Here is a 57671-nt window from a genome sequence, read left to right as displayed (position 1 = left end):
CGAGCGGTATCGCCCCGGCGACCTGCTGCCGAACGAGCGCCTGCTGGCGGAACGGTTCAGCGTCAGCCGCAACACGATCCGGGAAGTCGTCATTTTCCTAGAGGCTTACGGCCTGATCGAGAAGACCCAGCGCGGACCCCGCGTGCGGGCGCCCGATGCCGAGTCGATGTTCCGGATCGTCAGCCAGGTCTTCGACCGCGACCCCGCCGTCTATCGCGACGTGCTGCACTTCCGCCGGCTGATCGAAATCGGCCTGCTTCCGGAAGTGTTGGACCACATCACCGACGATGAGATCGCGGCGCTGGAGCGCCACGCCGCCGACCTGGACAGCCGCCCGACCACCCGGGAACGGGCCGAGGCCGACTTCCGCTTTCACGCGGCCATTGTCGAGGCCTCCCGTAACGTCATGATCACCAAGCTTTACAAGGCCATGGCCCAGCCTCTGATCTTTTATCTGGAGGTGGGCAAGAGCAACCGCGGCATCGGCCCGGCGACCATCAACCATCACCGGCGGATCGTCGCGGCGCTGCGCCAGCGGTCCTACCGAAAACTCCTGGAGGCCTGCGAGGCCCACTTCTCGTTCAGCGCCCAGGTGTTGGACCAGGAAACCGGCGAGCGCGCCGCGCCCCTCGACGAAAAGGAATCCCGTCCATGAAAGCCCTGATGATCGAAGGCGAGGGCGTGTGCGCGTTTCATGACGTGCCGGCCCCCCGGCCGGGACCGGGGGAGGTCCTGTTCGCCATCCGCCATGTGGCCCTGTGCGGAAGCGATCTGAACACCTTCAAGGGACTCAATCCGCTGGTGTCCCTGCCCCGCATTCCCGGCCACGAGATCGGCGGCGAGATCGCCGCCGTCGGCGCGGGCGTCCCCGACGTCTTCGCCGTCGGACGGCGGGGCCTGGTGGTGCCCTACACCAGTTGCGGAACCTGCCCGTCCTGCCGTCGCGGTCGCGTCAATGCCTGCCGGGGCAACCGCACCCTGGGCGTTCAGCAGGATGGCGGCCTGACCGAGCACATCGTCGTGCCCCACGAGAAGGTGATTCTCAACGACACGCTGGCACCGCGCCATCTGGCGCTGGTGGAACCGCTGTCGGTGGGGTTCCACGCCGTGGCCCGGGGCCGGGTCAGCGCGGACGACACGGTCGTCGTCCTCGGCTGCGGCATGATCGGCATGGGGGCCGTCGCCGGCGCCGTCCATCAGGGTGCGCGCGTGATCGCCGTCGATGTGGGCGCCGCCAAACTGGACATCGCCGCCCGCTACGGCGCGGCGGAGGGGATCGACGGATCGGCCGAGGACGTCGCGGCCCGCGTGGAGGCCCTGACCGGCGGCGACGGCGCCGATGTGGTGATCGAGGCGGTGGGCCTGCCCGCCACCTTCACCCAGGCCGTCGATCTGGTCGCCTTCTCCGGACGGGTTGTCTACATCGGCTATGCCAAAGAGCCCGTGACCTACAAGACCCAGTTCTTCAACATGAAGGAACTGGACATCCTGGGATCCCGGAACGCGACCATCGACGACTTCCGTGCCGTCGTCGACTACCTCGACCGTCGCGAGACCCCGCCCGACGACCTGATCACCAAGGTCTTCCCGTTCGCCGAGGCCGACCAAGCGCTGCCGTACTGGGTCGCCGAGCGGGAGTCCACCCTCAAGGTGATGATCGAACGCTAGCCCTCGTCCCGCCCCTCGCGCCCCGCCCGGCACGCGGTGGCGCCCGGCCCCTATTGATCCGGGCGCGGGAGGCGGCGGGGTGCGTTCGCGGATGACAACCAGTGGAGGAAGTCGATGAAACGCGTTGTGTGCGCGGCCGCGGCCGCTCTCACCCTGGCCATGAGCGCGGCGATGCCCAGCTCGGCGGCCACGGAAATCATGGTGGCCTATGAGAACAACCCCGGCGAGCCCGTGGACCGGGTGATGACGCGCTGGGCCGAACTGGTGGAGGAGCGCAGCGGCGGAGACGTGGTGCTCACGCTCTACCCAAGTTCGCAACTCGGCGCCAAGCGGGACGTCATGGAGCAGGCGATGATGGGCGTGAACGTCATCACGCTCACCGATGTCGGCTTCCTTCAGGACTTCGATGCCGACCTGGGTATCCTGTTCGGCCCCTATCTGACCGACAGCCCCGAGAAGCTCTTCGAAATCTACGAGAGCGACTGGTTCAAGCAGAAGAAGGCCGAGCTGGAAAGCAAGGGCGTTCACATCGTCATTTCCAACTACCTGTATGGCGTCCGCCAGCTGCTGGCGACCAAGCCGGTCGAGACCCCGGCCGACATGGCCGGCCTGAAGGTCCGCACGCCCAACAACATCATGCAGATCCGGGCCATCGAGGCGATGGGCGGCACCGCCACGCCGATGCCGCTGGGTGACGTCTATCCGGCCCTGACCACCGGCCTGATCGAGGGCGTGGAGAACCCGATCCCCGTGCTCTATGGCGCCAAGCTGCACGAGCAGGCCAAGTACCTGAGCATGATCAGCTACTTGACGAACACATCGCTGTGGGTCGGCGGCCAGGCGTTCTTCGACACGCTGCCGGACGACGTGGTGACCATGCTTGAGGAAACCGGGTACGAGGCCGGAGTCTACAGCCAGCAGATCGCCGCCGAGCAGGATGCCGAGCTGATCGAGAAGATGAAGGCCGCCGGCGTCACGGTCATCGAGCCGGACGTGGAGGCGTTCCGCGAGGCCACCAAGTCCGTCTACGAGCAGTTCCCCAAGTGGTCTCCGGGTCTCTACGAGACCATCCAGGACCAGTTGAAGTAAGGGCCGCGGATGCGGACGGACGGGCGGCTCCTGACCGGGCCGCCCTCTCCGAAACAACCCGAAGACCGGGCGGCCCCCCAATGGGCCGCCCGCCGCCGGAGTCCCGCGACATGGGCGTTCTGAGCCGCATATCCTCCGTTTTCGCCGGCGTGGCGCTTGCCGTCCTGGTGTCGATGACCATCGCCTCGGTGATCGCGCGGTACGTGTTCGCCGCCCCCTTTCACTGGGCCGAGGAGATCTCCGGCCTGCTGATGATCTGGATCATCATGATCGGCGCCGTGTCCGCGGAACGGGACAACCAGCACCTGTCGATCCCCGTCTTCACGGACCTGCTGCCCGCGCGCCCGCGCGCCGCGCTGGCCCTGGTGACCGGTGGTCTGTCCATGGTGGTTCTCGCCTATTGCGGATACCTGGCGTACGGCCTGGCGATGGGCTCTCAGTACAAACTGACCGGCGTTCTTCAGATTTCCTGGTTCTGGATCGACCTGGCCGTGCCCTTCGGCGCCGCCGGCATTGTTGCATTCATGCTGGCGAAATGGATCCGCGACGTACGGATCGTGATTCGGGGGGATCGGTAAATGTCCTGGTCAGTCATCATCATTTTTATGTTGGGTCTGTTCGCGCTGAACATGCGCCTGTATGTCGCTATTATCTGCACGGTCCTGGCCTACTTCGTATTCTTTAGTCCCTTACCGCATGCCATCGCCGTCCAACGGCTGATCGGCGCCTCACAGAACATGTCGCTTCTGGCGATCCCCTTCTTCATCCTGCTGGGCACCCTGATGGACTACACCGGGGTCGCGGCGCGGCTGATGAAGGTCGCGGACCTTCTGGTGGGCAAGTTGACGGGCGGCATGGCGTTGACCAACGTTCTGCTCAGCACCTTGCTGGGCGGTGTCAGCGCCTCGAACCTGGCGGACAGCGCCATGCTGACCCGCATGATGGTCCCGGAGATGGAGCGCAAGGGCTACAACCGCGCCTTCGCCGCCGCCGTGACCGCCTCCGGGGCGCTGATCACGCCGATCATCCCGCCCGGGATCGCCCTGATCATCTATGGCCTGGTGGCCGACGTCTCCATCGGGTCGATGTTCGTGGCCGGGATCATTCCCGGACTGCTGATGGCCGGCATGCTGATGACCACCATCTACGTGGTCGCCAGGCGGCGCGGCTACAGGCCGTCGCGCGATCACTGGCCGACCCGGATCGAGACCCGCAAGACCCTGATCGGCGCATGGCCGGTGGTGGTGCTGATCGTGTCCATCGTCGGCGGCATCCGCTTCAATATCTTCACCCCCACGGAAGCCGGCGCCGTCGCCGTCGCCATCGTGCTGATCATCGGCTTCATCATCTACCGGCAGATGCGCGTCGAGCACGTGGCCGTGGCGCTGTCGGAGACCTTCAAGTCCACGGCCGCCGTCATGCTGGTGGTGATGGCCAGTTCCGCCCTGGCCTGGATTCTGTCCCTGGAGCAGGCGGCCCAGCAGCTTGTGGTGCATATCACCGCGCTGACGGAGAACAAGTACATTTTCTTGTTGATTCTCAACGTTTTGTTGCTCGGTCTGGGTATGTTGGTCGAGGGCAATGCGATCCTCATCGTCATGGTCCCCTTGATCATGCCCACGGTGGCGCACTTCGGGATCGATCCCGTGCATTTCGGGATCATCGTCATCGTCAACCTGGCGGTCGGCTGTCTGACGCCCCCGGTGGGAACCGTGATGCTGCTGGTGAGCAACCTGTCCAAGGTGAGCATCGCCGAGTTCCTGCGGGAGGGCGCGCCCTTCTACGCGGTTCTCGTGACGGCCTTGTTGATGATCACGTTCATCCCCGAGCTGTCGTTGCTCTTCGTGAACTGACGGGGCGATCGGGAACCGGCGTAACGGGAAGGCAAGTCATGGCGAACGTCCTCAAGATCCATCCTGCCGACACGGTCGTCGTCGCCTTGGCGCCGGTGCCGGCGGGGACATCGCTGGCGGACTTCGGCCTGACGGTGACGGCCGATGTTCCACCGGGTCACAAGATCGCGCTGCGGCCCCATGCCGTCGGCGATCGCGTGCTCAAGTACGGGGGCGTCATCGGCCAGGCCACCGCCGCCATTGGTCCCGGCGATCATGTCCACGCCCACAATCTGAAGACCACCCTGGGCATCGACACCGCCTACCGCTACGCCGGCCCGCCTCCCGAGGCACCGTCCGTCCCCGCCGAAGACCGCACCATCCCGGCCTTCGTCCGCGCAAACGGCGAGATCGGCATTCGCAACGACCTGTGGATCATCCCCCTGGTGGGGTGCGTCAATGGCCTGGCGCGCACGGCCGCGCGCCGGATCGAGGCGTCGGGGCTTCTGCCGGACGGAACCCGTGCGATGGTTCTGGAGCATCCCTACGGCTGTTCCCAGTTGGGTGACGACCTGGACAACACCCGCAACATCCTGCGGGCGCTCGCGGTGCATCCCAACGCGGGCGGCGTGCTGGTGATCGGGCTCGGCTGCGAGAACAACACCCCGGCCCTGTTCCAGGCCGGTTTCGCGCATCCCGATCCCCGGCGCCTGCGCTACCTGATCGCCCAGGACGAGACCGACGAGATGGCGGCGGCCCTGGAGCACCTGGGCGCCCTGGCCGCCGTCCTCCACGCCGACACCCGCGCCCCGGTGGGCGTGGATCGGCTGCGGGTCGGCCTGAAATGCGGCGGGTCGGACGGGTTCTCGGGGATCACCGCCAACCCCCTGCTGGGCGCGTTTTCCGACTGGCTCTGCGTCCGGGGCGGGTCGACGGTCCTGACCGAGGTTCCGGAGATGTTCGGGGCCGAGCACCTGCTGATGGAGCGCGCCGAGAACACCGATGTCTTCGACGCCGTCGTCCACCTGATCCAGGATTTCAAGGCATACTTCACCGTCCACGATCAACCGATCTACGAGAATCCGTCGCCGGGAAACAAGGCCGGGGGCATCAGCACCCTGGAGGAGAAGTCCCTGGGTTGCACGCAGAAGGCGGGCCGCGCGCCGGTGCGCGACGTGATCCGCTATGCCCAGCGGATCCGCAGGCCGGGCCTCACGCTGCTGGAGGCCCCGGGCAACGACGGCGTGGCCGTCACGGCGCTGGCCGCCGCAGGCTGCCACCTGGAGCTGTTCACCACGGGGCGCGGCACACCGCTCGGCGGCATCGTGCCGACCCTGAAGATCGCCACCAATACGGCGCTTTATCAGAAAAAGCCCCACTGGATGGACTTCAACGCCGGTCCGATCGCCGAGGACGGCGTGGCCGTGGCGGACCTGCTCCCGGACTTCATCGACACCGTTCTGTCCGTCGCCGCCGGAGCGCAAACGCGCAACGAACGCAATGGCGTCCACGACGTCGTCCTCTTCAAGACCGGCGTGACGCTGTAGGGCCCGGATTCAGCAAGGATCATCCGACATGACCACCGCCATCGCGCGCCTCGGCGCGGACCATCCCGCCGCCCGAGGCCTGCGGCGCCCCACCCCCCGCATCCTTCAGTTCGGCGAAGGGAACTTCCTGCGCGCGTTCTTCGACTGGAAGGTGGACCGCCTGAACGAGCGCGCGGACGGCGACTGGGGCGTGGTGATCGTGCGCCCCATCGCCGGCGGCAATCCGGCCAGTCTGAACGAGCAGGACGGCCTGTACACGGTCATCTCGCGCGGTGTAGACGAGACTGGCGAGGCCGTGTCCGACTCGCGGCTGGTCGCCTGCGTGCGCCAGGAAGTCCGGTCCCACGGGGAGTGGGACAGGGTCCTTGACCTGGCCCGTAATCCCGACATCACCGTGGTGGTCTCCAACACCACGGACGCCGGCATCGCCTATGCTCCCGCAGTGGCCTACCACGACAGCCCGCCGGCGTCCTTTCCCGCCAAGCTGACCCGCGTCCTGCACGAGCGCTGGCGGCACGCCGGCGGCGCGCCCGATGCGGGGCTGCAGATGATCGCCTGCGAACTGATCGACCGGAACGGCGAGGAGCTGCGGCGGATCGTGCTCCGGCATGCCGACGAGTGGGGGCTGGGGCCGGCGTTCATCACTTGGGTGAAGGACCACAACGCGTTCTACAACACCCTGGTGGACCGGATCGTTCCCGGGTTTCCGGCGGCGGACGCCGACGCCCTGCGCGCGGAACTGGGCTACGACGACCGCTTCATGACCACCGGTGAGGCGTTCCACCTGTTCGTCATCGAACGCAAGCCGGGCATGCCAGCGCTCAGGCTCCCCCTGGCCGAGCATGAGTCCGAGACCATCGTCACCGAGGACGTGACTCCGTACAAGGCCCGCAAGGTCGCGATTCTCAATGGCGCCCACACGGCGCTGTGTCCGCTGGCCATGCTGGCGGGTGTCGAGACCGTGGGCGAGGCCGTGCGGACCCCGGCTGGCGCCCGGTTCCTGGATCGCCTTTTGTCCCAGGAGATCATTCCTTTCCTGGATCTTCCCAAGGCGGACCTTGAGGATTTCGCCGCCGCCGTTCTACGGCGCTTCCGCAACCCCTACATCCGTCACCTGTGGCACGACATCAGCCTCAACGGGCTGGTCAAGGTCCAGACGCGAGCCCTGGACAGGCTGTTGGCCTATACCGCGCGCTTCGGCAGGCCGGCCCCGCTGCTGACCCTGTCCCTGGCCGCGTGGCTGCTGTTCTACCTTGGCCGGTTCCCGAACGCGGCCACGCTGCCGGCCCGGGATTCGGAGGCGATCCTTGCCCGGGTCCGGGCGATCGGTGCCCTCGACGATGGCACGCCGGAGGGGCGCCAGGCGATGGTCGGCGCCTTCCTGGCGGAGCCGGCGTTCTGGGGCCGGTCCATGGACGAGCCCGCCTTGCGGACCGCCGTTCTTGACAGCATGGACGACCTGAGCGCGGCGCCCTTCAGCGTCGATCGCCTGTCCATGATCCTGGACCGGTAGACGAACGGCGCCACAGGGAAACGCGAAACGCCGGGGCCGCACCCCGCCATGGTGGGAGCCGTGCCGGCGGACGGTCTCTTGCCCAGACCGGGCGGGTTGGTCAGGATGGAACCCGATCCTGCCGGCCCCAGGTCCGGGCGTCCGCCGGACCTCAGTCGTGGAGAGCCCCATGTCCGTCCCGTGTCTGTGCCCGACTCCGCCCGGCGGTTCCTGTCCATGCGTCCGGACGGCCCCGGGCCGGGGCGCTGGTCGCGCCGCCGCGCCGCGCCGGACCGTGCGCGGCCTGATCCTGCTCGGCCTGGCCGTGCTGCTGGGCGTGATCGCCGGGGCCCCGGCCCAGGCCCAGTCCGTGGTTCCGTCGGGGGTGCCGTCCTCCTCCGAGGCGGTGCGCCTGCGCGCCGCCCTCGATGCCGTCGAGCGCCGCGACTACAACACCGCCATGGCCACCGCCGGTGGCCTGCGCGATCCCCTCGCGCGCACCGTGGTTCAGTGGGCGCGCTTCAAGGCTGGCCTGGGAACCTTCACGGGCATCAGCCGGTTCATGAAGTCCCATTCGGACTGGCCCCACCAGCGCAGCCTGCGGCGCGCCGCCGAGCGCGCCTTGACCGGCCGCGAGGATCCACGCCGTCTGTTGGACTGGTTCGAGAGCCACCCGCCGCTGACCACGGACGGCATGGTTGCCCGGGCGCGAGCCCTGCTGACGGTCGGACGCCAGGACGAGGCGCGCCGCGCCGCCCGCACCGCCTGGGTTGACGGTCGCTTCTCTGAGTCCAAGCAAAAGTCTTTTTTCAATCAGTTCCGGAGTTTTCTTCGTGTCGAGGATCATGAACGGCGACTGTCGTCGCTGATCTGGGACGAACGCCTGACCGAGGCGCAGCGGATGTATCCCCTGGTGTCCGCCGGCCATCGCGCCCTGGCGGAGGCCCGGATCCTGCTGATCCGCAACAATCCGGGCGTGGACGGCGCCATCGAGCGCGTGCCTGGCGCGTTGCGCGACGACCCTGGCCTGGTGTTCGACCGCCTGGTGTGGCGCCGCAAGCGGGACCTGCTCGACCGCGCGACGGAACTGCTGTTCCATCCCGCCGCCAATCAGGGAGACCCCGACGCCTGGGCGCGGCAACGGGCCATCCTGGCCCGTGAGGCCCTGGACCGCCGCCAGTCGGGTCTGGCCTACCGGATCGCGGCCGGGCACGGCCACACCGGCGGCATCGCCTTCGCCACCGGCGAGTGGACGGCCGGGTGGGTGGCCCTGCGGTTCCTGAACCAGCCGGCCAAGGCTCTGCCTCACTTCGAGGCCATGCACGCGGGCGTGTCCTACCCGCAGAGCCTGTCCCGGGCCGCCTACTGGGCCGGACGCGCCGCCCAGGCCCTGGGACGGCGCGATCAGGCGACCACCTGGTACCGGCGCGCCGCCCAGCATGCCGAGACCTTCTACGGCCAGTTGGCCATCGAGGCGATGGGCGAGTCCCTGGCCCGCCACATGGACGCCAGGCCCCCGGTCACCGACGCCGACCGGCGCCGCTTCGCCGCCGACCAGCGGGTCCGGGTGATCGCCCTCATGGACGGGGCCGGCCGGGCCGACATGGCCCTCCCGTTCGTCGCGGCCCTTAATGACAGCCGCGCCACCCCCGGCTTCCGCGTCCTGGTCGCCGACTTCCTCGCCGGCACCAGCCGGCCCGATCTGGCGGTGGTCTTTGCCCGGCGCGCCGCGCTGTCGGGAACCATGCTGCCGCGCGCCGGCTACCCGGCGCCGGATGCGCTGGTGCGGGCGCTCAGCCAGGCGCCGCGCGTCGGGCCGCGGCCGGAGGTCGCCGTGTTGCTGGCCCTGATCCGCCAGGAGAGCAACTTCAACGCCCAGGCCGTCAGTCGCGTCGGCGCCCGCGGCCTGATGCAGCTCATGCCGCGCACCGCCCAGGGCGTGGCCGCCAAGCTCGGCGAGCCCTACTCCCTGGCCGCGCTGACCGAGGTCCCCACCATGAACGTCCGCTTCGGCACCGCCTATTTCGCCGGGCTGCTGGACGACTTCAACGGATCCTATGTGCTGTCCATCGCCGGCTACAACGCGGGACCACACCGGTCGCGCCAGTGGCGGTCGCGCCATGGCGATCCCCGGCGCATGAGCACCGAGGACGTCATCGACTGGATCGAGCGGATTCCCTTCCCCGAGACCCGCAATTATGTTCAACGGGTGCTGGAAGGCACGCAGGTCTACCGGCACCGCCTGGGACAGGGCGCCACCGGGTCCCTGAGCGCCGACCTGCGACGCTGACCACTGGCTGACCACTGACCCGGCGCTTGCTCTCACCCGCTCCTGGAGACCGCCGCATGGCCTCATCCTCCCGCGCCCCGCGTCCTGTCGTCGCCTGCTTGTTCGACGCCTATGGTACGCTTTTCGATGTGACGTCGGCCGCGCGGCACATGGCCGACGAGATCGGTCCCCATTGGGACCAGTTGGCCGAGGTCTGGCGCCTGCGGCAGGTGGAATACACCTGGCTGCGCACCCTGATGGACCAGTACGTGGGCTTTCGCACCGTGACCGCCGAGGCGCTGGACTTCGCCTTCGCGAGCCTCGGTCAGGTGCCGCGCCCCGGTCTGGCGGAGCGGATGATGGACCTGTACATGACCCTGGATCCGTTTCCGGAGGTGGTGGAGACGCTCGCCACCCTGCGGGATCGGGGAATCGCCACGGCGATTCTGTCCAACGGCAGCCCCGACATGCTGGAGGCGGCCGTCGACAGCGCCGGGCTGACGGACCTCTTGGATGACGCGTTGTCGGTGGAGACCGTGCGGCGGTTCAAGCCGACGGCCGAAGCCTACGCCTTGGGCTGCCGCCGTTTCGCCGCCGAGCCGAGACATCTGGCCTTCGTGTCGTCGAACGGCTGGGACGTGGCGGGCGCCGCCAGCTTCGGCTTCCACACCCTGTGGGTGAACCGGCACAACCGTCCCATGGAGCGCCTGCCCGGGCGGCCGGTGGTGGACCTGGACACCCTGGCCGCTCTGCCCGACTGCCTGTGCCCCATGGACGGCGATACGGGCCAGTGATACCAGCGGCGGATGAGTGTGACTCATCCGCCGAGCGGCACCGGTCATTCTCAATGACCGTTGGTATGAAAGGTTGGATTTGCTGACCGAAAAATAAACATGAATGATATCAAGTGGTTAGCCGATTTGAGTCGTTGAAATCCGACACACTGCTAGAGCAACCAGTCAAAAGACTGCCGCAGCCAAGCCTGACCGTTTGACCGCTGCCAGCGACCGTGCGCCATCACCACGCGTTCCGGCGCCCAAGCCAGTATACGCTGGACAGCGGCCCGGGCTCGCCCCGCTTTCAACGTGGTGAGGCGAAGCTCCAGCGGTGCCCGGCCATGGGCCTCGGTGATGCCCCAGACCCGTGCAATGGGTCGCTGCCACGCGGACCATTGCGCCGCCAGGAAGGTCTCTTCGAACGCTTGGCAGTAGTCACCCACAATGGCCGTCCGGGACGGTCGGTGAAAGAAGACGATCTCGTCCAGAAACACCGAAGCGCGCAGCCATGCCTGATCGATCATCCCACCCCAGGCGGTCGGCGGCGTGTCCTCCAGAAGGGCCGTGAAGGTCAGGTCGCGGCGCTTGCGGGCCAGGGACGCCAGTCCATACACGCTGGCCTGTGGCCACGCGGCGATCCAGTCGGCCAGCCACAGGTGATGCAGGGCATTTGGGCTGACCAGCGATGACACCGGCCCCAGCGCGTGGATGGCCTCCCGCAGATCGTCCGTCAGGGCCACGGGTGACCAGACCCAGAGTCCGCCGTCGGGCAGGCGTGCGATCACCGAGCGAGTCGGATAGGGGAAGCCGTAGAAGGACACCACCGGCCCTTCGACAATCCACAGGTCCTTGTCCACAGGATCAAGGGGCATTGGTTCTTACTCCTGAAGAGAGAAGAAGCGGGACATGAGCTTCTGCCCCGTTTGTCACGACTGCGCCGTGGTCGCCGCCTCGTCTGTACACCGCTCCATTGGCGGCCGTTCAATGGCCCGCAGGATCTCCGGCAGGCCGACCGAGCCGATCGGCTGTCGGCCATCCCCGTTGACCACCGGGCGTCGGCCCGAGGGGTCGTCATGGAAGAAGGTCAAGGCTTCCTCCAGGGTGCTCGACAGGGGCAGCCCCGGTCCGCGCGCGCTATTGACCACGCCGTCCATGACGGCCTTCACCCGCAGCACCCGGGCGCGGTTAATGTCACGCACGAAGTCCGACACGTAACGATCTGCGGGCGTTAGAACAATCTCGGGCGTGGTGCCCTCCTGGATCATCCGGCCGTCGCGCAGGATGGTGATGCGGTCGCCCAGGCGCAGCGCTTCATCCAGGTCATGGGTGATGAACAGGATGGTCTTTTTCAGGTCCGCCTGAAGGCGCAGCAGCACGTCCTGCATGTCCGTGCGGATGAGTGGATCGAGGGCCGAAAACGCCTCGTCCATCAACAGGATGTCGGCGTCCGTGGCGAGCGCCCGGGCCAGGCCCACCCGCTGCTGCATGCCCCCGGACAATTGTGCGGGGAAGCGGCTCTCGAAGCCCGCCAGGCCAACGCGCGCCACCCAGGCGCCGGCGCGCGCCTCGGCCTCGGCGCGCGGCAGTCCCTGGACGCGCAGGCCGTAGGCGACGTTGCCCAGCACCGTCCGATGGGGATGGAGGGCGAACCGCTGGAACACCATACTGGCGCGCAGACGGCGGAACGCGCGCAGGTCGCGCGCCGACAGGGCGGTGATGTCGGTGCCGTCCACCAGAACGTGGCCGGCCGTGGGTTCGATCAGGCGGTTGATATGGCGGATCAGAGTGGACTTGCCGCACCCCGACAGACCCATGACCACGTGCACATGGCCGGCCCGGACATCCATGGTGACCGGCCCCAGGCCCAGCACGTGGCCATGCCGGGCCATCAGGTCCGCCTTGGTCATCCCCTCACGGACCAGCGGGATCATGCCCGCCGGGTCGGGACCGAACACCTTGGTCAGGCCCCGCACCGCGATCTTGACGTCAGGTGCTGCGGTCTGGTCCTCACGGTTGGTCATGGCGGAACCTTTGCAGGCGGCGGCCATAGGCCTGGGTCACGCGGTCGAACAGGATGGCCAGCAGCACCACCGCCAGGCCGTTCAGCAGGCCCATGGCGAAGTACTGGTTGGTCACCGCCCGCAGCACCGGCTGGCCCAGGCCCTTGACGCCGATCATGGAGGCCACCACGACCATGGCCAGGGCCATCATGATGGTCTGGTTGACGCCGGCCATGATGTTGGGCATGGCCAGCGGAATCTGCACCCCCCACAGGCGCTGCCAGGGGCTGGCGCCGAAGGCGTCGGTGGCCTCCAGCACCTCCTTGTCCACCAGGCGGATCCCCAGGTCGGTCAGGCGGATCACCGGCGGAATGGCGTAGACCACCACCGCCAGCAGCCCCGGCACCTTGCCCAGGCCCAGCAGCATGACCACCGGGATCAGGTAGACGAAGCTGGGCATGGTCTGCATCACGTCCAGCACCGGCACCACGGCGGCCTTCAGCCGGTCGGAGCGGGACAGCAGGATCCCCATGGGGATGCCCACGACCACGGCGATCAGCGTGCACACCGAGATCATGGCCATGGTGCGCATGGTGTCTTCCCACATGCCCAGGGTGCCGATCGCCAGGAACGAGGCCACCACCAGCGCCACCAGCCGCCAGCCCCGGCTGGCGCCCCAGGCCAGCGCGGCGACGACCGCGATCACCAGCCACCAGGGCGCGCCTAGCAACAGCTGTTCGAACCACACCATGATGTGCAGCAGGGGGGTAAAGGCATCCTCGATCGCCGCGCCGTAGGATCGGGTGAAGGCCCGGTAGGCGTCGTCGATCACCCGGTTGACCGCGCGCAACGCGTCCGGGTTCATGGCCGGAAACTCGACCATCCAGGGGGTATCCACCATGGGCGGGGTGCTCCCGATCACTGTAACCCTGTCGGGTGGCGCGCTCACCGGTCAGCACGCCGCTCCCCGGCGTCCGGCCGCGGACCGCACGGTGTGCGACGGCGAGACGCCTCGGGTGCCCTTCACCCGGGCGCATCGCCGCGCAGGGATACCATCCGCCGAACGGCGCCGCCTTACAAGGCCGCCCTGACCTTGTCGGCCGCCTCGGGGGTCACCCAGTCGGTCCACAGATCCTCGCGGGTCTTCAGGAAGTGCAGGGCCGCGCCCTCGGCGGTGGCCTGCGTGTCCTCCTGCCAAGCCAGCACCGCGTTGATCACCGCACTGGGAATGGACACGCTGGACACAAAGGTGAAGGCCGCCGGCGCCGCCGTGGCGAAGCGGGTGGTGGCCACCGTCAGCACATCCGAGGCCGGGTACATGTTGGGCTGGGGATCGTCGCAGTCGGCGCTGGTGACGCAGTCCCAGGTGTTCGGGTCGTGCGTCATGCCGCCCACCATGACCATGTCGTACTTGCCCAGCACGGGAGTGGGCGAGAAGTAGTAGGCGAAGATCGGCTCCTCGCGTTCGTTGGCCTTGGCGATGGCACCCGCCAGGCCGGGTCCGGAGCCCGGATCGAACAGGGTGAACCCGGCCTCGTCCAGGCCATGGGCCTTGAACAGGTTCTCGTTGACGATCTGGCACTGCCAGCCCGAGGGACAGGTATAGAACCGGCCCTTGCCCGGCTCCTCGGGATCGGGGAACAGGTCGGCGTTGGCCTTGATGCCCTCGATGGTCGCCAGTTCGGGATGCTCCTCCACCATGTAGGCGGGCACGAACCAGCCTTCCTGGCCGCCATCCGACAGGGTCTTGGTGGCGATCACCAGGCGCCCGTCGGCCTCGGCCTGGGCCAGGATCTCCTTGGCCGCGTTGGGCCAGATCTCGGGCGCCAGGTCGGGTTCGCCCTTCTCGGTCATGGAGGTGATGGTGGGCACCGTGTCGCCGGGCACCAGGTCGACGTCGCAGCCGTACCCCTCGCGCAGGACGACGGCCTCCATATGCGCCAGCATGGCGGCCGAGGTCCATGACATCTCGGCGATGGTTACGCGGCCGCAGGTCTCGGCCGCCAGGGCCGCCGAGGACATGGATACGGCGGTCAGCGCCGCAGCCACCGTAGGTACGGTGCCGGCGATCAGCGTTTTCATGATGGACGTCCCTGTTCCGGTGAGTCGTGTCGGGAGGAGCAGCCCAGGGATCCGCGCGGGAATCCTCGACAAGACGCCGCCGCCGTGGCTGACAGCCACGCCGTGCCGGGCACGGTCTCCAGGGCGGATGGCACCCCCCCGGTGGTCCGTCAGGGTAGCGGCCCAGGTCGGCTGGTGCCAGGGCTTTCCGCGCCTGACGCACCGGCGCCTCCCCTTCCCCCCCCCTCGCCGTCAGTCGGCCGGCAGGTCGAAGTCCAGGATGGTCATGTGGAAGGCGTAGGAGACCTCACCGTCCTCCTCGTCACGGTACAGGACGCCGATGAACTCACCATTGCACCACACCTCGATCGGATCGTTGGGCTTTCGAGGTACCTTCACGGTGATGCTGTCATTGCCGAAGGTCCGGCGCAGGTAGGTTTCGACCTTGGTGAATTCTGCCCGGGTCACGCCGTGCTCCCGTTTCTGGTGGTGTGGAAGGGGAAACCCGGCCCGCCCCGCAGGGCAGACCGGACGGCGTTTGCAACACGGATGCGCTGTCGGGTCAATGCCCAAGCCGGAGCCGTGCGCCAGCCGAAATGACAGGGGAACGCGCGGACGCGCCCCCCGTCTCCAGGGCTCCTGTCTTCGGCCACGCCGTGTCCGGTCCCCTCGTATCGGGTGCGCCGCTAGCCGGCCTTGGCGGGGGCGCGGCTGCCCTGGATGGCGCCCCGCCCGCTCAGCAGACCGCGCGCGACCACCTGTGCCTGGATCTCGGCCGCGCCCTCGAAGATGTTGAGAATGCGGGCATCGCACAGGATGCGGCTGATGGGGTACTCCAGGGCGTACCCGTTGCCGCCGTGGATCTGCAAGGCGTTGTCGGCGTTCGACCAGGCCACCCGCGCGGCCAGCAGCTTGGCCATGCCGGCCTCGATATCGCAGCGCATGTCGCTGTCCTTCTCGCGGGCCGACATGTAGGTGATCTGGCGGGCGACCATCGTCTCCACGGCCATCCAGGCGAGCTTGCCGTGCACGCGCGGGAAGGCGTAGAGGGGCTTGCCGAACTGGACGCGCTCCTGAGCGTACTTCAGCCCCTCTTCCAGGGCGCATTGGGCGACGCCCACGGCGCGGGCGGCGGTCTGGATGCGCGCCGATTCGAAGGTTTCCATGAGCTGCTTGAAGCCCTGGCCCTCGACGCCGCCCAGCAACGCGTCCTTGGGCATGCGGAAGCCGTCGAACGACAGTTCGTATTCCTTCATGCCGCGATAGCCCAGCACCTCGATCTCGCCGCCGTCCATGCCCTCGGCGGGGAACGGGGCGTCATCGGTGCCGCGCGGCTTGGGCGCGAGGAACATGGACAGGCCCTTGTACCCGGGCTGGTCCGGGTTGGTGCGCGCCATCAGCGTCATCAAATCGGTGCGCGCCGCGTGGGTGATCCAGGTCTTGTTGCCGGTGACCACCCAGTCGTCGCCCTCCGGCACCGCGCGGGTGCGCACCGAGCCCAGGTCCGAGCCGGTGTTGGGTTCGGTGAACACGGCGGTGGGCAGGATCTCGCCCGACGAGATCTTCGGCAGATAGTGCTGTTTCTGTGCCTCGGTGCCGCCGAGGCGAATCAATTCCGCGGCGATCTCCGAGCGCGTGCCGAGCGACCCGACGCCGATGTAGCCGCGCGACAGCTCCTCGGTCACCACACACATGGCCGTCTTGCCCATGCCGTGGCCACCGTATTCCTCGGGCACCGTCAGGCCGAACACGCCCATTTCGGCCATCTGGTCGATGACCTCCATGGGGATCAGGTCATCCTTCTCGTGCCAGCCGTGGGCATGCGGTTGCACCTGCTCATCGACGAAGCGGCGGAACTGGTCGCGCACGAGATCGAGCGTCTCGTCCTCCAGGCCCATGGCGCCGAAGTTGCCGTCGGCGATCAGTTCGGCGATTCGCGCTTTACAGGGGGCGGTGAAGCCGTGCTCGCGCAGCAGGGTCGTGTAGGGGGTCTGGAGCGCCTGGCGTTCGCGCACCTCGATCCCGAAGTCGGCCAGGCGCACGAACTCGCCCTGGCTCATCGGCATGCCGCCGAAGATCTGATGCAGATACTCGGAGTACGCCGCCTGCAGCATGAGCTGTTCCAACTCGCCCAGCGTGCCCTGGGCCTCCAGCCGGCGCGCCCAGGCCAGCATCTCGCCCATGGCGGTGACATAGGTGGCGAACCAGGCGAAGCCGTGGGTCGCGTGCTGTTCACGCTCCATCACCGCCGCGTCGAGCTTGCCGTTCTCGTCGCTGACCTGCTTCGCCAGGTGATCGCGGATGGCGCCCAGCACCTGTTTGGAGGTCTCGTAGGATCGCTCACACGTATGAAGAAGATCCTGAATAATCAAGGTCGCGGCCATGATAGTCCCCTGAAACGTCGATCCCGGGCCGTGTCGGCCCGGGCCACAAGGCGAAGTCCTGGAATGGGCGCGGATCGGCCGCTCACGCCGAGGCGCGTGGCCGGTCCGCAAGATCCCGGGTCCTCAGCCGTCCAGGCACTCCTCGACGGTGCGCCGGCCGGGCTTCACCGCCTGGACCATCACCGCCATGTTGCCCGGCTTGTGCTCGTTGTTCATCATCTTGGTGTGCGCCTGTGGGATCTGATCCCACGAGAACACCTCCGACATGCAGGGATCCAGGCGGCGCTCGATCACCAGCTGGTTGGCTTCGGAGGCCTGGAGCAGGTTGGCGAAGTGGCTGCCCTGGATCCGCTTCTGGCGCATCCACACGAATCGCGCGTCGAAGGTGATGTTGAAGCCGGTGGTGCCGGCGCAGAACACGACCATGCCGCCGCGCTTGACCACCAGGCAGGACACCGGGAACGTGGCCTCGCCCGGGTGTTCGAACACGAAGTCCACGTCGTTGCCCTTGCCGGTGAACTCCCAGATGGCGCGTCCGAACTTGTAGGACTCCTTCATGTACGCCTTGAACTCCGGCCCGTTCACGTCCGGAAGTCGGCCCCAGCAGTTGAAGTCCTTGCGGTTGAGGACGCCCTTGGCCCCCAGGGACATGACGAAGTCGCGCTTGCTTTCGTCGGAGATCACGCCGATGGCGTTGGCGCCGGACACCGCGCAGAGCTGCACGGCCATGGCGCCCAGGCCGCCGGACGCGCCCCAGATCAGCACGTTGTGGCCGGGCCGCAGCACATGCGGCCGATGGCCGAACAGCATGCGGTAGGCGGTGGCGAGGGTCAGCGTGTAGCAGGCGCTTTCTTCCCAGGTCAGATGCTTGGGCCGCGCCATGAGCTGCTGGGCCTGGACATTGGTGAACTGTGCGAAGGAGCCGTCCGGCGTCTCGTAGCCCCAGATGCGCTGGGTCGAGGAGAACATCGGATCGCCGCCGTTGCACTCCTCGTCGTCGCCGTCATCCTGGTTGCAGTGAATGACGACCTCGTCGCCCACCTTCCAGCGCTTCACCTGCGAGCCCACGGCCCAGACGATGCCCGATGCATCCGATCCGGCGATGTGGAAGTCCTGGCTGTGGACGTCGAACACCGACACCGGCTCGCCCAGCGAGGCCCAGATGCCGTTGTAATTGACGCCGGCGGCCATGACCATCACCAGAACCTCGTGGGATTCCAGCTTCGGGATGTCCACGACCTCGACCTGCATGGCGCTTTCCGGCGGCCCGTGGCGCTCGCGGCGGATGGACCAAGCGTACATCTGCTTGGGCACATGCCCCAGCGGCGGAATTTCCCCAAGCTCGTACAGGTCCTTCTTCTCCTGACCCGGACGCAGTTCGACGACTTCGGCGGCGGCGTTGCTCATCCTCTGGATACTCCCTGTTCCATGGCCCTTGCCCTGGTGGCCGCGCCCGGTGGTGGGGCGATCCAGGGGGGCGGTCCCTGATGGAGGGACCGGCGCTCGTTGTGCGCCTGCGATAGCGTCAGGCTATACCCACTTCGCGCTTCCATCGCAATGCACAAAGTGATAGTTAATTTCGCCTGATACCAATGGCAAGAAACATTAATTCTCTTGCTGTCTCACCAAAGATGGGAATTTGGGCGGGTCATACGCCCATGAAGGGAGGATCCGATGAGTGCCACACCCAAGCCCGGCGCCGCGAATGCCGCGCCGCAGCGAGACAAGCCCTGGCTGTTCCGCACCTATTCGGGTCACTCCTCCGCCAAGGCCTCCAACGCGCTGTACCGCACCAACCTGAAGCGCGGTCAGACCGGCCTGTCGGTGGCCTTCGACCTTCCGACACAGACGGGATATGACTCCGATCATGTGTTGTCCCGGGGCGAGGTCGGCAAGGTGGGCGTGCCCATCTGCCACCTGGGGGACATGATGACGCTGTTCGATCAGATCCCGCTGGAGAAGATGAACACGTCGATGACCATCAACGCGCCGGCGCCCTGGCTGCTGTCGCTGTACATCGCCACGGCCGAGCGTCAGGGGGCGTCGCGCGCCACGCTGCAGGGCACCGTGCAGAACGACCTGATCAAGGAGTACCTGTCGCGCGGCACCTATATCTTCCCGCCCGACCCCTCGATGCGCCTGATCAACGACGTGGTGGCCTTCACCTACCGCGAGGTTCCCAAGTGGAACCCCATCAACATCTGCTCCTACCACCTGCAGGAGGCGGGGGCGACTCCGGAACAGGAACTGGCCTTCGCCCTGGCCACGGCGCAGGCGGTGCTGGATACGGTGCGCGACTCCGGTCAGGTTCCGCCCGAGGACTTCCCGGTCGTGGTGGGCCGCATCAGCTTCTTCCTGAACGCCGGCATCCGGTTCCTCACGGAGCTGTGCAAGGTGCGCGCGTTCTCCGAACTGTGGGACGAGATCTGCCGCGCCCGCTATGGCGTGGAGAACGAGAAATATCGCCGGTTCCGCTATGGCGTGCAGGTCAACAGCCTGGGCCTGACCGAGCAGCAGCCGGAGAACAACGTCTACCGCATCCTGCTGGAAATGCTGGCGGTGGTGCTGTCCAAGAACGCCCGCGCCCGCGCCGTCCAGTTGCCGGCCTGGAACGAGGCGCTGGGCCTGCCTCGCCCCTGGGACCAGCAGTGGTCCCTGCGTCTCCAGCAGATCGTGGCCTACGAGACCGACCTCCTGGAGTTCGGCGACATCTTCGATGGCTCGGTGGAGGTCACCAAGCGCGTCGAGGCCCTCAAGACGGAGGCCCGCGAGGAACTGACCCGCATCGAGACCATGGGCGGCGCGGTGGCGGCGGTGGAATCCAGCTACATGAAGCAGAAGCTGGTGGAATCCAACACCCAGCGCCTGGCGGCCATCGAGGCCGGGGACATGACCGTTGTCGGCGTCAACAAGTTCACCGAAGCCGCGCCAAGCCCGCTGTCCAGCGGCGACGGCGCCATCATGACCGTCGATCCCGCCGCCGAACAGGCGCAGCTCGAGTCGCTGAACGCCTGGCGCGCCGGCCGGGATAGCGCCAAGGCGGCGGCCGCGCTGGCCGATCTGGCGGCCGCCGCGCGCGACGGCCGCAACGTCATGGAGCCGTCCATCGCCTGCGCCCACGCGGGTGTCACGACCGGCGAATGGGGCCAGACGCTGCGCGATATCTTCGGCGAGTACAGGGCGCCGACCGGGGTGGCCCGGTCCGTCGGCACGGCCAACGCCGGCGAGAAGATGGCCGCCGTGCGGGACCGCGTGACGTCGGTCTCGGACCGCCTGGGCCGGCGCATCAAGATCCTGGTGGGCAAGCCGGGCCTGGACGGGCATTCCAACGGGGCCGAGCAGATCGCCGTACGCGCCCGAGACGCTGGCATGGAGGTGGTCTACGAGGGAATCCGCCTGACCCCGGCGCAGATCGTCAACGCCGCCCTGGAAGAAGGCGTCCACGTGGTCGGCCTGTCGATCCTGTCGGGTTCCCACATCTCGCTGGTGACCGACGTCATGGACCGCATGCGGGCCGCCGGACTGAGCGACGTGCCCGTGGTGGTCGGCGGCATCATCCCGATCGAGGATGAACGGACCCTGCTCGCCTCCGGCGTGGTGCGGGTCTACACGCCCAAGGACTACGATCTGACGGTGATCATGGACGACATCGTCTCGATCATCGATCCGGATCAACAGCGCGCGGCGTGATGTCCGGGCCGAACCGCCGCCCCCGTCACCGGCCCACGGGGACGACGGGGTGCTTCGGGTCCTGACCGGCCCGCGCGGAGCCGCCGGGGCGGTGCAATCACCAAGGGCGAGCGGGCCTTCCCCCCCCCGCCGTGACGCTCCGCGCGGCGATCCGGCAGGGGAGAGCGGGTCGTGTCGCGCCATTCTCTGGAACCGCTCCCTGCCGGGGTTCCCCGTCCCGGGCGTCCGCCGTCCCGGGCCGGACCACCGCGCCCGAGGGGGATCGGTCATGACCCGCATGCTTGCCATGGACAAGGGGGATGGGTCATCATTCGGGCGATGGTCGCCCAAGGACGTGATGGACAGAATGCGGACAGGCCATCACGACACCGTGTTTCCCACATTGACGCGCGGGAAAGCGTCGTTTTAGACTTTCGGCCACTTTGTTCTGGATGGCTGTCTTCAAAACAGGTCGCCTTAATTTTACCCAACACAGGGGGTTCCTGCCGTGAACAAAAACGATCTCGTCGCCGCTGTCGCCGACAGCGCCGGGCTCTCGAAGGCCGACGCCACCAAGGCCGTGGACAGTGTCTTTGACTCCATCACCGACGCCCTCAAACAGGGCGACGAAATCCGTCTCGTCGGCTTCGGAACCTTCGCTGTGACAGATCGCGCCGAAAGTGAGGGCCGCAATCCCCGCACGGGCGAGAAGATCACCATTCCCGCCTCCCGCCAGCCCAAGTTCAAGCCCGGCAAGGGATTGAAGGACGCCCTGAACGGCTGATGACGATGCCCAGCCCGTGTGGGTGGGCGTCCCGGCGACCAAGGTTTGGACGGCCCGCGTGGAAAGAGGAGCGCCTCATTCGGCGGGCCGCAGTTGTCTCTGGTCCTCACGGGAGCCACCCACGCCAGGACGGATGCCAGCCCCGATCAAGGCTCGCGGGCCCTGGATGACGGGGGGCGAGGGAGAGGGTCCACGACAGGTCCAGGAGCGCGGCAAGATACCTCCTGAAGCGGTTGGGCCGACCCGTGGCGTTACCCTTGTTTTTGCAACGGGGTCCACTGGGGGGGTACATGCCCGCACGGACCGACGGACGCACAGGGTCTCACGCGTGTCAGCGTAGGTACCGGACAGGGGGAAGCAGGATCAAGACCGTGGCCGCGCCGGTGATCGGACCCGCCTCCGTGATCCGCTCTCCATGGTAACGTCGGGCCGCAGTCCCCGGAGGGTGCGGCCTGCCGACGCATCAAGGATCACGCGACACGGGCGATTAGCTCAGTTGGTAGAGCATCTCGTTTACACCGAGAGGGTCGGCGGTTCGAGCCCGTCATCGCCCACCACTTAAAAATCAAACGTTTACAGACGTCTTCGTCTGGTGCTGAGCGTCGGGTTTGCGCCGACGCCGTGGGCGCAAACGGGGGCTGGCGGGTTGGAGCCGCCGTCATCAACGAGGCCAGCGGCCGGGGCGGCCCTGGCAAACGCGTTTCTGATCGACCCGACGGGCGCGCCGTTGCCTCGATCACGCGATCGGTCTCGGCGACTTGATGGGCTTTGTGCCGAGCCGCGATGGCGCGGCGGTCCACAGGGCAGACCCCGCGCCGTTTTCGATTTTCGTTCTTCTCCAGGTTCCGGAAATCCAACACCGAAGAGTCCCACATCGCCCGATCCCAGGGTAGGTCAAGGATCTCCCCCGCCCCTCGGCCGCCTGACTCCACCAGGCGGTCGCGGTGGCGGCCCGCATACTCACAGCGCCGACACCACCTCCAGGGCACGGGACCTCTCTGTTCGGATAGCGGTTCCCGTCACCACAAAAAAACCCGACGCCTCGCGGCGCCGGGTGGGTATCCTGTGTGCCATTGATCTCGACACTTGGCAAAAAGCGTCACCGCCAGCCGTTCGAACCCGAGGTCAGCCGCCTACGGCCCGCGACAACGCCTCGGCCACGACGACGGCCTGCGCGGCGCGTCCCTTGGCCATGTCGGTCTCGGCCTCTTCCAGATCCTCGCGAGCCGCGTCCAGCCGTGCCCGCGCGTCATCGGCGGACACCTCCGTCAGCGGAAAGGCTTCCTCCGCCAGGATGGTGCAGCGCTCCTCGGTGACTTCCGCGAAGCCGCCGGCGATGAACAGCCGCTGCTCCACCTGACCGCCCTTGTAGACGTCGATCACCCCCGGGCGCACCGTGGACAGCATCGGCGCGTGCCGGGGCAACACGCCGAAATCACCCTCGACGCCCGGCACCACCACCATCTCCACCGGCTCCGACATCAGCAATCGCGCGGGCGAGACCAGTTCGAATTCCGTCGTTTCCGTCATGCCCTCGACATCCCCTGACCAAGGCCCGTAGTCCACCGATCCAGACAATAGATGCAGTTTGCATTCTTTCTCTTGTCTGGCTTTCCTTTATCTGGATCCGTGCACCGACTTCAGAACGTTGCGACCCGCCCCATGCCGTCAGGCAAGACCGCCTTGACGACGTCGCTGCACGACAGGCCGACGCATCCCTCGCCCCGTCCCGCCCCTCGAACGCACCCGGTCCGAGGGCCGGCCGGCCCGACGACATCGGCGCCGCGCGGCGGTCGCGCCCCTGCCCCCGGCCTGCCGGGACAGAGGGGCGCGGCCACATCCATCACGCCGCTTCGGCGGCCATCTTCTTGGCCTTCTCGATGGCCTCGTCCATGGTGCCGACCATGTAGAACGCCTGCTCGGGCATGTGATCGTACTCACCCTCGACCAGACCCTTGAAGCCCTTGATGGTGTCTTCCAGCGTCACGTACTTGCCCGGAGACCCCGTGAACACCTCGGCCACATGGAACGGCTGCGACAGGAACCGCTGAATCTTGCGGGCGCGCGCCACCACCAGCTTGTCTTCCTCGGACAGTTCGTCCATGCCCAGGATGGCGATGATGTCCTGAAGCGACTTGTAGGACTGCAGAACGCGCTGAACTTCACGCGCCACCGTATAGTGCTCGTGACCCACCACGTTCGGGTCCAGGGCACGAGCGGTGGAGTCCAGCGGATCCACGGCCGGGTAGATGCCCAGTTCCGAAATCGCGCGGTTCAGAACCGTGGTGGCGTCCAGGTGGGCGAAGGAGGTCGCCGGAGCCGGGTCGGTCAGGTCGTCGGCGGGCACGTAAATGGCCTGCACCGAGGTGATCGAGCCCTTCTTGGTCGACGTGATGCGCTCCTGCAGGTTGCCCATGTCGGTGGCCAGGGTCGGCTGATAACCCACCGCCGAAGGGATACGGCCCAGCAACGCCGACACCTCGGAACCCGCCTGCGTGAAGCGGAAGATGTTGTCGACGAAGAACAGAACGTCCTGGCCTTCCTCGTCGCGGAAGTACTCGGCCAGCGTCAGTCCGGACAGGCCCACGCGGGCGCGGGCGCCCGGCGGCTCGTTCATCTGACCGTAGACCAGGGCGGCCTTGGAGTTATTGCCCTTCAGATCGATCACGCCCGAATCGATCATCTCGTGATAAAGGTCGTTGCCCTCGCGGGTCCGCTCGCCGACGCCAGCGAACACGGAGTAGCCGCCGTGGCCCTTGGCGATGTTGTTGATCAGCTCCATGATCAACACGGTCTTGCCCACGCCGGCGCCACCGAACAGGCCGACCTTGCCGCCCTTGGTGTAGGGCGCCAGCAGGTCGATGACCTTGATGCCGGTCTCCAGGATCTCGGTGTCGGTGGACTGCTCCACGAACTCCGGGGCCTGACGGTGGATGGGCAGCTTCATGCTCGTCTCGACCGGGCCGCGCTCGTCGATGGGCTCGCCGATCACGTTCATGATGCGACCCAGGGTCTGCGGCCCGACGGGCACGCGGATCGGCTCGCCGGTGGCGTTCACCGACTGGCCCCGCACCAATCCCTCGGTGGAATCCATGGCGATGGTGCGGACGGTGGACTCGCCCAGGTGCTGCGCCACTTCCAGCACCAGCCGCTTACCCTGGTTGTCCGCCTCCAGCGAGGACAGAATGGACGGAAGCTCGCCCTCGAAGCGGACGTCAACCACGGCACCCATCACCTGGGTGATCGAGCCGACGGAATTGTTCTGCGCGGTCGCCATGTGACGCGTGCTCCTGCTTGCGATCCTGTGTTGTGGCGCGTGCGGTCCGGCGGACGCGCCTGATCCTGGGTCTCGTCGTGGGGGCCGCGCGAGCGGCGGCCCGCCCTACAGCGCCTCGGCGCCGGAAATGATCTCGATCAGCTCCTTGGTGATCATCGCCTGACGGGTGCGGTTGTACTGCAACGTCAGGTCGTCGATCATGTCGGAGGCATTGCGCGATGCATTGTCCATGGCGGTCATCCGCGCCCCTTGTTCGGACGCGTAGTTTTCCGTCATGGCACGGAACACCTGGGTCTTGACGTTCAGCGGCAGCAAGTCGTCGAGGATGCCCTCTTCCGACGGCTCGAACTCGTACAGCGCGCGCTGCGCCGCGTCCCCCGTGGCGTCCAGCGGCTGGTTCTCGTTGGCGGTTTCGGGCACCGGGAACGGAATCAACTGCTGTCGCGTGACGATCTGGCTGATGGCCGACCGGAAGCGGTTGTAGACCAGGGTGCAGACGTCGAAGTCGCCGGCCTCGAACATGTCCAGCACCCGCTGGGCCACCACCTCGGCCTCGGCGTAGGTGATGACATGGCGACCGAAGTCCTCCAGCGTGTCGCTGATCAACGACGCGTGATCGCGCTTCAGCGCGTCGCGGCCCTTGCGGCCCACGCAGAGAAGCGCGACCTCCTTACCGTCCGCCTGCAACTCGCGGATCAACGCCCGGGTGTTGCGGGCCGTGGCACTGTTGAGGCCGCCGCACAGGCCCCGGTTGGAGCTGACCACCACGATCAGGTGACGGCGATCATCGCCGGTGCCGGCCAGCAACCGGGGCGCGCCGGGCGTGCCCACGACGCTGCCGGCCAGGGTGCCCAACATGCGGTCCATGCGCTCGGCGAACGGCCGGCTGTTCTCTGCGGCCTCCTGCGCCTTCCGCAGGCGCGAGGCGGCCACCATCTTCATGGCCGAGGTGATCTTGCGGGTCGATTTGACCGACGAGATCCGGTTGCGTAGGTCCTTCAGGCTCGCCATGGACTGGGGGGCCTTTCCTCCAGGGGGACGCGATCACTCACATGGGGTTGGGGCGCGAGGCCCCGTCCCTCAGGCGAAGGTCTTGGCGAAGCCATCCAGGAACGCCGCGAGCTTGTCCTCGGTATCCTGGGACAACGCCTTCTCGGCCCGGATCGCGTCCAGGATGCCCGGCGCCGACGCCCGCATTTCGCGCAGCATCTCGGTTTCGAAGCGCGTCACGTCCGCCGTCTTGACCGCGTCCAGATAGCCCTTGGTGCCGGCATAGATGGACACCACCTGCTCCTCGACCGGGAACGGCGAGTACTGGTTCTGCTTCAGCAGTTCGGTCAGACGCGCGCCACGGTTCAGCAGCCGTTGGGTGGCCACGTCCAGGTCGGACGCGAACTGGGCGAAGGCGGCCATCTCGCGATACTGGGCCAGTTCCAGCTTGATCGAGCCGGCCACCTTCTTCATGGCCTTGACCTGCGCCGACGAACCCACGCGCGACACCGAGACGCCCACGTTCACCGCCGGGCGGACACCCTTGAAGAACAGATCGGTCTCCAGGAAGATCTGGCCGTCGGTGATGGAGATCACGTTGGTGGGGATGTAGGCCGACAGATCGTTGGCCTGCGTCTCGATCACCGGCAGGGCGGTCAGCGAGCCCGACCCATGATCCTCGTTCAGCTTCGCGGCGCGTTCCAGCAGGCGCGAGTGCAGGTAGAACACGTCGCCGGGGTAGGCTTCGCGGCCGGGCGGGCGACGCAGCAGCAGCGACATCTGCCGGTAGGCCACGGCCTGCTTGGACAGATCGTCGTAGAAGATCACGGCGTGCTTGCCGTTATCGCGGAACCACTCGCCCATGGTGCAGCCGGCGTAGGGCGCCAGGTACTGCAGCGGCGCCGGCTCGGACGCGGTGGCGGCGACCACGATGGTGTAGTCCAGCGCCCCATGGTCGGCCAGGATCTTCACCACCTGGGCCACGGTCGAGCGCTTCTGCCCCACCGCCACGTAAATGCAGTACAGCTTCTCGCTTTCATCCTTGGCCTTATCGTTCACATTCTTCTGATTGAGAATGGTGTCCAGGATGATGGCGGTCTTGCCGGTCTGGCGGTCGCCGATGATCAGTTCGCGCTGGCCCCGGCCGATGGGGATCAGGGCATCGATCGCCTTGATGCCGGTCTGCACTGGCTCGTGCACCGACTTGCGCGGCACGATGCCCGGCGCCTTGACGTCGGCGCGCGCGCGCTCAACGTCGGTCACCGGACCCAGGCCGTCGATGGGGTTGCCCAGGCCGTCCACCACGCGCCCCAGCAGGCCCATGCCCACGGGCACGTCCACGATGGACTCGGTGCGCTTGACGATGTCGCCTTCCTTGATGCTGGTGTCCTCGCCGAACACCACGGCGCCGACATTGTCGTCCTCAAGGTTGAGCGCCATGCCCTTGATGCCGCCGGGGAACTCGACCATCTCGCCGGCCTGGACATTATCCAGTCCATGGATGCGGGCAATTCCGTCGCCGACCGAGAGGACCTGACCAATTTCCGCCGTATCCGCCTCGGCGCCGAAATTGGCGATCTGTTCCTTCAGGATTGCGGAGATTTCCGCGGCGCGGATTTCCATCATCCAACCCCTTTCATGGAGAGACTCAAGCGTTGCAGTTTCGAGCGCAGGGACGTGTCAACCATGCGCGAGCCGACGCGGATCACCATGCCGCCCAGCAGGTCCGGATCCACCGAGGCATTGATGGTCACGTCATTGCCCACCACCTGCTTCAGGCGCGCGGCCAGATCCACCATCTGACGATCGCTCAGCGGCCGGGCGGCGATCACCTCGGCCGAGGTCTCGCCGCGCCGCTTGGCGAGTTGGCGCTGAAACGCCCTGATCATGCCCGGCAGCGCGAACAGGCGCCGCTTCCCGGCAACCAGCCCCAGGAACTTCCGGGTCTCGTCACACAGGTCCGCCTTGTCGGCCAGGGCCAGAATGCCGGCCAGATGATCGCCTCGGCTCACCACCGGACTGGCGATGAACCGACGCAAGTCCTCGCTGTCGTCCAGCATGGCGCGGAGCGCGTCCATATCATCGGCCACCCGGTCGATGACTTTGTTCTCCTCGGCCAGATCGAAGAGCGCCGTCGCATAACGAACAGCCAGCCCGGATACCCGCGTCGATTCCGATGCCACAGTCGCCGTGTCCCGCTTGTGAGTGAAACCCCTGTCCCGCGCATGGATTTGGGCAGGGTGTTGATTTTCAACAAAATTCGAGGCCCCGGAGAGGACTCTCCCCGAAGACGACGGTTCATTAGCACACTCCTTTCGCGGATTGCAAGTGGCGGTCGGGCGTGGCGCGGGGTGCGGCGATCAGCGGACCGGACGGACGACCCGGTCCCGCCGGGACGTCCGTCCGGCGCCCCCGGGGCGCCGGATCGCATCGTTATCGTGACGTGGCCGTGGTGAGGAAGGCCCTGTCCCTTGGTCCGACCACCCAAGGGAGGCTCCGTCAGGACGACGCCTTATTAAAGAAGCGCCCCCGCACCCCGACCGGCCGCGCGGCGTGGAGAGCCTCCGCCGGATCACGCCCCCCGGCGGCTTGAGCGGACGCCGAACACCCCACTGTCCACAAACCGGCCATAAACTGGGGTCATGGTTGAGGGCATGGATGAGACGTGGGCCGCTCGTTCCGCGACCGGTCCACGTTTACGAACGGTCAATGCCTTGTATTGAGCCCGCTCAAGGGATCCAGTATAAGGTTTCGTTCTGGCTCGGCCCAAGGTCTTGCGGACGCCTGGATATGCTGCCGGAAGCCGTTCTGTTCGAACTCAACCGGCATCACCCCGGTCCGGCCTACCGTAGAAACCCCATGCCGAACCGATCCATTGGTTTCGTAGAAGAACGTGAGAGGAGACTATCCATGCTGAGGACCCTCATGATGGCCACGGGCGTGGCTCTGACCTTGGGTGCGAGCACGACCGTCGCGCTGGCCGAGGGCGACGTCGCCAACGGCGAGAAGTGGGCCAATCGCGTCTGCAAGGCGTGCCACACGTTCGACAAGGGCGGCAAGCACATGGTGGGCCCGAACCTGTGGGGCATCTACGGCCAGGCTCCGGCCACCGTGGAAGGGTTTGATCGCTATCAGGCCGCGCCGCTGTTCGCCGAGAACGGCATCGAGGAGTGGAACGAAGAGACCCTGACCGAGTACGTGGCCGATCCGGAAGCCTTCCGCCAGAAGTACGCCGGTGGACATGAGAGCGCCATGGTCGTCAGCCTGCCGCCGAAGTTCGCGCCCGACGTGGCCGCGTACCTGAAGACGCTGCAGGACTGATCCGGGACCGACTCCGGTTATCCGTCGCATGGAAAACCGCCGCGCCCAGGCAGGGCGCGGCGGTTTTTTCGTGTCGGCGGAATGCCCCGGACGCCCGCCGCCCTGGCCGATCCGCGCGGGTCGGACCCGCGAAACCGGCACTTCCCGCGCCGACGCCCGCGCCGTAGGGTGCCGCCGTCCCTGGCCGGGCGGGGCGTCGGCGATACCCGTGTCGGCGCCCGCCGGGCCTTTCCAACAGGAGTGCATCAATGACCGATTTCGTGCAGATCGGACGGGATCTGGCGGCCGGCATGGCGGACCTCGCCAAGGCCGAACCGGAAACGATGAGCGCCTTCAAGGCCCTGATGGCGGCCACCGCCGGCCAGGATCAAGAGCTGAGCGTCAAGGTCAAGGAACTGATCGCCCTGGCCATCGCCATCACCGTGCGCTGCGACGGCTGCATCGCCCATCACGTCAAGCTGGTCGTCGATGCCGGCGCGACCCGTGGCGAGGTGGTCGAGACCATCGGTGTCGCCCAGTTGATGGGCGGCGGCCCGTCAACGGTGTATGGCGTCGAGGCCCTGCGCGCCTATGACCAGTTCGCGGCCGTGACCGCCAACGCGGCCTGACCATCGGTCTCGACCGCCCCCTCCTCCCCTTGATGCCGAAACGCCGCCGCGCCTCTTGCGGCGGCGGCGTCTGTCGGCTATCAACCGTCGTCATCGCGCCGGCCCGGGCCGGCGCGGGTCCCATGCCCTTGCCCCGCCGGGGCTGCTTGGCTAAAAGGGCGCCTCTTTGCGCGGGAGCGGCTTCATGAAAGACGGCATTCATCCAGAGTACCACGAGATCACGGTCACCATGACCGACGGATCCGAGTTCAAGACGCGGTCCACCATGGCCGGCGACAGCATCAAGCTTGACATCGACCCCAAAAGCCATCCGGCCTGGACCGGCGTGCAGCGCCTGGTGGACAGCGGCGGACAGGTGGCCAAGTTCAACAAGCGCTTCGCCGGGTTCGGCCTCAAGTAGGGCGGCCTCCGCGCAAGGCACCCAGGCGCGACCCAGGGCACCGTCCCATCGCATCGGGGTCGGCCGTTCGTTGTTTGGACGAGCGGTTGGCCCCGTTGCCGTTTTTCGGCCATGGCGAGTCGGTTCGGCGCCGGACCGGCCTGTAACGACGGTGGTGACCTGTGTCGCCGGGGTGATCAGGGGATCGGCCCGTTCGGGGAAACCGGTTCCGCCGCCTCCCGAGAGGCGGTAGGATGCCTCCCCCTAGGGTTCCGAACCCCTCCTTGGCGCGGGCCTGTTGCCAAGCCCGGTCTCGCTTCCGTGGGACGACCGCGTCGTGGTCCGACCCCACGTCTCCCCGCGTGTTCGCGCGCCCCCTAGAGCAGCCTGGATCGACGACCCGATGAAGAAGAACGCCCTGCTGAACGCGGCCGTCCACAACAATAAGGCCACTACAAAAAAGGGGGCATTGGAACGCCTGTTCACGCTGATGTTCCGTGGCTTTGTTTATCCGCAGATCTGGGAAGATCCGGAGATCGACATCGAGGCCCTGCAACTCAACGGCGACAAGCGCATCGTCACCATTTGTTCCGGCGGCTGCAATATTCTGAACTACCTGACGGAGTCTCCAGCCCGCATCGACGCCGTGGACCTGAACCCGGCGCATGTGGCGCTCAGCCGCCTCAAGCTGACGGCGCTTCAACACCTGCCCGACTACGAGACCTACTTCCGTTTTTTCGGGCACGCCGACGAGCGAGCCAACACCCGGGCGTTCTCGAAGTACCTTCTGCCCCACCTGGACGAGCCGACCCGCCGCTACTGGACCACATGGACGCCGGCGCACGGGCGGCGCATCAACTACTTCACCAAGAACATCTACCGCTTCGGGCTGTTGGGACGGTTCATCGGTTCGCTGCACGTCCTGGCCCGGGTGCACGGCACCAACCCGCGCGTTCTGCTGGCGGTGCGCACCCCCGAGGAACAGCGCGCCCTGTTCCACGCCACGGTCGGCCATCTGTTCGATAAGAAGCTCGTCCGCACCCTGTGCAACCTGCCGGTCAGCCTGTACGGCCTGGGGATCCCGCCCGCCCAGTACGAGGCCCTGGCCCTGTCCGCCAATGGCGACGTGCCCTCGCTGCTGCGCGAGCGCCTGGAACGCCTGGCCTGCGACTTCCCCATCGAGGAGAACTACTTCGCCTGGCAGGCGTTCGGGCGCGGCTACGACCGCCATTTCCGCCGGGCCGTCCCGCGCTACCTGCGCGGCGAGCACTACGAACCCCTGCGCGGCCTGTCCGACCGGGTGAACATCCACCATACGTCCATGACGGTCTGGCTCGCCGATCAGCCCGATCGCAGCCTGGACGGCTATGTCCTGCTCGATGCTCAGGACTGGATGAACGAACGCCAGTTGAACGAGCTGTGGACCCAGATCGTGCGCACCGCCAAGCCCGGGGCCCGGGTGATCTTCCGGACCGCCGGCACAGAAAGCCCGCTGCCCACGGCCCTGGCGTCGGACCTGCTGACCCCGTGGGATCATGACCCCGAGGACTGCCGGGCGCTAACCCAGCGGGACCGGGCGTCCATCTACGGCGGCTTCCACCTGTACATCCGGCGGGACTAGCCCCCCTCATCACGGTCCCCCTCACGGTCTTCAAGGAACCCGCGCCCCGCCATGGACGCCACCACGCTGATGGACCGGATCTACCGGCAGCAACGACATATCTATGACCTGACCCGCAAGTACTACCTTCTGGGTCGGGACCAGTTGATCGACGAGGTGCGTCCGGAGGCCGGCGCGACGGTGTGCGAGGTGGGCTGCGGCACCGCGCGAAACCTGCTGCGCATGGCCCGACTGTACCCCGAGGCGCGGATCCTGGGGCTGGACGCCAGCGCCGAGATGTTGAAGACGGCGCGGTCCAAGCTGGCCCGCGCCGGCCTGACGGAGCGTGTGCCCGTGGCCCTGGGGCTGGCCCAGGACTTCGATCCGGCCGCCCTGTTCGGAACCGACCGGCCGCTGGACCACGTGGTGTTCTCCTACAGCCTGTCCATGATCCCGCCGTGGCGGGAGTCCATCGACCACGCGCTCACCCTGCTGCGCCCGGGCGGGCACATCCACATCGTCGATTTCGGCGATCAGGCGGGCTTGCCCAGGGCCTTCCGTGCCGTGCTGTACGGGTGGCTGGGCCTGTTCCACGTGCACTACCGGCCGGAATTGCTGGCCTACCTGCGCGCCCTGGGGGCCGATGGGCGGGCCAAGGTGACGATCCGGCCGCTCTATCGCGGCTATGCCGTCATGGCCCGGCTGACCCGCACCGCCTGACGCCGGGGTCTAAACCGGCGCCAGAATCGACGCGGCACCCCGCAGCGTCTCCCGGAACAGACGCACCAGGTGCGGGTCCAGGTGGCCGCGCATGCCCTCCATGAGGTCCAGCGCCGCCTCGGGCGACATCGGGTCCTTGTAGGACCGCCGGTCGGTGAGCGCCCCGAACACGTCGACGATGGCCGCCATCCGCGCCAGATCGTTCAGCGCCCCGCCCTTCAGGCCGCGCGGATATCCGGTGCCGTCCAGCTTCTCGTGATGCTGGCCGGCGATGGTGACGACCCCGCGCGGCACGTCGTCCATCCGGTCCAGCATCTCGACCGTGCGGGTGACATGGCCCCGCATGCGCGTCCACTCCGCCTCGCTCAAACGGCCGGGCTTGTTCAGCAGCGCGCGCGGGATGGCCACCTTGCCGATGTCGTGCAACAGGCCACCGGCCGCCACGGTCAACAGGTCGTCACCCACCAGCCCCAGTTCATGGCCAAAATAGGCAAGAAACGTTGCCACCCGAATGGAGTGAACGTACGTATAATTGTCGTGACCTTTCACACTGTTCAGAAGAACGTCGAAGGATCCATGGTTGACCGCCTCCACCAGGGACGCACAGCTATCCCTCACGTCGCTGTAGGGGATCGGTTTCCCTTCAAGGATGAGGTTGGGGATCTCGTTGAAAATCGCCACGGTTTTTTTCAGCGCGCCTTGCGGGGCCGGGTCAAGCGCATCCCATTGCGCCTCAAGCTCCCGGGTCAGAAGGGCGGACAAGGTCTCGTACAGTCTGGCCCTGGTGAAGGGCTTGATCAGCACCGGACACCCGCGCCCGCGCAGCAGCCGCACGAACACCGAGGACTCGTGGGACGCCATGCCGATCAGGGGCACGTGACGCAACACGGGATCGGATCCGATCGCCTCAATGGCGGCCGCCCCGCCCCGGGGCGGTGTGCGCTCGTCAACGATCATCACGGCGGGCACCGCGAACAGCGGCAGGGCGCGCACGGCCTCCCGCCCCGTCCGGAAACTGGTGACGTCGTAGAGGTCGCCCAGGGCGCTTCTGAGTTGATCCCGATGTCTGTCGACAGGCTCGATAATGGTGATCGGGGGCTTCGACCGGACCGCATCATCCGCGCGCGCGGCCGTCTCTCCAGACAGCCCCGCGGACACGACGGTCCCCCTGGCAAACGGCGGTCGGCGACCGTATTCCACCGAGGTCTGAATGGTCATGGGACGATCCCGTGTCTCTCCCGAACGTCGCGCACGGCGGGGTGCGGTCTGTCATCGAAAAACAAACGGGCGAGCTGTCTCATCCATTTGCAAGCCCGGTCATAACGTATAGGTTGAGAGACGTAAAGGCAAGACTTACACCGCTCCCCTCGGGGTCTGGAACCGCGCGGTGGCGTCCGTCCCCGGTCCCGACGAATAAGGGCACACCACGGACGGCCCGCGTCACACGTGGCCGATCTCGCGCAGGAAGTCCACCAGCAGAACGGCCATGGTGTCCGGGTCCTCGACACAGGGCAGGTGCCCCACCCCGGGGATCATCTCCAGCCGGGAGCCCGGAATCCGACCGGCCAGCGCCCGCACCGTGTCCGGTGGCGTGCCGCCGTCCAGACCGCCGCCGACGACCAGGGCGGGTCCCTCGATGGTTCCGACGGCCTCGGTCAAGTCGGCCTCGCGGATGGCCGCGGCGACGCCCAGGAAGCCCTCGACCGGCGTGCGCGCCACCATGTTGCGCCAGGGGGCCACCCGCTCCTCGGTGGCCCGGAAGGTCGGCGAGAACCAGCGCTCCATGGTGGCCTCGACCACCGCCGCCATGCCGCCCGCGCGCACCGCCTCCAGCCGGGCGTCCCAGACCTCGGGCGAGCCAATGCGGCTGGCGGTGCTGCACAGCACCACGCCGCGCAGCCGCTCGGGAACCCGGATCGCCAAGTCCTGGGCGACCAGGCCCCCCACGGACAGGCCGCAGAGCACGAAGCGATCGATCCGCAGGTGGTCAACCAGGGCCAGCAGGTCGTCGGCGAGGGTCGAGATGGTCCAGGGGGCGGCGGCATCCCAGGGCGGCGTATCGGACAGGCCGTGTCCGCGCATGTCGTAGGTCAGTGCCCGCACGCGCCCCCCCATGCGGCCGAGGACAGGCTCCCACAGGCGCATGTCGGTGGCCAGGGAGTTGGCGAACACCAGCCAGGGCAGGCCGGGGGCTCCGCTCACCCGGTAATGCATCCCGCTCCCGGGCAGCACGGCGAAAGACATCGGCGAGGCCCCCCTGTCAGACGTTCCGGCGCTCCATCCGATCCCGCGATCGCGCCATCACAGCAGGCGCGGCAGCAACAGCGCCACCGCCGGCACCGCCAGGATCAGTAGAACCCGCACGACCTCGATCCCGAAAAACGGACTCACACCCCGAAAGATGGTGCCCATCGACACCCCGGGACAGACCGCGCGGATGATAAACACGTTCAGGCCCACCGGCGGCGTGATCAGGCCCAGTTCGACCACGATCAGCGCCAGCACGCCGAACCAGATCTTAAGCTCCTCGGCGCCCATGCCAAAGGCTGAACTGGTGGCGCTGGCCAACTCGCCCCCGTTGAGATCCACCAGCACGGGGAACACGAACGGCACCACCACCAGGATCATGGACAGGGACTCCATGACGCACCCCAGCAGGATCAGCAGCACCAGCACCAGCCCCAGCGCTAGCCAGGGATCCAGGCTGACGGCGCCGACCCACTCGGCCAGGGCGACGGGTAAGCCGCTGCGGGCGAAGAACCCCTTGAGCACCTCGGCCCCCACCAGGATGAGGTACAGCATGCCGGCGGTCACCGCCGTGGCCCGCGCGGCGGCGGCGACCTCCCGCCGCCCCAGGCCCTCGCCCGGACCATGCCGCCACCGCGACCACAGGCCGTAGGCCAGCACCCCGAGCACCCCCAGGCCGGCCGCCGGCGTGGGCGTGAACAGCCCGGCCCCCAGCCCCAGGATGATTCCGCCGAACAGCACCACCACCGGCACCAGGCGCCGCAGGGCCGCGCGCCGCTCCGCCGCCGGCAGGGGGGGGGCCGGCGGCGCCAGGGACGGCCGCAGCACCACCCGCGCCGCGATCACCCCGACGAACATCGCGACCGCGATCATGCCGGGCAGAATGGCGGCCTGGAACATGGCCACCACCGACGCCTCGACGACGATGGCATAGACCACCAGGGCCACGGACGGTGGGATGAGAATGCCCAGCGTGCCACCGGCCGCCAGGGCGCCCGTGGCCAGCCCGTCGGCGTAGCCCAGGCGGCGCAGTTCCGGCAGGGCGATGCGGCCCATGGTGCTGGCGGTGGCCAGGGACGAGCCGCACACGGCGCCGAACCCCGCGCAGGCGATGACGGCGGCCATGGCCACGCCGCCGCGCAGGCGGCCCACTAGGGCGTTCACGCCCTGGAACAGGTCGCGGCTCAGGTGGGCATGGGCCGCCAGGTAGCCCATGAGGATGAACAGCGGCACGACCGAGAGTTCATAACTGGAGACAACACTCCAGGTCAGGGTCTTGAACTGACTGAGATAGGGGCCGAAGCGCAGATAGGGCGCCACCAGCGACAAGGTCCAGGAACCGCCCACCCCCACCAGCACCATGGCCACGCCCACCGGCAACCTCAGGGCGATCAACAGCACCAGGACGCCAAAACCGGCCAACCCGACCAGCTCACGCTCACCCATGCTCCATCTCCGTCGATCCGGGCTCCGACGGATCGACGCCGGTCACGGTCAGCACGGCGGCGGTCAGGCTCCATGCCAGGGTGGCGACGATCCCCGGCACCCAGAAGGGCCATTCGGGCCAGGAGTGGACGCTGGACACCACGCCGTCGGCGCGGGCTTCCAGCATGCCCTCGATCATCCGCGTCCCGAGGCCCAGCGCCAGCAGTGCCGTCAGTCCCTGCCCCACCCGGTCGATCGCGGCGGTCACCCGGCGCGGCAGGCGCTGTGTGAACAGGTCGACCACCACATGCCCACCCCGCACCTGGCACCAGGGCAGGAACGACAGTGCCGCGCCGCCCACCAGCAGGGCGACGATCTCCTCATAGCCGGACAACCCGGAGACCGCCCCCCCCCAGTGCCGCGCCAGGGCATCGAGACCGAACCCGGCCGTGTTGATCATGGTCATGGCGACGATGATCAGCAGCATCAGTCCGCCGTACAGCGCCAGGGCGCCGGCCAGCGGCACCACCACGCGATCGCGCAGGATGACGCGGCGCCCTCCTCCGGGTCCCATGGGTCCAGGGACGTCCGATATCGTCCCGGCGGGTGGCCGATGCATGGGGTCCTCATGTCCCGAGAAAGCGAGTCGTCCAGGGTCGCCGGCAGTGATGACGTGCCGGGGGCGCGGCGCTAGTGCAGCGACGCATTCAAGGGATTCCCCCTTGAATGCAAACGTCGCTGCACAAAACATTGTTTCTAGTGCACTTTCGATCCAGAAAAAAAGAATGCGGACTGCATCTTTTGTCTGGATCAGTGCACTAGCGGTCGGGCTCGGCCTGCTGGTGGCGGGCCACGGCGGCCTTGGCGGCGGCCAGCAACGCGGCCGCCGGCAGTCCGTGCGCCGTGGCATCCTCCACCCAGCGGTCCTCGACCACCTGGAAGGTCTCCAGGAACGCCTGGGTGTCCTCCGCCGATACCTGGATCATGGCATTGCCCCGCGCGGTGGCGAACGCCATCACCTCGGGCTCGAAGGTATCCCAGGCCTCGCCGGCCGACCGTGCCAGGGCCTCCCCGGACTCGGCGTCGATGATGGCCCTCAGATCGTCGGGCAAGCTCTCGTAGCGATCCTTGTTCATGGCCAGAAGGAAGGTGGTGGTGCCGAAGCGGCGCCCATCGGCCAGTTCGGTGTGCGCGGCGGCGATGTCCACCACCTTCAGCGGCAAGGCCACCTCGAACGGAATGAAGGCCCCGTCCAGCACCCCCCGGGACAGCGCCTGCGGCAGATCGGACGCCGGCATGGCCACGGGGTCGGCGCCCATGGCCTCGATCATCCAGGTGCCGGAGCGGGACGGCACCCGCAGCTTCAGGCCGCGCATGTCGTCGATGGTGCGCACCTCGGTGTCCACCGTGTGCAGGGCCTGTCCCGAATGCACGTGCACCAGCAGGGGATGGATGTCCTGGAAGTCCTCGGCCAACTGGTCGGTCATCAGGTCCTGGATGGCCAGGTTGGTCACCACCGCGCTGCCGCCGTGCACGCTGGGCAGGTTGAAGACCTCGGCGCGCGGAAACACGCCAGGGGTATACCCCAACACCGTCCAGACGATATCGGCGACGCCGTCGCGCGCCTGCTGATACAGCTCCGGCGGCGCGCCCCCCAGGGTCATGGAGGGATAGATCTCGAAGGCGATGCGACCGCCGGAAGCCGCCTCGATACGCCGCGCCCAGGGCACGATGAAGCGGGCATGATTGACCGCCTTGGCGCTGAGGAAGTGGTGAACGGTCAACGTCACCTCCTGCGCCCGGGCCATCCCGGTCCCCGTCAGGACAACCGCGCCGAGGGCGATGGCGGCGATGACGCGGGTTCTGATTCTAGTGCTGGTCATGGTCAGTCCCCAACAGTCGCTTGGATCCCGGTCCCCCTGGACCGATGCCGATGCCGATGCCCGTCGCGATCGTCACGGGTGCGACCGACCGCAGGGATGGCGCAAGCCACCCGACGCCGGCATGGTACACAAACCCGCCCCGCCTTCAACCGATTGCCCGCGTATCCCGCACCGGCCGCACCGCGCGAGCCTCGCGCCCTCGGCCCGAGGCTCCATGCCTGCCTGGTCAGTTTTTCTATCTATGATAGAGAGCCCGTTTGTCCGAAGACACCCACCTTGTTTTTCACGCATCCCTGAAAACAAAGTCGCAGCTCTGGTTTAATTGTTTTTTGACGAATTCCTAGAATATACTGGGCGTGAATGGACATCGGACACCATCACACTTGAGACATCTGTTTTAAAGCAAAAACCATAGCGTTTGCTTCCGGCAAGTAAGGTGCGCCCTACGCGCGAAAGCACACCGGACACAGCACCCGACCCTGGAGTGTCCAACCGATCCGTCGCCGCGCTCCACGGTCGGTCCTTCCTGTTCACGTCAACGCGGGGTTCGTCATGCTGAAAACCATCCGCATCGGCCGCAAGCTCTACGGCGGCTTTGCCATCGTCCTGGTGCTGATGCTCGTCCTGGGCACGGTGGCCGTTTTCGCGCTGTCGAGTATTGGGGGCATGTTCTCGGAATACCGGCTGCTGGCCCGCTCGGGCAACGAGATCGCCCGCGTGCAAGCCAATATGTTGCAGACCCGCATGAGCGTGAAAGACTTCATCATTCGGGATGATCAGGCCTCCATCGACATGGTGGCGGAGCGGGCCGACAAGGCCCGGACGTTCATCGGCGCCACGCGGGCGCTGATAACGGACCGGGAGGCCCTGGCCCTGCTCGATACGATGAGCAACGAGATCGACAACTACACCGATGCGTTCGCGCGGGTCACCGCGTTGCAGAGCCGGCGAAATGAGCTGAACCAGGTGTTCATGGATGCCGGACCGGCCATTGAACAGGCGCTGACGGAGATCATGCGCAGCGCCTTCCGAGACAACGATGCCGAGGCCGCCTACCTCGCCGGACTGGTGCTTCGCGATCTGCTGCTCGCACGGCTCTACGCGCAGAAGTTCCTGGTGGATAACGATCAGGCATTCTCCGACCGCGCCACACAGGAACTGGACACCTTCCAGGCCGACATGGAGACCCTGCTTGCCGCGCTGGAGAACACCACCCGCCGCCAGTTGGCGAATGACGCGCTGGCCAACCAGACGCGCTATCGCACGGCGTTCGAGGAGGTCATCACGGTCATCGGCGACCGCAACACCGTCATCACGCAGACCCTGGACGTCATTGGCCCCGCCTTCGCCCAGCAAATCGAGGACTTCAAGCTTGAGGTCAAGGCCCGTCAGGACGAGTTGGGACCGCTGGCCGAGGCCAGCATCGCCAGGACCATCACCGTCACCATCGCCTTGGCCGTCGTGGCCCTGATCCTGGGAAGCGCCGCCGCCTGGATGATCGCCTCCGGCATCACCCGGCCGGTGCACGCCATGACGACGGCCATGGGGCGCCTGGCCAAAAAGGATTACACCGCCGAGATCCCGGCCCGGGACCACGAGGACGAAATCGGCGACATGGCCAAGGCGGTGCAGGTGTTCAAGGACAGCATGGCGCGCGCCGACGATCTGGCCGCCCAGCAGACCGAGGAAACCCAGAAGCGCGATGAGCGGGCCCGGCGCATCGAGGACCTCAACGGCACCTTCGACCGGGGCGTGAGCGGCATTCTGGAGTCGGTCATGGGGGCGACCCGGCAGTTGCAGTCCACCGCCGAGAGCATGACGGCGATCGCCGACAGGACCAACAGTCAGGCCACCACCGTCGCCACCGCCGCCGAGGCGGCCTCGGTCAACGTGCAGACGGTGGCCTCGGCGGCCGAGGAACTGTCGGCGTCCATCGGCGAGATCGGCCGCCAGGTGCAGCAGTCCAACGACATCGCCCGCACGGCGGCCGACGAGGCCGCGCGCACCAACGAGGTGGTCTCCGGCCTGGCCGACGCCGCCCAGAAGATCGGCGAGGTGGTCAGCCTGATCACCGACATCGCCGATCAGACCAACCTGCTGGCGCTGAACGCCACCATCGAGGCGGCGCGCGCCGGCGACGCCGGCAAGGGCTTCGCCGTGGTGGCCAACGAGGTCAAGTCGCTGGCCACGCAGACCGCCAAGGCCACCGAGGAGATCGGCCAGCAGATCGGCGCCGTGCAGACCGAGACCCAGACCGCCGTGTCGGCCATCGAGTCCATCGCCACCATCATCGGCAGTATCAACGAGGTGACCTCGACCATCGCCTCGGCGGTGGAGCAGCAGAGCGCCGCGACCCAGGAGATCGCCCGCAACGTGCAGCAGGCCAGCGTCGGCACCAACGAGGTTTCGCAGACCATCGTCGGCGTCACCGACGCCGCCCGCGAGGCCGATACGGCCGCCGACAGCGTGCTTCACGCCAGCAACAGCCTGGGCGAGCAGTCCGCCGCCCTCCAGTCCATGGTGCAGCGGTTTCTCGCCGATGTCCGCGCCGCCTGAGGCGCGGCTTGGCGCCCCGACCCGAAGGTAAGATATGACGTAAAAAAACGACGACACTATATTGTTTTGAAATGATTCATGGAACGTCCGACGTCGCGGGGGAGGCCGTGGCGTCGGACGCGGTTTTGTCGCGCGCCCGCCTCCGACGTCCCCCGCCCCCCGCCGGATGACACCGACGAACATAGAACCGGGCGAACCGTGGCGGTGTGCCTTGGCCCGCCACCATCACGGGCACGCGTCCCTCGCCTTCGGGACGGCGCCATCGACACCATCCACGGTTGCGGTGATCCTGGCGGTCATGCCATATCGCGTAACGTTGGCATCAATGCCCCGGTCATCTCGCTGTAGGAGAAACGACCATCGCCCTCGACGCCCCAAACAGGCCAAATCCGGAAACCGTCGTGATGACCGCGACGGTTTATGACAGACGCTCCGCATGTGTCACGACGGTCAGCGTGAGACGAAGTCCTGTCAAAAACCAAGACGGCACTGTTCCCCGAGTCATGTTCCACTCTAAATTTTACAAGAAAATGGTGGTATATGTAAAGACTCTGCCATCATGAACGGTGATGACGTGTGCTTGTATAACCCTGAGCTGGCTCGATTCTAGAAAATTTACGTTGTTTCTTCGTCGATCCATTCTGTATGGTTTATAATTGGTCACAGATGGGTGAGAAAAGGCGTCAACCGGGACTCTCCCGGGTCCGATGACGTCCTGAGGCCGGTGCCGCGCGGACCCGAGCCGAACTCAGCCGGACCGGATGGTCCGTGCCATGAGGCGATCGTCCGTCTGCGATGAGACGTCGGAGGATGGACCTCGGGACCGACCCAAACCTAACCGTCCTAATCATCACGTTCTTGGGGATACGCCATGCTCAAGTCTCTGCGCATCGGGTCGAAGCTTTACGGGGGTTTCGGCATTGTCCTGGTCCTGCTGATTATTCTCGGCATCCTATCCATTTTTCAATTCTTGAGTATACGCGATACATTCAATGAGTACAGAACCTTGGCACGGTCCAGCAACGCCGCCAGCCTGGTGCAGGCCAACATGCTGATGGCCCGCATGGGCGTGAAGGACTTCATTATCAACAGCGACCAGGCCAGCATCGAACAGGTGGGCCGATACACCAACGCCACCCAGGACGCCATCGACGCCGCCGAGGCCATGACCAAGGACCAGGATGCCGTTCGCCTGCTGGAGCATGTCGACCAGAGCATGGTCTCGTATGAAGAGGCGTTCGAGCGTGTCGTTGATCGTGACACCAAGACCGATGCATTCTATCAGGAGCTTGTGCACCTGGGACCGGCTGTTGAAAGTGCTCTGACGGAAATCATGCAAACTGCCAATAAAAACGAAGAGTCAACGTCCGTCTACAACTCCGGCATTCTCCTTAGGGCCATCCTCATCATCAGGCTTCGCGCCTTCAAGTTCTTTACGGACAATGAAAAATCATCGGCCGACGCGACGATCGCGGAATTTGACGTCTTTCGGGACAAGGCGAATACCATGATGGCCGACCTGACCGATCCCGCCCTTCGTGACCTGGGCCAGGAAGCGGTCGACGCCGCGGAACTCTACTTTTCCAACTTTACGTCCATGGTCGAGTCCATCAATGATCGCAACGATATCATATCCACCGTTCTGGACAGCATCGGCGCCAAGGTCGCCCAGGACATCGGGACGTTCAACCGTGACATCGAGGAGGATCAGGACACCCTCGGCGCGGCGTCGGAGGCCTCCATCGGCCGCACGATCATCATCACCATCGTCATCGCCCTGGCCGCCATCATCCTGGGCATCACCTCGGCCTGGGTCATCGGAAACAGCATCACCCGGCCGGTGCAGGCCATGACGGCGGCCATGGGGCGCCTGGCCAAGAAGGACTACGCCGCCGAGATCCCGGCGCGGGACCACAAGGACGAAATCGGCGACATGGCCCAGGCGGTGAACGTCTTCAAGGACAGCATGGCGCGCGCCGATGAACTGGCGTCACAGCAGGCCGAGGAAACCCGCAAGCGCGACGAGCGGGCGCGGCACATCGAGGCGCTGAACCGTGATTTTGACGCCGGGGTCAGCGGCGTCCTGGAAACGGTGACCGCCGCCGCCACCGAGTTGCAGTCCACCGCCGAGAGCATGGCATCCATCGCCGAGGAGGCCAACAGCCAGGCCACCACCGTCGCGGCGGCGTCCGAACAGGCGTCGTCCAACGTGCAGACGGTGGCCTCGGCGGCCGAGGAACTGTCGGCGTCCATCGGCGAGATCGGCCGCCAGGTGCAACAGTCCAACGACATCGCCCGCACGGCGGCCGACGAGGCCGCGCGCACCAACGAGGTGGTCTCCGGCCTAGCCGATGCCGCACAGAAGATCGGCGAGGTGGTCAGCCTGATCACCGACATCGCCGATCAGACCAACCTGCTGGCGCTGAACGCCACCATCGAGGCGGCGCGCGCCGGCGACGCCGGCAAGGGCTTCGCCGTGGTGGCCAACGAGGTCAAGTCGCTGGCCAGCCAGACCGCCAAGGCCACCGAGGAGATCGGCCAGCAGATCGGCGCCGTGCAGACCGAGACCCAGACCGCCGTGTCGGCCATCGAGTCCATCGCCACCATCATCGGCAGCATCAACGAGGTGACCTCGACCATCGCCTCGGCGGTGGAGCAGCAGAACGCGGCGACCCAGGAGATCGCCCGCAACGTGCAGCAGGCCAGCGTCGGCACCAACGAGGTTTCGCAGACCATCGTCGGCGTCACCGACGCCGCCCGCGAGACCGGCGCGGCCGCCGACAGCGTGCTTCAGGCCAGCAACAGCCTGGGCGAGCAGTCCGTCGCGCTGCGCTCCATGGTGCAGCGGTTTCTCGCCGATGTCCGCGCCGCCTGAGGCGCGGCAAACACGGTCGCGCGGGGCGCGCCGGGACCGGCCCCGCGCGCCCCCGACTCCCCGGCCCGGTCGACTCCGGGGGACTCGCGGGGCCGAGTCTCGACCTTCGGAGCCGTGCGGCGCGTCCGCCTCATTGCCACCGTTGCGGACTCAGAAGGATTGTGCATCGCCGTAAGATGCCTATGATGGGACGCGCGCGCTCGGGTGACGGCGCCTCCGCGACCTTCGCATTCGCGAGACATTCCTTTCGCAGGCCGACATCAAACCAGTTCCGTGTATTGTCTCGGAAACACCCCTGGTCCCCGGTTCAGTTTTGAGTACCATGGCCATGGCTCGGGCCCACGGACCCCAGGGCCTTCCGTCGGGGCACACTAGCGACCCAGACAGCGACGCCCATCAGCACTATGACCATCGGGAAGGACTCGTCATGGGACACGCCCCCACCCATCGTCCGGCGGACATGACCCGTCCCCTGGACCTGCGTCACGAGCGACGCACCGGCCCCGAGCGGGTTCGCCGACCGATCTACGTCAACCACCTGCCACCCTGCAATCAAGCCTGCCCGGCGGGCGAGAACATCCAGGCCTGGCTGGCCCTGGTTCAGGACGGCGACGACGAGGCCGCCTGGCGGTGCCTGGTTCAGGACAACCCCATGCCCGCCGTGCACGGGCGCGTCTGCTACCACCCCTGCGAGGACGCCTGTAACCGTCAGGACCTCGACGCCTCGGTCACCATCCACGCGGTCGAACGCCACCTGGGCGATCTGGCCCTGGAGAAAGGTTGGCGCTTCGATCCACCGACCGAGACGTCCGGCAAGCGGGTGCTGGTGGTCGGGGGCGGCCCCAGCGGCCTCTCGGCCGCCTATCACCTGGCGCGCCGTGGGCACACCATCACCATCCTGGAGGCCGGCCCCGTCGCGGGCGGCATGATGCACTTCGGCATTCCCGCCTATCGCCTGCCCCGCGACGTGCTCGACGCCGAGATCCAGCGCATCCTCGACCTGGACGTGACGTTGCGGCTGAACCATACCGTCACCGACCTGGAAGCCGAGCGCGTCAATGGGGCCTTCGACGCCGTGTTCGTGGCCGTCGGCGCCCACCTGTCCAAGCGGGTGGACATCCCGGCCCGCGACGCCGCGCCCATGCTGGACGCGGTCTCGTTCCTGAAAAGCGTGGAGGTGGGCGAGGCCCCCCGCCTCGGCCGGCGGGTGGCGGTGTACGGCGGCGGCAATACGGCCATGGACGCCGCCCGCGTGGTGCGCCGGCTGGGACACGACCCGCTGATCGTCTACCGCCGTGACCGCGCCCACATGCCGGCCCATGATTTCGAGGCCCAGGAAGCGCTGGACGAAGGCGTGCAGATTCACTGGCTGCGGGCCATCAAGAGCATGGACCAGACCACCATGACCGTGGAGATCATGGAACTGGACGATCGCGGTCGGCCGCGCCCCACCGGCGAGACCGAGGTGATCGAGGCCGACGACCTGATCCTGGCCCTGGGTCAGGACACCGATACCAATTTCCTGCGCTCGGTCCCCGGAGTCAGCTTCAGCCGGGACGGCACCGTGCGCGTCGACGAACGCATGATGACGGGAGCCCCCGGCGTGTTCGCCGGTGGCGACATGGTGCCGTCGGAACGCTCGGTGACCATCGCCGTCGGCCACGGCAAGATGGCCGCCAACTGCATCGACGCCTGGCTGCGCGGCGGCCTCTATCGCAAGCCGCCCCGCAATCCGGGGGTGGACTTCGCTGCCCTCAAGGTTCCTTACTATGTCGAAACAGATCCCCGCGCCCAGCCGCATTTGCCCCGCGACGAGGCCGTCAGCGGCTTTGGCGAGGTGGTCGGCGGCCTGTCGGCGATGGAGGCCCGCTACGAGGCCGCCCGCTGCCTGTCCTGCGGCAACTGTTATGAATGCGACGGATGCCAGGGCGCCTGTCCAGAGAACGCCATCCGCAAGCTGGGGCCGGGCAAGGGCTACCGCGTGGACCTGGAGCTTTGCACCGGCTGCGGCGTGTGTCACGACCAGTGCCCGGTGCATGCCATCGAGATGATCTCCGAACCGCTCTCCTGAGAGTGACCGTCCCAAGGCCCCACTCAGAGCGCGATCCCAAGGCCTGACGTTCGGACCCCGCTCCCGACCCCGGGCCGAGGTCCCCCGTGCGACGACGCGGTCAGGAAAGGCAACGACTGACGGGTCATGTCGCCACACGAGACTGTGAATTGAGTGCACCTTCGAACCCGTCACAAGAAAGCAGAACGCGCCTTCTGACGGGATCGGTGCATCAGGCCGTCATTCCATGACCGGTTCGCGCCCGCGACCGGACGTGTCCGCGCAGGCCGATTGACACGGCGCGCGTTCACCGTCCGCTCGGGGCACCCCGAACCGACCCCACCATCACCCCGGCCGCGGCGCGCCAGGGAGAAGAGGACGCCGAACCATGCCCGATACGACCGCCCAGACCGGCCCTGGCACCACCCCCACCGCAAAGCCCGCCGGCGTTCCGGCCGGCGCCGCGACACAACAGCGGGTGATGATCGACGGCAACGAGGCCTGCGCCTACGTGGCCTATCGGGTGAACGAGGTGTGCGCCATCTATCCCATCACCCCGTCCTCGACCATGGCCGAACTGGCCGACGAATGGTCCAGCCAGGGACAGCCCAACATCTGGGGCACCATCCCGGACGTGGTGGAGATGCAGAGCGAGGGGGGCGCCGCCGGCGCCCTGCACGGCGCCTTGCAGGCGGGCTCCCTGGCGACGACCTTCACGGCCTCCCAGGGCCTCATGCTGATGCTGCCCAACATGTACAAGATCGCCGGCGAGTTGACCGCCTGCGTGATCCATGTGGCGGCGCGCTCGCTGGCGGCTAACGCGCTGTCGATCTTCGGCGACCACCAGGACGTGATGGCCGCGCGCACCACCGGGTTCGCCCTGCTGGCCTCGGCCTCGGTGCAGGAGGCTCACGACAACGCCCTGGTGGCCCAGGCCGCCAGCCTGGCCGCGCGCGTGCCGTTCGTGCACTTCTTCGACGGCTTCCGCACCTCGCACGAGATCAACAAGATCGACCTGCTGCCCGACAGCGTCATCCGGGCCATGATCGACGATGACCTGGTACGCGCCCACCGGCTGCGCGCGCTCAGTCCGGAACGGCCGTTCGTGCGCGGCACCGCCATGAACCCCGACGTCTACTTCCAGGCCCGCGAGGCCGCCAACCCGTACTACGAGCGCGTGCCGAGCATCGTCGAAACGGTGATGGAGCGGCTGGCGAGCTTCACCGGCCGGCGCATGACGCCGTTCTCGTATCACGGCGCCCCGGATGCCGAACGCGTCATCGTGATCATGGGCTCGGGTGTGGAAACCAGCCGCGACGCGGCCGACTGGCTCAACCAGCGGGGCGAGAAGGTCGGCGTGGTGCAGGTGAGACTGTTCCGGCCCTGGTCGGCGGAGCGGCTGTTGGCGGTGCTGCCGCCCACCACCCGCGCGCTCGCGGTTCTCGACCGAACCAAGGAGTCCGGCGGCCAGGGCGAGCCGCTGTACCTGAATGTCCTGGCCACGCTGGCCGAGGCCTCCGCCAGCGGACGCCTGCCCATGGCCACCATGCCCCGCGTCAGCGGCGGCCGCTATGGTCTGTCGTCCAAGGAATTCACGCCCGCCATGGTCAAGGCGGTGTACGACGAGCTGGCCAAGCCAAACCCCAAGCCGCGCTTCACCGTGGGCATCCTCGACGATATCACCCACCTGAGCCTGACGGTGGATCCGAACATGACCATCGAGCCCGAGGACAGGGTGCGGGCGATCTTCCATGGCCTGGGTTCGGACGGTACGGTCGGCGCCAACAAGAACAGCATCAAGATCATTGGGGCCGATCACGACCGCCACGCTCAGGCGTATTTCGTGTACGACAGCAAGAAGTCGGGGTCACGCACGGTCTCTCACCTGCGCTTCGGACCGACCCCGATCACCGCGCCCTACCTGGTGGAGCGCGCCAACTTCGTCGCCTGTCACCAGTTCAATTTCATCTATTCCGTGGATATCCTGGACCGTGTCACGCCCGGCGCCGTGGTGCTGCTGAACAGCCCGCACGGCCCGGAGGAAATCTGGCGGCACCTGCCCGCCCCCATGCGCCAGACCATCCGCGACAAGGACCTGCGGCTATTCGTCATCGACGCCATCACGGTGGCCCGCGAGGCCGGCCTGGGACGGCGCCTCAACACCATCATGCAGGTGTGCTTCTTCGCCCTGTCCAAGGTCCTGCCGCGCGACGTGGCCATCCGCCGCATCAAGGACGCCATCACCAAGACCTACGCCCGCCAGGGCGAGGAGGTGGTGGCGCGCAACCACGCGGGCGTGGACATGGCATTGGCCCACCTTCACGAGGTGGCGATCCCGGCGACCGACGACGACGGCCCGGGCCTGCCGATGGGCGTGCCGGTGCCCGACGACGCGCCCGCGTTCGTGCGCGAGGTGACGGCGACGATGATGGCCGGCCTGGGGGATACCCTGCCGGTTAGCGCGCTGCCCGCCGACGGCACCTTCCCCAGCGGCACCACCGCCTTCGAGAAGCGCGACATCGCCACCCAGATCCCCAAATGGGAACCCGCGCTATGCATCCAGTGCGGCAACTGCTCCATGGTCTGTCCGCACGCGGTGATCCGCGCCAAGTTCTACAACAAGGCCCGTCTGGAGGACGCGCCGGACGGCTTCCCCTCGGCGCCGGTCGAGGCCCGCGGCTTCCCCGAGACCCGCTTCACCTTGCAGGTCCTGTCCATGGACTGCACGGGCTGCGGCCTGTGCGTCAGCGCCTGCCCGGTGACCGACCCGGCCCAGGCCGGGCGTCGCGCCATCAACATGGTGGACAAACCCACCATCCAGGACGAGACCGAGACCCACGGCGTCTTCTTCAAGGCCTTGCCCGTCAACGACCGCCGCCGGGTGGACTACTCCACCGTGCGCGGCGCCCAGTTCCTGCGACCCCTGTTCGAGTTCTCGGGCGCCTGCTCCGGCTGTGGCGAGACGCCCTACGTGCGGCTGCTGTCGCAGTTGTTCGGCGATCGCTTGCAGGTGGCCAACGCCACCGGCTGCTCGTCCATCTACGGCGGCAACCTGCCCACCACGCCGTGGGCGGTGGATGACACTGGGCGCGGTCCGGCCTGGTCCAACAGCCTGTTCGAGGACAACGCCGAGTTCGGCCTGGGCTTCCGGCTGTCGGCCGACAACCATGTCCGCCTGGCCCGCGACCTGCTGGCGCGTCTGGCGCCGGTGGTCGGCAAGCCCCTCGCGGCGGCCATCCTGGAGGCCCGCCAGCGCACCGAGTCCGATCTGGTCGCCCAACACCAGCGGGTGGAGACGCTGCGCGGCATCCTGGAAACGCTGGAGGACGACGACGCCCTGCACCTGCTGTCGGTGGTGGACCACCTGGTGCGCCGGTCGGTGTGGATCGTCGGCGGCGACGGCTGGGCCTACGACATCGGTTCGGCCGGCCTCGACCACGTGCTGGCCAGCGGCCGCGACGTCAATGTGCTGGTGATGGACACCGAGGTCTACTCCAACACCGGCGGCCAGATGTCCAAGGCCACGCCGGTCGGCGCGGTGGCCAAGTTCGCCGCCGCCGGCAAGCGCGTCGGCAAGAAGGACCTGGCGCTTCAGGCCATCAGCTACGGCAACGTCTATGTGGCCCGCGTGGCCATGGGCGCCAATCCGCAGCACGTGCTGACCGCCATGCGCGAGGCCGAGGCCTATCCCGGACCGTCGCTCATCCTGGCGTACAGCCACTGCATCGCCCACGGCATCGCCATGGACAAAGGCATGACCCAGCAGGATCTGGCGGTCAAGAGCGGCTACTGGCCGCTGCTGCGCTACAACCCCACCGTGCGAGAATCGGAGGAGAACCCGTTCATCCTGGACAGCCCGCGTCCACGCCTGGCGCTGTCCGCCTACACCCAGAACGAGCTTCGCTACCGCGCGCTCTCGGCGAGCGATCCGGAAACGGCACGGATACTGATGAAACAGGCCCAGGAGCAGGTGCTGGAGAAGTACGCCCTGTACGAGGAAATGGCCCGCCAGGGACCGCGGGGTCAGATGTAGGCCGGGACCTCGAAAGCCGGGTCCGTCGACGCGAGGTTTGACCGGCCCTCGGCGGCGCGCCATAAACAACGCTGGCGGTTCCCGGACAAGCAAGAGGAACCCCGGCGAACCATCACGTGGGAACCAAGGGGAGGGCCATCCATATGGACATGCGGTGTCGGTACCTGGGTTTGTCGCTGGAGCATCCGGTCGTCGCCTCAGCCTCGCCCCTGTCCGGCACCCTCGACGGCATTCGCCGCCTGGAGGACGCCGGCGCGGCCGCCGTCATCATGCCGTCCCTGTTCGAGGAACGCATCGTGCAGGAACGGGAGGCCCTTCACGGGCTGGCCGAGGTGGGCGCCGAAAGCCATGCCGAGGTGCCGGGCGGCTACTTCCCGCCCACGTCCATGAGCAGGATCGGCATGGGTGGCGAGCAGACGCTGGAGCTGATCCGCCGCACGCGCGAGAGCTGCGGCATCCCGGTGATCCCGAGCCTCAACGGCGTGACCACGCGCGGCTGGATCCACTATGCCACGCTCATGGAGCAGGCCGGCGCCCCGGCCATCGAACTGAACGTCTATTATGTGGCCGCCGACCTCAATGAGACGGGCGCCGAGGTGGAGAACCGCGTCGAGGGCATCCTGACCTCGGTCAGGCGCGAGGTTGCCGTTCCCGTATCGGTCAAGCTGGGGCCGTACTACAGCGCCCCCGGCAACGTGGCGCGGCGGCTGGTGACCGCCGGCGCCGAGGGGCTTGTGCTGTTCAATCGGTTCTACCAGCCGGAGATCGACTTGCAGGCCATGCGCGCCTTGCCCACCCTGGACCTGTCCACGGCCAGCGAGGCGCGCCTGCCCCTGCGCTGGATCGGCATCCTGTACGGTACCCTGGATCAGGCGTCGCTGGCCGCCTCCACCGGGGTGGAGGGACCGGAGGATGTCATGAAGTACATCCTCGCCGGCGCCGACGTGGTGATGACCACGTCCAGCCTGTTGCGCTACGGCCCCCAACACCTCACCACCCTGGTGTCCGGCCTGCGCGCCTTCCTGGAGGTGGGCGGCTACGAGTCCGTCGCCCATGCCCGGGGCGCGCTGAGCCATCGCGACTGCGGCAGTCCGGCCGCCTACGAGCGCGCCAACTATCTCCAGGTGCTCGATTCCTTCCGGCCCGGGACGGTCGCGCCATAGGGCCCTGATCCGGCAGACAGACGATGCCGTCCACGGTCTGGTGTCGGGATCAAACGCGCCCAATAGTCGGAACACTCGGGATGGCGCGCGGCGACGAACCGGCCATGGACGTCGCCGGTGTTGTGATCACTCACCGTTGGACGGAGCGCGCCGAACCGGTCACGCCCGGAGAATGAGCTTGCGTCTCCGGACCGGATCGGGCACAGGGAATGGGCCGAGGCCGCATCGCCTCCGGGTCCCGGGAGAGGCCGCGTCGCGGCCCAAGAGCCGATGCCGGGGCGCGTCGGGCCGCCGTTCGTTCGCTCTCGCCGGCCCATCGTCACACACGATCCTGATCCGTCCAGCCCGGACCATATGATCCGGCGGCAGGAGTCGCGCGGGGAGATTTCCTATGGTGGACTCACCCTCCCGGACCGGCGGGTCGCCCGACAGGGACGCCGCCACCGGGACCCTTCATCTGGTCTATTCGGACGGCCACGGCGCCGACGACGGCGCGCCGGACAGTAACGCGACGGCCGCACCCGTTCAGGACCACTTCATCGAGCGCGACGGTCTGCGTTTCGCCGGAGTCCACCTGCTGGTGGACCTGTGGGGCGGAGAGGGTCTGGACAACCTCGACCTGACCGAGGCGGCGCTGATCGCGGCCACCCGGGCCGCCGGCGCGACCCTGCTGCATACCCACCTGCACCACTTCACGCCCAACGGCGGCATCTCGGGCGTGCTGGTGCTCGCGGAAAGCCATATCAGCATCCATACGTGGCCGGAGCGCGCCTACGCGGCGCTGGACATCTTCATGTGCGGCGAGGCCGATCCCTACAAGGCGATTCCGGTGCTGCGCGCCGCCTTCCGGCCAACGACAATCACCGTTACAGAAAACAAGCGAGGCATGGTGCCGTGAGCGACGAGCGCTTCGAGGAAACCCTGTATCCGGGCTGGCGGCAGGTGTTCGCCGTGGACCGCTGGCTTCACCGAGAGCGGACCGAACACCAGGATCTGGCCATGTTCGAATCGCCGGTGTTCGGCCGCGTGCTGGCCCTGGACGGCGTGGTCCAGATCACCGAGGGCGACGAGTACATGTACCAGGAGATGATGGTGCATGTGCCCATCGTCGGGCACGGCGCCGCCCGCCGGGTGCTGATCGTCGGCGGAGGCGACGGCGGCTGCCTGCGCGAGGCCCTCAAGCACCCGGACGTGGCGCCCACCCTGGTGGAGATCGACCCCAGCGTGGTGACGTTCTCCAAGACGTGGCTGCCGGCCATCGGCAAGGCGGCGCTGGAGGACCCCCGGTCGCGCATCGTCATCGCCGACGGCGTGGACTTCATGAAGACCAGCGCCGAGACCTTCGACGTCATCATCATCGACAGCACCGATCCTCACGGCCCGGGCGAGGTCCTGTTCACGCAGGACTTCTATGCCGCCTGCCACGCGCGCCTGTCGGAGCGCGGCATCCTGGTCACCCAGAACGGCGTGCCCTTCACCCAGGGGCAGGAGGTCACCGACAGCTGGCACCGCCTGCGTGGCGCCGGATTCGCGGACGTAACGTTCTATGTGGTGCCGGTGCCGAGCTACGTCGGCGGCTTCATGGCGCTGGGGTGGGCCAGCAAGGACCCCGCCAACCGGGGCTTCGACGCCGGCGAGGCGCGACGGCGCCTGGAGGGGCGGACCCTCGACACCCGCTACTGGACGCCGGAGATCCAGACGGCGTGCTTCGCGTTGCCGCGCTACGTGCAGGATCTGCTGACGTAGGACCTCGGCGGATGCGTGTGACGCGTCCGCCCCGGGGGCGCCTTGCGGGCGCTCCATCTCAATAGACAGGCCCCGCGACGCCGTGCCTCGGAGGCCGGCGGCGGGTGGCGCCCGACACCGCCGACTCGACCGCGCAACAAGACCGATGGGTCCGGGGGATCGGGGTCGCCTTGGTCGTTGATATGGCACGCGCATAAACGCCGCGCGCGTATACCGCCAAGCCCCGTGGGAGGACGGATCTCCTGTTTCACGGTGTGCATGCGTGCCTTGTGCTGAATACATCCGTCTTTCGTGGTAGGTTTATGTCGTTTGATGATCCATCCCCCTCTTTCGAGGGATTGCGCAGGTGACCAACATTCCGTCATATGGCAATGTTGCAGGCGCGAAAAAAGACTGAGGGGAAACGTCCGAACGGGCCGAAAGCGGCCGAGTCAAGGCGGTCGGGATCAACCGGGAAGGCGGAGCAGGCGCATGGTGACGATGGTTTGCGAGCAGGGGGGCGAGACGGCCCTTGTGGTCTTCCAGGGCGACTTGACCCACGCCGTGTTCGACAGTTTCAGTCAGCTTCTTGATCGATTGCATACGATCGAAGCGGAGCGATATATCCTCGACTTGAGCGAGGTGGGCTTCATCGACTCGAGCGGCATCGGCATGCTGCTCATGGCCCAGGACCACGCGGAGCAGCGCGCCTGTGGCTGCGCCTTGCGGGGCATCGGCCCGGCGGTGTGGCAGACGCTGATGCAGGCTCACGCGAGCGACCTGTTCTTCTTCGAGCCCACACCCGACCCCGACGGCGACGCGGCCACGGTGGCCGCCTGATCGGACACGCTCCCGCGCCAGGCGTCGGGGTACGCCCGCCGCCGCCACCGGGCCGTCCGGTGGGTCGGGGCCGTTGTGCGGCGCCATGCCGGACGTCTTGGAAGGGATCGACATCCCCCGCGTGATGGCGTACCAGAATGGTGTCACAAGAGTGACACGCACACACGTGGCGGAGGTGTCGGCGGGTCCGTTGATCCCCGGAGATCGTCCGCGTGTCGAGCGTGATCCCTCGTGAGCCGGCGACCATCGTCCACGGGCGGAGTCGACGGCATGTGTCCCACCCAACGAGGACCCGCAGCAGGAACAGGTGAGTGTCATGGAGTCCATCAGCCCAGAGGACCGTTCCCGCGCCGCCGACGACAGCGGCACCACGACCGGCCACACCGGCCAGGGCCAGCCGATACGCGCCCGGCTGAATGGCTTGCCCTGTCTGCTGATCGGCACCTCGGACAGCGCCGTGACGGGCCGCATGGCGGTTCCGCCGCTGGCCGGCGAGCGTCCGCCGCTGCCCGCCAAGGGCAATCGCGCCACCCTGGAGATCCTCGCGGACGAGAACGCCGCCGACCCGCGCTCCGAGACCGGACCGCTGGACATGTCGCCGCTGGAGCCGCTGGAGATCACCGTCACCGCCGCGAGCAAGCGGTCGGGACGGTTCACGGCGCGCTTCCTGACCATCACCGACGAACAATGGCGGCTGCTGGGGGCCATGGGCCTGACGCCGTCTCCCGCGTGAGGGCATGACCCGCGCCGTCGCACCGTGGGCCCGGGGCGGGAGCCTGGCTGTCCTTCTCCTCCTGGCGGGCGGGGTCGTGCCGGTTGGCGCGGCGCCCGACGCGCCTACGTTCGCCTTGCCCATCGCCTGCGATCCCGGCCGCGACTGCTGGATCACCAAGCATGTGGACGTGGACCCCGGTCCCGGTGACCAGGACCACACCTGCGGTCGCCTCACCCAGAACGATCACAAGGGCACCGACATCGGCGTCCGGGACATGACGGTGGCGCGCGCCGGCGTGGCCGTGCTGGCCGCCGCCGACGGAATCGTCTTCGCCACCCGCGACGGCATGCGGGACATCAACGTCGCCCGCCTGAGCGAGCCCGACCGCGAGGCCCTGTCCACGACCGCCTGCGGCAACGCCGTGGTGCTGGATCACGGCGCGGGCTGGCGTACGATCTACTGCCACATGGCCAGGGGATCGGTGGCGGTCGCCAAGGGCGACCGGGTCCGCGCCGGCGACCGGCTGGGCCTGGTGGGCATGTCGGGCCTGGCCGAGCACCCGCACCTGCACTTCGGCGTCCTGAAGGACGGCGCGGTGGTCGATCCGTTCCTGGGGCCGGCACCCGTGGACGGCTGCGGCCCGGCGACGGATCCTCTTTGGACTTCGGCGGCCCATGCCGCCCTGCCCTACCGTCCGCTGGTCATCAACAATCTCGGCATCGCCGACCACCCGCCCGAGCGGAACGACAGCCGCGACGGGCTGCTGGCCGACCGCTGGCTACCGGACACGGCGCCGGCGCTGGTCGCCTGGGCCGACGTGTTCGGGCTGGAGCCCGGGGACACCCTGGATCTCCGCCTGGTCGGCCCCGACGGCCAGGATCTGGCGGTCCACCGGCAGACCATGGAGCAGGAAACCCTTCAATACTTCGCCTTCACCGGGCGCCGGCTGACCGCCGACCGCGGGCGCTGGACGCCCGGCCCCTACACCCTGAGCGTGACCCTGGACCGCGTCAGGGCCGGAGCGGCGCCGGTGCGGACGTCGGAGCGCGTGACGGTCGAGGTCCGGCCGTCGCCCTAAGCCGCCGCCTGTCGGGACCGATCGGAAACAGGCCCAGAGGGCACGGGGGCTGGACGACGGCCATACGGATGCGTATTTCTAGGCGCTGTTCTTCCTTGCCCCCTCGCATCCGGACGGACCCCATGCCCTTGTCGCCCCCCGCCGCGCGCCGGCACGTGCACACCCGCCAGATCGATTGTCGCGGCTTCCAGCGCGACGACGGCCTGTGGGACATTGAGGCGCGCATCGTCGACACCAAGACCTACACCTTCCCCAACCACGACCGGGGTCACATCGCCGCCGGCGAGGCGCTGCACGACATGTGGTTGCGGGTCACCCTCGACGACGACTTGGTGATCCGCGAGATCGAGGCCGTGACCGACGCCTCGCCCTTCAGCCTCTGCGGCGAGGTCACGCCCAACTTCCAGCGCCTGGTGGGGCTGTCCGTCGGCGCCGGCTTCACCGCCCGGGTCAAGAAGACCCTGGGCGGCGCCGAGGGCTGCACCCATCTGGTGGAGTTGCTGCGCCCCCTGGCCACTACCGCCTACCAGACGCTGCATGCCCGCCGCGAGGAAAAGCGCAAGGCGGCCAACACGGGAGAGCGTCCGCGTATTCTCGACACCTGCTACGCCCTGCGCGGCGAGAGCCCGGTGGTGGCCCGGGAGTGGCCGGAGTTTTACACCGGCCCGGACAGCGGTCGGAAGGGCTAGTATTCGCGGCAACGGGTCGGGGTCGCGCCGGCCAGGGCTACCGCATTTGGCCGATGATCGTTCCGGCGACCGCGTGGGTCCATCCGCACCGCTATTGCTCGCGTCGGATGGAGAGGCCGGGGAGCCGAGCCGGCTTGGCACGGGCGGTTCTGGTCCCGCGCGGCCACGCGAGATCGGCGCGGAGCCCCCGCCTCCCCCGCCACGCCGCCCCCGCGCCTCGTCCCGCCTTCCTGTCACGCCCAAAACCTGGCAACACCACAAACCGGGCCCATCCTGAGAACTGTTGTTGCCACATGGTGGAAGATCTGGCAAAACAAGTTCTTGTGGGAGTTTTCCAATGTTTTTTCCTAAGTAAGCGAGCATGCGGCGCCAAGCCCCATCCGGGGGTCCTCGGACGCCAGCCTCGCCCGACAAGGGGCCGCCCGCCATGATCTCGGCCCGATCGTCAACCCGGCATCACGCCCCGGCATGGGACCCGTCCCCGCCCTGGAGCGGACATCCCCCGACCGGCCTGGACACGGACAGGGACACGCCCGCCGGTGCGACGCCCGGACTCAGTGCCCTCGTCAGGCCTCGCCTGCTGGCGTTGGGCCTGCTGCTGCTCGCGCCGCTGGCGGGCGCCGCCCTGGCCGCGCTGACCGTACCGCACACGGCCACGGCCCAGGGCGAGGCCGTCGCCCCTCCCCGCCCTTCCGCCGGTCTCGACACCCAAGCCGCCGTCGCCCCGATCGCCAGGGCGGATTCGCCGGCCATCACCCTGCGCCAGGACACCGAGGCCGAGGTGCTGCGCCTGACCCGCCTGTTGCGGGACGTGCGGCGGGAGCGGGCGAACACCGGCGCCGCCGGCCACGCCGCCTGGGATGACGCCCTGTCCGCCCTGATCGCCGGCCGGGCCGGACACGCTACCGTGTCGGGTGCCCTGCGGCGGACCGACACGCCGCCGCCCCCGGAGCGGCTGGCGGCCCTCGGCCGTGAGGCCCGGGCGGCGGCCGCGGAGGTCCGGCGCGGCCACGCCCTGCTGGCGGTCGCCCGACGGCAATCGGGATTGCCCTCCGCCGGACGCGGGCGGATCGCCGCCGCAACGCCGGTGCTGACGGGTCCGGTCAATCCCCTGGACCCGGCGGTTCCGATGATACCCCGGTCCGCCGGCACGCCACCGCCCCGCGCCACCGCACACCCGGCTCCACCACGGGTGGCCGATCCCGCCGCGCCTGTCGCGCCCGCCGTGCCGGTCCCCTCTCGGGACATCGCAGAGCGGATGGGCCTGGTGGGACCCATGATGGACCGGCCAAGCACCATGATCACCGGTCCCCTGGCCCTACCTCCGCGCGGGGTGGCGCCGTTCCAGCGCGGCGGACCGGCGGATTGGCAACCGGCCTTGTCGCCCCTGGCGCGGCCGCGCTCCGACCCGGCGGTCAGGGTCAACCCCGCGTTCGCCGGCCCGATGCCGGCCTACGAAGCGCTGGAGCCCGCCATGGGGCAACCATCCGCGACGGCGCCGCCACGGCCGCGCCCGGCCGTGGTGGTGTCGGCTCCCTCCCCAGCCTCGGCTTTAGCCCCATCTTTAGCCCAGGCCACGCCCCGGCCGGTCTCCCTTGCGGCCCGCCACACCACCCCCAACCCCGTCGTCACGCGAGAGCCTCCGCCGGCCGTCGCGATCGCCGCCCCCGCGCCGTCGCCGGGCCGCGCCCCCGTCCGCCCGTCCGCTCCGCCGCGTGACACCCCCGTCTCGCGCATCGAGCCGCCTCGCGCGCCGACCCCGGCCACCGTCACGGCCGATCCCCCGCAGTTGGCCGATCGCGGCCGCGCCACCCGGCCGGTCCCCTTCGACGTGCGCCCGCGCGATCCGGCCGGCGACCGCGCCACAGCACCCTCGGGACAGTTCGCCGCCATCGCCGCCCAGGTGGCGGTGGAACGCGAGAAGGC

General features: G+C 67.7%; 45 protein-coding genes and 1 tRNA gene (2 of these 46 cut by a window edge). 29 read left to right on the top strand and 17 right to left on the bottom strand.

The features are described 5' to 3' along the window. From GGD89_RS06995 to GGD89_RS06955, 9 genes are all read left to right on the top strand, one after another. Positions 1-655 carry the 3' portion of a FadR/GntR family transcriptional regulator gene (locus GGD89_RS06995; RefSeq protein WP_184043505.1) on the top strand. 62 nt of this gene lie to the left of the window's left edge, so the window shows 655 of its 717 coding nt (coding positions 63-717); the start codon falls outside the window, past its left edge; it ends in the stop codon at positions 653-655. Then, on the top strand, positions 652-1668 hold the full coding sequence (locus GGD89_RS06990; RefSeq protein WP_184043503.1) for a zinc-binding alcohol dehydrogenase family protein: 1017 nt from the start codon (positions 652-654) through the stop codon (positions 1666-1668). The genes GGD89_RS06995 and GGD89_RS06990 overlap by 4 nt, the downstream gene beginning before the upstream one ends. Before the next feature lie 114 nt (positions 1669-1782). Next, positions 1783-2757, top strand: coding sequence for a C4-dicarboxylate TRAP transporter substrate-binding protein (locus GGD89_RS06985; RefSeq protein WP_184043500.1), 975 nt, complete (start codon positions 1783-1785; stop codon positions 2755-2757). A gap of 110 nt (positions 2758-2867) precedes the next feature. After that, on the top strand, positions 2868-3335 hold the full coding sequence (locus GGD89_RS06980) for a TRAP transporter small permease (RefSeq protein ID WP_184043498.1): 468 nt from the start codon (positions 2868-2870) through the stop codon (positions 3333-3335). Next, complete coding sequence (locus GGD89_RS06975) at positions 3336-4610, top strand: TRAP transporter large permease (protein WP_184043496.1); 1275 nt, start codon at positions 3336-3338, stop codon at positions 4608-4610. It abuts the gene before it with no gap. 38 nt (positions 4611-4648) lie between these two features. Continuing rightward, positions 4649-6136, top strand: a complete 1488-nt coding sequence (locus tag GGD89_RS06970) for a UxaA family hydrolase (protein ID WP_184043494.1) — start codon at positions 4649-4651, stop codon at positions 6134-6136. Positions 6137-6164: 28 nt separating this feature from the next. Beyond that, the gene (locus GGD89_RS06965; protein WP_184043492.1) at positions 6165-7649 is read left to right on the top strand and encodes a tagaturonate reductase; all 1485 of its coding nucleotides are present in this window, start codon (positions 6165-6167) and stop codon (positions 7647-7649) included. A gap of 169 nt (positions 7650-7818) precedes the next feature. Beyond that, positions 7819-9918 (top strand): lytic transglycosylase domain-containing protein, encoded by a 2100-nt coding sequence (locus tag GGD89_RS06960; protein WP_184043490.1) that lies wholly within the window; start codon positions 7819-7821, stop codon positions 9916-9918. Between the two features lie 56 nt (positions 9919-9974). Further along, positions 9975-10691: a haloacid dehalogenase type II gene (locus tag GGD89_RS06955; protein ID WP_184043488.1), complete on the top strand. Its 717-nt coding sequence runs from the start codon at positions 9975-9977 to the stop codon at positions 10689-10691. A gap of 152 nt (positions 10692-10843) precedes the next feature. Here the strand turns inward: GGD89_RS06955 and GGD89_RS06950 are convergent, their stop codons facing one another. From GGD89_RS06950 to ccrA, 7 genes are all read right to left on the bottom strand, one after another. After that, positions 10844-11545 carry a DUF4336 domain-containing protein gene (locus GGD89_RS06950; RefSeq protein WP_184043486.1) on the bottom strand — a complete coding sequence of 234 codons (702 nt, stop codon included), beginning with the start codon at positions 11543-11545 and terminating at the stop codon, positions 10844-10846. A 54-nt stretch (positions 11546-11599) separates the two neighbouring features. Then, complete coding sequence (locus GGD89_RS06945; RefSeq protein ID WP_184043484.1) at positions 11600-12694, bottom strand: quaternary amine ABC transporter ATP-binding protein; 1095 nt, start codon at positions 12692-12694, stop codon at positions 11600-11602. Then, positions 12681-13574 carry an ABC transporter permease gene (locus GGD89_RS06940; protein ID WP_184043482.1) on the bottom strand — a complete coding sequence of 298 codons (894 nt, stop codon included), beginning with the start codon at positions 13572-13574 and terminating at the stop codon, positions 12681-12683. The genes GGD89_RS06945 and GGD89_RS06940 overlap by 14 nt, the downstream gene beginning before the upstream one ends. A 173-nt stretch (positions 13575-13747) precedes the next feature. Then, complete coding sequence (locus GGD89_RS06935; protein WP_184043480.1) at positions 13748-14755, bottom strand: glycine betaine ABC transporter substrate-binding protein; 1008 nt, start codon at positions 14753-14755, stop codon at positions 13748-13750. Positions 14756-14986: 231 nt separating this feature from the next. Then, on the bottom strand, positions 14987-15202 hold the full coding sequence (locus tag GGD89_RS20030; protein ID WP_184043478.1) for a DUF3126 family protein: 216 nt from the start codon (positions 15200-15202) through the stop codon (positions 14987-14989). A 218-nt stretch (positions 15203-15420) separates the two neighbouring features. Further along, complete coding sequence (locus GGD89_RS06925) at positions 15421-17118, bottom strand: acyl-CoA dehydrogenase family protein (protein ID WP_184043477.1); 1698 nt, start codon at positions 17116-17118, stop codon at positions 15421-15423. Between the two features lie 123 nt (positions 17119-17241). Continuing rightward, entirely contained in the window at positions 17242-18525 is a 1284-nt protein-coding gene (ccrA, locus tag GGD89_RS06920) for a crotonyl-CoA carboxylase/reductase (protein WP_184043475.1), read from the bottom strand. A gap of 267 nt (positions 18526-18792) precedes the next feature. Here ccrA and GGD89_RS06915 point away from each other — a divergent pair, with 267 nt between their 5' ends. The 3 genes from GGD89_RS06915 to GGD89_RS06905 all read left to right on the top strand — a co-directional run bounded on the left by GGD89_RS06915 (position 18793) and on the right by GGD89_RS06905 (position 22128). After that, positions 18793-20808 (top strand): protein meaA, encoded by a 2016-nt coding sequence (locus GGD89_RS06915; protein WP_184043473.1) that lies wholly within the window; start codon positions 18793-18795, stop codon positions 20806-20808. 487 nt (positions 20809-21295) lie between these two features. Further along, positions 21296-21571 carry an HU family DNA-binding protein gene (locus tag GGD89_RS06910; RefSeq protein ID WP_184043471.1) on the top strand — a complete coding sequence of 92 codons (276 nt, stop codon included), beginning with the start codon at positions 21296-21298 and terminating at the stop codon, positions 21569-21571. Positions 21572-22052: 481 nt separating this feature from the next. Continuing rightward, a tRNA-Val gene (locus GGD89_RS06905) sits at positions 22053-22128 on the top strand. A gap of 568 nt (positions 22129-22696) precedes the next feature. On the opposite strand, the gene GGD89_RS06900 is transcribed toward GGD89_RS06905, so the two are convergent. The 5 genes from GGD89_RS06900 to GGD89_RS06880 all read right to left on the bottom strand — a co-directional run bounded on the left by GGD89_RS06900 (position 22697) and on the right by GGD89_RS06880 (position 28021). Next, positions 22697-23101, bottom strand: coding sequence for a F0F1 ATP synthase subunit epsilon (locus GGD89_RS06900; RefSeq protein WP_184043469.1), 405 nt, complete (start codon positions 23099-23101; stop codon positions 22697-22699). 313 nt (positions 23102-23414) lie between these two features. Next, positions 23415-24848, bottom strand: coding sequence for a F0F1 ATP synthase subunit beta (gene atpD, locus GGD89_RS06895; RefSeq protein ID WP_184043467.1), 1434 nt, complete (start codon positions 24846-24848; stop codon positions 23415-23417). A 105-nt stretch (positions 24849-24953) separates the two neighbouring features. Then, complete coding sequence (locus GGD89_RS06890; protein WP_184043465.1) at positions 24954-25859, bottom strand: F0F1 ATP synthase subunit gamma; 906 nt, start codon at positions 25857-25859, stop codon at positions 24954-24956. 69 nt (positions 25860-25928) lie between these two features. After that, positions 25929-27461: a F0F1 ATP synthase subunit alpha gene (gene atpA, locus GGD89_RS06885; protein WP_184043569.1), complete on the bottom strand. Its 1533-nt coding sequence runs from the start codon at positions 27459-27461 to the stop codon at positions 25929-25931. Continuing rightward, positions 27461-28021, bottom strand: coding sequence for a F0F1 ATP synthase subunit delta (locus tag GGD89_RS06880; protein ID WP_184043463.1), 561 nt, complete (start codon positions 28019-28021; stop codon positions 27461-27463). The genes atpA and GGD89_RS06880 overlap by 1 nt, the downstream gene beginning before the upstream one ends. 727 nt (positions 28022-28748) lie before the next feature. On the opposite strand from GGD89_RS06880, the gene GGD89_RS06875 reads away from it, so the two are divergent. The 5 genes from GGD89_RS06875 to GGD89_RS06855 all read left to right on the top strand — a co-directional run bounded on the left by GGD89_RS06875 (position 28749) and on the right by GGD89_RS06855 (position 32466). Further along, on the top strand, positions 28749-29159 hold the full coding sequence (locus GGD89_RS06875) for a c-type cytochrome (protein ID WP_184043461.1): 411 nt from the start codon (positions 28749-28751) through the stop codon (positions 29157-29159). Positions 29160-29407: 248 nt separating this feature from the next. Continuing rightward, positions 29408-29767 (top strand): carboxymuconolactone decarboxylase family protein, encoded by a 360-nt coding sequence (locus tag GGD89_RS06870; protein WP_184043459.1) that lies wholly within the window; start codon positions 29408-29410, stop codon positions 29765-29767. Between the two features lie 184 nt (positions 29768-29951). Next, entirely contained in the window at positions 29952-30167 is a 216-nt protein-coding gene (gene rpmE, locus GGD89_RS06865; protein ID WP_184043457.1) for a 50S ribosomal protein L31, read from the top strand. 382 nt (positions 30168-30549) lie between these two features. Further along, positions 30550-31767, top strand: coding sequence for a BtaA family protein (locus GGD89_RS06860; RefSeq protein ID WP_184043455.1), 1218 nt, complete (start codon positions 30550-30552; stop codon positions 31765-31767). A gap of 51 nt (positions 31768-31818) precedes the next feature. Continuing rightward, positions 31819-32466, top strand: a complete 648-nt coding sequence (locus GGD89_RS06855) for a class I SAM-dependent methyltransferase (RefSeq protein WP_184043453.1) — start codon at positions 31819-31821, stop codon at positions 32464-32466. 9 nt (positions 32467-32475) lie between these two features. On the opposite strand, the gene GGD89_RS06850 is transcribed toward GGD89_RS06855, so the two are convergent. From GGD89_RS06850 to GGD89_RS06830, 5 genes are all read right to left on the bottom strand, one after another. Then, entirely contained in the window at positions 32476-33684 is a 1209-nt protein-coding gene (locus tag GGD89_RS06850) for an HD domain-containing phosphohydrolase (RefSeq protein WP_184043451.1), read from the bottom strand. Positions 33685-33906: 222 nt separating this feature from the next. After that, complete coding sequence (gene pcaD / locus GGD89_RS06845) at positions 33907-34668, bottom strand: 3-oxoadipate enol-lactonase (RefSeq protein WP_221238353.1); 762 nt, start codon at positions 34666-34668, stop codon at positions 33907-33909. A 99-nt stretch (positions 34669-34767) separates the two neighbouring features. After that, entirely contained in the window at positions 34768-36159 is a 1392-nt protein-coding gene (locus GGD89_RS06840) for a TRAP transporter large permease (RefSeq protein ID WP_184043446.1), read from the bottom strand. Further along, on the bottom strand, positions 36152-36712 hold the full coding sequence (locus GGD89_RS06835; protein WP_184043444.1) for a TRAP transporter small permease: 561 nt from the start codon (positions 36710-36712) through the stop codon (positions 36152-36154). The genes GGD89_RS06840 and GGD89_RS06835 overlap by 8 nt, the downstream gene beginning before the upstream one ends. Positions 36713-36956: 244 nt before the next feature. Beyond that, on the bottom strand, positions 36957-38021 hold the full coding sequence (locus tag GGD89_RS06830) for a TRAP transporter substrate-binding protein (RefSeq protein WP_184043442.1): 1065 nt from the start codon (positions 38019-38021) through the stop codon (positions 36957-36959). 552 nt (positions 38022-38573) lie between these two features. On the opposite strand from GGD89_RS06830, the gene GGD89_RS06825 reads away from it, so the two are divergent. From GGD89_RS06825 to GGD89_RS06770, 12 genes are all read left to right on the top strand, one after another. Continuing rightward, entirely contained in the window at positions 38574-40577 is a 2004-nt protein-coding gene (locus GGD89_RS06825; RefSeq protein ID WP_184043440.1) for a HAMP domain-containing methyl-accepting chemotaxis protein, read from the top strand. Between the two features lie 1006 nt (positions 40578-41583). Further along, entirely contained in the window at positions 41584-43452 is a 1869-nt protein-coding gene (locus GGD89_RS06820) for a methyl-accepting chemotaxis protein (RefSeq protein WP_184043438.1), read from the top strand. Between the two features lie 427 nt (positions 43453-43879). After that, positions 43880-45523 (top strand): NAD(P)-binding protein, encoded by a 1644-nt coding sequence (locus GGD89_RS06815; RefSeq protein ID WP_221238352.1) that lies wholly within the window; start codon positions 43880-43882, stop codon positions 45521-45523. 367 nt (positions 45524-45890) lie between these two features. Continuing rightward, positions 45891-49535: a pyruvate:ferredoxin (flavodoxin) oxidoreductase gene (gene nifJ, locus GGD89_RS06810; protein ID WP_221238351.1), complete on the top strand. Its 3645-nt coding sequence runs from the start codon at positions 45891-45893 to the stop codon at positions 49533-49535. A 143-nt stretch (positions 49536-49678) separates the two neighbouring features. Continuing rightward, complete coding sequence (locus GGD89_RS06805; protein ID WP_184043436.1) at positions 49679-50698, top strand: dihydroorotate dehydrogenase-like protein; 1020 nt, start codon at positions 49679-49681, stop codon at positions 50696-50698. 391 nt (positions 50699-51089) lie between these two features. After that, a complete protein-coding gene (speD, locus tag GGD89_RS06800) occupies positions 51090-51596 on the top strand; it encodes an adenosylmethionine decarboxylase (protein WP_184043434.1) in 507 nt (168 codons plus the stop codon). Next, the gene (gene speE / locus GGD89_RS06795) at positions 51593-52444 is read left to right on the top strand and encodes a polyamine aminopropyltransferase (RefSeq protein WP_184043432.1); all 852 of its coding nucleotides are present in this window, start codon (positions 51593-51595) and stop codon (positions 52442-52444) included. The genes speD and speE overlap by 4 nt, the downstream gene beginning before the upstream one ends. 471 nt (positions 52445-52915) lie before the next feature. Then, a complete protein-coding gene (locus GGD89_RS06790; RefSeq protein ID WP_184043430.1) occupies positions 52916-53263 on the top strand; it encodes an STAS domain-containing protein in 348 nt (115 codons plus the stop codon). A 316-nt stretch (positions 53264-53579) separates the two neighbouring features. Further along, a complete protein-coding gene (locus GGD89_RS06785; RefSeq protein WP_184043428.1) occupies positions 53580-53996 on the top strand; it encodes a hypothetical protein in 417 nt (138 codons plus the stop codon). 4 nt (positions 53997-54000) lie between these two features. Next, positions 54001-55056, top strand: coding sequence for a M23 family metallopeptidase (locus GGD89_RS06780; protein WP_184043426.1), 1056 nt, complete (start codon positions 54001-54003; stop codon positions 55054-55056). A gap of 122 nt (positions 55057-55178) precedes the next feature. Continuing rightward, entirely contained in the window at positions 55179-55745 is a 567-nt protein-coding gene (locus tag GGD89_RS06775; RefSeq protein ID WP_184043424.1) for a DUF2889 domain-containing protein, read from the top strand. Between the two features lie 427 nt (positions 55746-56172). Next, positions 56173-57671, top strand: partial view of a hypothetical protein gene (locus tag GGD89_RS06770; RefSeq protein ID WP_184043422.1) — the 5' portion only. The gene runs 367 nt beyond the window's last position; the window shows 1499 of its 1866 coding nt (coding positions 1-1499); its start codon is at positions 56173-56175; its stop codon lies beyond the right edge, outside the window.

Origin of the sequence: Roseospira visakhapatnamensis, from assembly GCF_014197915.1 — a bacterium.
GTDB lineage: Bacteria > Pseudomonadota > Alphaproteobacteria > Rhodospirillales > Rhodospirillaceae > Rhodospira > Rhodospira visakhapatnamensis.
This window is presented reverse-complemented; position numbering and strand designations above follow the sequence as displayed.

Bases quoted from the DNA above. Each gene is read 5' to 3' on its own strand.
- GGD89_RS06990 (WP_184043503.1), top strand. From the start codon at position 652: ATGAAAGCCCTGATGATCGAAGGCGAGGGCGTGTGCGCGTTTCATGAC.
- GGD89_RS06985 (WP_184043500.1), top strand. From the start codon at position 1,783: ATGAAACGCGTTGTGTGCGCGGCCGCGGCCGCTCTCACCCTGGCCATG.
- GGD89_RS06980 (WP_184043498.1), top strand. From the start codon at position 2,868: ATGGGCGTTCTGAGCCGCATATCCTCCGTTTTCGCCGGCGTGGCGCTT.
- GGD89_RS06975 (WP_184043496.1), top strand. From the start codon at position 3,336: ATGTCCTGGTCAGTCATCATCATTTTTATGTTGGGTCTGTTCGCGCTG.
- GGD89_RS06970 (WP_184043494.1), top strand. From the start codon at position 4,649: ATGGCGAACGTCCTCAAGATCCATCCTGCCGACACGGTCGTCGTCGCC.
- GGD89_RS06965 (WP_184043492.1), top strand. From the start codon at position 6,165: ATGACCACCGCCATCGCGCGCCTCGGCGCGGACCATCCCGCCGCCCGA.
- GGD89_RS06960 (WP_184043490.1), top strand. From the start codon at position 7,819: ATGTCCGTCCCGTGTCTGTGCCCGACTCCGCCCGGCGGTTCCTGTCCA.
- GGD89_RS06955 (WP_184043488.1), top strand. From the start codon at position 9,975: ATGGCCTCATCCTCCCGCGCCCCGCGTCCTGTCGTCGCCTGCTTGTTC.
- GGD89_RS06950 (WP_184043486.1), bottom strand. From the start codon at position 11,545: ATGCCCCTTGATCCTGTGGACAAGGACCTGTGGATTGTCGAAGGGCCG.
- GGD89_RS06945 (WP_184043484.1), bottom strand. From the start codon at position 12,694: ATGACCAACCGTGAGGACCAGACCGCAGCACCTGACGTCAAGATCGCG.
- GGD89_RS06940 (WP_184043482.1), bottom strand. From the start codon at position 13,574: ATGGTGGATACCCCCTGGATGGTCGAGTTTCCGGCCATGAACCCGGAC.
- GGD89_RS06935 (WP_184043480.1), bottom strand. From the start codon at position 14,755: ATGAAAACGCTGATCGCCGGCACCGTACCTACGGTGGCTGCGGCGCTG.
- GGD89_RS06925 (WP_184043477.1), bottom strand. From the start codon at position 17,118: ATGGCCGCGACCTTGATTATTCAGGATCTTCTTCATACGTGTGAGCGA.
- ccrA (WP_184043475.1), bottom strand. From the start codon at position 18,525: ATGAGCAACGCCGCCGCCGAAGTCGTCGAACTGCGTCCGGGTCAGGAG.
- GGD89_RS06915 (WP_184043473.1), top strand. From the start codon at position 18,793: ATGAGTGCCACACCCAAGCCCGGCGCCGCGAATGCCGCGCCGCAGCGA.
- GGD89_RS06900 (WP_184043469.1), bottom strand. From the start codon at position 23,101: ATGACGGAAACGACGGAATTCGAACTGGTCTCGCCCGCGCGATTGCTG.
- atpD (WP_184043467.1), bottom strand. From the start codon at position 24,848: ATGGCGACCGCGCAGAACAATTCCGTCGGCTCGATCACCCAGGTGATG.
- GGD89_RS06890 (WP_184043465.1), bottom strand. From the start codon at position 25,859: ATGGCGAGCCTGAAGGACCTACGCAACCGGATCTCGTCGGTCAAATCG.
- atpA (WP_184043569.1), bottom strand. From the start codon at position 27,461: ATGGAAATCCGCGCCGCGGAAATCTCCGCAATCCTGAAGGAACAGATC.
- GGD89_RS06875 (WP_184043461.1), top strand. From the start codon at position 28,749: ATGCTGAGGACCCTCATGATGGCCACGGGCGTGGCTCTGACCTTGGGT.
- GGD89_RS06870 (WP_184043459.1), top strand. From the start codon at position 29,408: ATGACCGATTTCGTGCAGATCGGACGGGATCTGGCGGCCGGCATGGCG.
- rpmE (WP_184043457.1), top strand. From the start codon at position 29,952: ATGAAAGACGGCATTCATCCAGAGTACCACGAGATCACGGTCACCATG.
- GGD89_RS06860 (WP_184043455.1), top strand. From the start codon at position 30,550: ATGAAGAAGAACGCCCTGCTGAACGCGGCCGTCCACAACAATAAGGCC.
- GGD89_RS06855 (WP_184043453.1), top strand. From the start codon at position 31,819: ATGGACGCCACCACGCTGATGGACCGGATCTACCGGCAGCAACGACAT.
- GGD89_RS06850 (WP_184043451.1), bottom strand. From the start codon at position 33,684: ATGACCATTCAGACCTCGGTGGAATACGGTCGCCGACCGCCGTTTGCC.
- GGD89_RS06840 (WP_184043446.1), bottom strand. From the start codon at position 36,159: ATGGGTGAGCGTGAGCTGGTCGGGTTGGCCGGTTTTGGCGTCCTGGTG.
- GGD89_RS06835 (WP_184043444.1), bottom strand. From the start codon at position 36,712: ATGGGACCCGGAGGAGGGCGCCGCGTCATCCTGCGCGATCGCGTGGTG.
- GGD89_RS06830 (WP_184043442.1), bottom strand. From the start codon at position 38,021: ATGACCAGCACTAGAATCAGAACCCGCGTCATCGCCGCCATCGCCCTC.
- GGD89_RS06825 (WP_184043440.1), top strand. From the start codon at position 38,574: ATGCTGAAAACCATCCGCATCGGCCGCAAGCTCTACGGCGGCTTTGCC.
- GGD89_RS06815 (WP_221238352.1), top strand. From the start codon at position 43,880: ATGGGACACGCCCCCACCCATCGTCCGGCGGACATGACCCGTCCCCTG.
- nifJ (WP_221238351.1), top strand. From the start codon at position 45,891: ATGCCCGATACGACCGCCCAGACCGGCCCTGGCACCACCCCCACCGCA.
- GGD89_RS06805 (WP_184043436.1), top strand. From the start codon at position 49,679: ATGGACATGCGGTGTCGGTACCTGGGTTTGTCGCTGGAGCATCCGGTC.
- speD (WP_184043434.1), top strand. From the start codon at position 51,090: ATGGTGGACTCACCCTCCCGGACCGGCGGGTCGCCCGACAGGGACGCC.
- GGD89_RS06790 (WP_184043430.1), top strand. From the start codon at position 52,916: ATGGTGACGATGGTTTGCGAGCAGGGGGGCGAGACGGCCCTTGTGGTC.
- GGD89_RS06785 (WP_184043428.1), top strand. From the start codon at position 53,580: ATGGAGTCCATCAGCCCAGAGGACCGTTCCCGCGCCGCCGACGACAGC.
- GGD89_RS06780 (WP_184043426.1), top strand. From the start codon at position 54,001: ATGACCCGCGCCGTCGCACCGTGGGCCCGGGGCGGGAGCCTGGCTGTC.
- GGD89_RS06775 (WP_184043424.1), top strand. From the start codon at position 55,179: ATGCCCTTGTCGCCCCCCGCCGCGCGCCGGCACGTGCACACCCGCCAG.